The following is a 57,671-nucleotide window of genomic DNA, read 5'->3' on the forward strand; positions in this document are numbered from 1 at the left end:
CCATTCAGAAGGCCACTTCGCGGTCAAAGAGGGTCAGGACCGTCGTTGTCCGGGGGCTGGTGGGTTGCGTTCACATGTGTAGTCGGATGATGAAGAGGAAGTAGTACCAGAGGGGCATCGAAAGCAGTGACAACACGGCCATCGCGGTCCGTACTCGGGATCGCTCGCGCAGGATCGCGGAGAGCAGCCAGAATGCGAGTATTCCGATGAGGCCTCCGACGCAGTTCAGGATCACATCGTCGATGTCCGATGCACCAACCGCAAACACGCCCTGGATGATCTCTACGGCGACGCTGACCGAGGCGACCGTGAGCATGGCCAGCCATGCCGCCCGATGTCGGAGCCACGATGCGTAGACCCCGAGCGGGATGAAGATCAGGATGTTCCCGACGACGTTGGCGAACGCCACTCTCGCGGTCCCGGGTGAGTGGCTGAACGCGTATTCTGCGATGGTTGCGAACGGGATGAGATTGATCGATCTCTCCGACCCCGGTGCGCGAGAGAAGAGAAGCAGCTTCAGCAGGAAGGCCGCGTAGAGGGCGAAGACGGCGAAGATGGCCACGGTCTCCGCTTGCGCCCGTTTCGTGGTGAGTCGCCAGCTCGGCACATCATCATCCGTGACCGCGGCGGGTTTCGGTTGTACACGCATTCTCAGGACGGTACAGAGGAAACCTGTCGTGCTCCTGTGAGCAAATACTAGAAAGTATGTTCGAGTCACGAAAAGACGATTCGAATAAATATCCACATACGCAAGGTTCGGCCTAGAGGCGGCCGCGAAGTCCCCGTAACGTCGAAATCAAGAGACCACCACCAGGAGGACCATGAAGATCTGTCACCGCCAAAGCCTCATCCTTCGGGTGCTTGAAACACTGAGTCGTCGCGCGCGCACACGGAGATGCCAAGTAAAACCGCAGGTGGGCACACGGAGACGCCCCCGCGCGGGCACTGAGTTTCGTCAAAACAGCACGTAGACGCCGGTTCCTGAACCTACGGTTGCCTTTGGAAAGTTTTCGCAGACGTCAGAGAAAGTTGGATCGCGAGTGTTCGAACAAGAAGTTCGGCGAACGCTGGACTACGTTGCTCGCGGAATGATGGTTGGGATAGTCGGTGCGCCTGGCAGCGGCCGCACAAGTGTCGTGCAGAAAGTCATTGCCGATCTGGAGAAAACCGGCACCACGATTTACTTCATTTCGGGACTCCGTTCGCATCGGGGAATACCGTTCGGCGGAATTTACAGCCTGAGCCTGGATATCCGAATAGGCCAATTGGGCGTGCTGGGTGTGGCTGACACGCTGGCAGGACGGCTCGCCAGGCCAGGGGAGCGAGTGCTTGTAGTCGATGACCTCGAGTTCGTGGACGCCGAGACCGTAGCCGTCCTGGATGCCGTCCGTCGTAGGACCAGGCGGCCCATGATCGTGACCATGAGCGAGTCTTCTATCTACTCGAAAGGGCAGCTGGCCGCCCTGAGCCCTGGTCCCGAAGCGAGGGTTCACCTGAATCCGCTTCGCTACGAGCAAGTGAACGAGCTCATCACCGACTTTATGGGGGCTCCGGCAGACGCTGACACCACGGCCCGGATTCTCACCAAATCCGCGGGGAATCCCCGGCTTGCGGTTCGTATTGCGGAAACAGCGTCCCTCAGTCATCTGATCGCGCTCCGCCGCGGTCAATGGCAGATGACCGGCGACACCCTGTGGAATGAGCACCTCCACGGCAGCGTGGAATCCCTCCTTGAAGGACTTGAAGCCGACGAGCTCACAGGCCTCCAAACCATGGCCATCGCAGGTACGGTGCCCATCGATGTGCTGCAACAAGTTGTCCACGCGGACGTCCTGGACAGGCTCGAACAGCGCGGCTTCATTTCCGTCATAGAGGATATGCCCAATAGTGTCAGCGTTGCGATCACGCCGCCGCTCCTGTCTGACTATTTCCGTGGTCAAAGAGTGCTCACGAACCGGCGGGTACTGAAGAACCGAATCACACGGACCCTGAGCGCTTTGCCACAGGAACCCCAGGTTGACGTCACCTCCGCCGATTCGCTGATGAGGGTTTTGGGCGCACTTCGCCTCGAAAGGAGTTCTGACGACGCAGCCTCTGCACGCCACTTTCATGAGCAAGTCTCGGCCCGGGAGCGCCACCGTTACGATCAGTGGGAGATCGACAAATCAGTCCCGAACGCCGTCGCAGTACTGAGCGGCTACTGGGGTTCTCCCATTGACGCGTCGAGAATTGAGCGTGTGCTTTCCCAGACCCCGGCCTCGGATGGCGACTCCCGTGAACTCCTGTTCCTGGCAGTTACCAAGGCGCTTTGGGCGATTTATTCGGGCAACGGGCTGGATTGCGCAGCAGAAGTCCTCAGGAGCTTCGGCAAGGAACGCCCCGAATGGTCCGTCGAGGCCGATGCGGCTGAACTTTTTCTCGTGGCGTCCTACGACAGAATGCCGGAGAATCTCGACGACATTTTCGCCCGCCTTCACGATCGTCACCCTGAAAGCGGCGTTATAGCCTGCATCCGGGGCGTCGCTGGAACTCTACCGCTTCAACCCTTCGGCGGCGCTCAAAGCAATTGACTCGTCAGGCGGGTTCAGGAGCCTTGCACGAATGGAACCGTTCATCCGCGGACTGGCATTGTTCAGCTCGGGGCGGATTGAGGAGTCAATTGTCCTTGCTCTCGACCATCGCGCAGAGGCCCGCCGCAACCTGGATCAATTCGGATTGGTGGCCAATAGCTATGTGGCTGCCCAGGCCCTGATCTACCGCGGCTATTTCGACGAGGCCGAGTACCTGATGGGCACCGTCTTTGCCATGGGACGGCCAGGATTCCTCGTGGATTCACTCCACGACGCCATGCTTCGGCTTGCGGGACTGAGGACCGCGACGACGGCGATCTCTCCCACAGCGACCCTTGCCACCCAGGCGCGGCGCGAAGCTGAAGATATCGGCCCACTCCCGGGGACTGCAAAAGGAGTCTACGAGATCGTCGCCGGGCGCCCCCTCATCCCCGCTGTATTCGACGGGAAAGCCACTCGTCTCATTCAACGGCAGCTGGAACGTGGCTACGTCATGGAGGCGGCGTATTCCGCACTCTTCTTCACCTGCCTGCTTCCGGGCCGGAAGGTCCTTGACCTCCTTCGGCAGATCCTCAAGGAGCATGCCTCGACGTCGCACGATCAATTGGTGGCAATTGCGGCAGCCGTAGTGGAGGAAGACCACCAATTGCTCGGGGTGCTGCTCCAGCACTACGAGCCCGACTCGGACTTCTATCAGGTGCGGATGCTGATCCGCGGAGCTTTCAAACGGTATGCATTCGTAGACGACAGCATTGGGGCAGCGGCGATGGACCGGGCTTACGCCATCTTTGCGACTCGATTTCCGTCGCCAGATGAGCCGCTCGCGTTTAATTCCGGAAGCTATTCACCTCTGACGATGCGGGAAATTGAAGTAGCGGCCCTGGCCGGGCATCGCTCCAATCCCGAGATCGCCGAGCATCTGGGAATCAGTACCAGGACCGTAGAAAGTCATATTTCCAACGCGCTCCGTAAGACGGGAAGTCCATCGCGCGCCGCCCTCTTTGACCTCGTCCGGGTTTCGTCCCCCTTCCGCTAGATCACGAACTTGAGCCACTTTGAGCGCCGGGCATCAAAGATTTCGCCATCAAGCAACCGCCACTTGTCGGCAACCCGCCTCACAGTGAACCGTAACCTCGCTCTGGGACGAATCGTCTGCACGTAGCGGAACGTCACTTCATCCACCGCGGACTTTTCCAGTTTGATGACATCCCGGTCCGCATCGTACGTGGGCGGATAACCTATCCCGTTGGAATCCATTCTGCGACGATCGCCACTGCCGGGAATCAAGTGCTTCTCGAAGATCCGCTCAAGCTCGCGGTTCGCTTCTGCCATTTCGTTCATCGCGACCTTGCGGTTTTCCAGCAAGGGAGCAATCGCCGCATAGCTTTTTGTCTCCCAAACGTGCATGGCATCAACGAAGTCCACAAAAGCCCGCAGCGCCGGGCCGTTTGATTTACTTCGAACATCTACAAGCATCAATTTCCACGTACCTCTCCTAGTTCCAGTCGAGACCAAGAAGTACGGTAGGTGGGCCCTGGGGCAGTAGGTGTTCAAATGGGTTGAATTGAGTGGCAAAATCGACGAATTAGGTGGTAGCCCCACAGAACACCTACACCGCGCGTAGTGGATTGCTCATTTCAAGCCGGATCACCACTCAGTGGGCTTTGGGACCCTGGCTTTCAGTCAGGGCGTTTCCCCCCACGACGGTGTGCTTTGCTGGGCATTCCTCTCCTGGACCGAGTCCACGAACGCGACAATGGTGAGGACCTCAACGCCGAGCGCGCAGACAGTGGCGATTGCCGACGTCGTCCACTGGAACGGGACGGTCACTTCCGGGCCGAGTGCGGCTGAGTTGGAAAACCCGGCGAGAGCGAAAATGGCGATCTTGGGGAGCAGCCATTTCCGGGCCGGACTTAAGACAGTTGCCAAGAGTGCTGCTGTGCCAAACGCCAGGAGGAGGGCGACCATCGTATTCTTCAGGGCGAGCGGATCAAGAGTCCTGAGTCCTTCCGCGGGTGGAAAGGTCCAAATGAGTACAGCCGAAATACCCGAGAAGGCGGCGGTCAGGTAACCAAGGATCTTTGGAAGGAAGCGGTACAACTCAGCCGTCATGGGGGTTGTCTTTCTGGGCAGCAGATTCCGAGGGGCCAGGATCGGACTGTCGTTCAGTACGAAGCCAGGCGACCTTCGCGCCGGATCGACGCTAGTTCCGATTGTCTCGATGAAAATGGCGTCTGCGTGGTGAAAAGCGCAAACTCAGTGCGCCCGCAGCGGCTTTTGCGTGCAAAAAAGCTGGATCTACGTGTGCGAACGGACCCGTCTACGTGTTCGGCGAACGGACGGTGGCCAGTAGGGCTCGGGTCTCGGCAACCACCCGATCCTGGAACGCCGGCTCACGGACCTGCACTGATGCGAGCATTGGTTTTGCGTTTTCGTCGTAGTAGACCCCGGTGCCGCCCGTTTCGTCGGTGAGGACTTTGGTGATGACGCGGGCGGCGAGCTTCGGGGTGCTCCAGTACTTGATGAAAGGCGCGAGCGGGGAGAGGACGTACTTCGAGAGAAGCCGGAGCACGATGTTCGCATCCCGTCCGAGCCCCGAACCGGGGCTGAAGCCCGGCTCGACGGCGTTGAAGCGCAACCTCGGGGTTTCCCGCGCGAAGGCGAAGACGGTGGCGAGATTGCCTTGCTTCGAGGTGGCGTAAGCATCCCCGCCCGGGAGCGAAGAACCGCCGGTGGCCCATTCGCCGCGAGCGCTCGCCTCTGCGGAGAGGTAGCGGGCGCCGCGGAAGCCTGCGACGGTGGCGGGCTTGCGCTCGGGATCCTCCACGGCGGAACAGATAAACACGACGTTCGCGCCGTCGGGCAGGTGGGGGATGAGTGCTTCAGTGAGCGCGAACGGCCCGAGGTGGTTGGTCGCGAACGTGCCGTCCCAACCTTGTGCCGTCTGGAATGACTGCATCGACATGACGCCGGCGTTGTTCAGCAGGCCGGCGATCGGCAGGTTGAGCGCGGCGATCTCAGCGGCGGCCGTGCCGACGCTCCTGATGTCGGACAAATCGCAGACGACAGACACGGCATGTCCGCCCTGAGCCAGGATCTCCTGTTCGATCCCGTCGAGCTTGGAGCGGCTGCGGCCGACCAGCACCACCGTGCCGTGCTTGGCGAGTTCGAGCGCCGTGCGATGCCCTATGCCGGAGGTCGGGCCGGTAATGATCCAAGCCTTCGTTTCCATTTCTTCCGGGGTGGACGCTGTCATGTCGGCTCCTCTGTCATCGTTCGTGATTATTCGGTACGTCAAACGGCGTATGTCAGGCGAGCATCCGCCACATGGCATCGAATGCCAGTTTTCGGTGAACCTCGGCCTGGGCGGGATCGCTCAGCATCGAATCGATGGTGGTCTCGGCGATCGCGGTGGTCAGGGCGAGGACGAAGCTCAGCGGTGCCGCCTGCATCTGGCCGTTTGCCCGGCTTCGTTCGAGCAAGTCCGCGATGCCGCTGAATGCGGTACTCACGGTCAAATGGCTTTCCGCGGTGATGTCGCCTGATACCTGCAGGTGGGCGAGCGCTCGTCTCTTCTCGGGGAACGTGGTGGCCCAGTTCAGCCATTGGTTCCACATGTGGAAGACCTGCTCCCGTGTGTCACTCTCGCTTGGAAGGTGCTCGACAGCGGCAGCTCCCATCTCGGTCTTGAGACTGACATAGAGCTCATTCAAAAGCGACGCCTTCGTGTCGAAGTAGACGAACAGCGAGCCGTTTGAGACACCCGCCTTCTGGGCGATCGCTGCGGTGGACACGCTCAGCCCCTGAACCGCGATGACATCAGCAGCGGCTGCCAGAATCGCATCCCGCCGTTCTGCGCTTTTAGGTCTAGCCATGTCGTCACACTATAAGAGAGTGTCTAGTCAGTCAATAGACTCAAACCAGGCGGACTCGGCAGGTTGCCCGTTACCTCGGTTGGCACGCCGGGCCGAAACCGGTACGGTTGTGAGCGAACGTGACACGATTTGAGGAGGCGAGCCCGATGCACACACTGTCCACTCTGGGCGCTCCTTTGAATTCACGATCGCGCGACTGACGTAGCCGTCGCGGGGAGCGCTCTGCATATCCTCCCAGAAAGCTACGGCTATGAATCATTCACTTCAGTTCAACCCGGAGACCATCTCTCACGACGTCTCTGAACACCCCTCCCGTACAGCCTTGGTCCTCGGTGGTGGCGGGTCCACGGGCAACGCGTGGCTGATCGGCGTTATCGCTGGCCTGTTCGAGGCCGGTCTTGATGTGACGAAGGCCGATCTGATCATCGGGACGTCGGCGGGATCGACGGCCGCTGCCCAAATAACCAGCGCGACTCCGGCCCAGCTGCTTACCGCAATCCTCGACGCTGCACCCCAGGCACGGACTGCCCCGGCCGGATCCGGCCGTGGACCTGCCCCGGCTGGATCCAGCCGTGGACCTGCCCCGACGAGGCCGACGGTGAACTACCTGGAAACAACGGGCGCAATCATCGCTGCCGCCAAGGATGCGGCCGACATGCGCCGCAGAATGGGTACGTGGGCCCTCGAGATGGATCCGACGCCGCACAGCGCTGCGCAAACGCAGTGGCGCGCCACCGTCGCCACTCGGCTTCCCAGTCAGCTCTGGCCGGAACGGCGGATACTCATCACGGCGGTGGATGCCCAGACCGGCGAACCGGTCGTGTTCGACCGCCACAGCGGGGTCGACTTGGCGGACGCCGTGGCTGCCAGCTGTTCCAGTGGCTTCGCCTACAGCATCGGCAGTGGCCGATACATCGACGGCGGCTACCGATCCAACGCCGAGAATGCCGACCTGGCAGCCGGGTACTCGCAAGTGCTGGTGCTGTCACCATTCGGCGGCAGATCACGGACTCCGGCGGAGTGGGGCATGCATCTCGCAACGCAGGTAGACGAACTACGGGCAAGCGGCAGCAGAGTCGAAACGATCTTCCCGGATGCCGACTCCGAGAAAATGTTCGGCGCCAATGCGATGGATCCGTCACTGCGTCCGCCAGCTGCCCGGGCCGGCTACAACCAGGGCAGAACCCTGGCCGGGCAGCTTACCGTCGCGTTGCAGGCGCCTTGGCCGGTGAGCCCACAATGAACGGCCGTGTGTTGACCGGTTCGGCGGAGCGGTCGATCGGCTTGGCTTCGGCAATCGGCGCGGCAGGCTCAGCAGGCTCAGCGGCCCCAGCGTAGCTGCCGGTTCCGAGCCCGCGGACAGTCCAACCTTCCGCCTGCCACGCCCGGGCGTCGAGGACGTTCCGAGCGTCCAGCACCATCCGGCGTCGTACGCGTGAACCCGCGACGGCGGGGAAAGGGTGCGGTACTCGTCCCACTCTGTGAGCAGCAGCACCAACTCGGCGCCTTCGAGCGCGCGAGTGGTGGACGCTTCGAAGCGGAGTTGCGGGTACCGCATCCAGGCGTTGTTGATGGCTTTGGGATCGGTCACGGTCACGTGGGCGCCGGCCGCGGCGAGCTTGAGTGCGACGTCCAAGGCAGGGGAGTCGCGGATGTCGTCGGTGTCCGGCTTGAAGGCGGCGCCCAGCACGGTGACGGTGCGGCCGGAGAGGAAGCCCTTGCACATTTCGCGTGCCACATCCACCGTGCGGGCGCGCTGGCCTAGATTGATGGAGTCGACCACGCCCATCCATTCGTCAACGGAGGCCACGGACAGCGCTTGTGCCTGCGAACGGAAGGAGCGGATGTCCTTCGGCAAGCAGCCGCCGCCGAAGCCAAGTCCGGCGTGCAGGTAGCGGTTACCGATGCGCGGATCCAAACCCATCGCTTCGCTGAGCTCAGTGACGTCGGCCCCTGAGGCGTCACAGAGCTCGGCCATGGCGTTGATGAAGCTGAGTTTCGTGGCCAGGTATGCGTTGGACGCGGACTTGATGAGCTCGGCGGTCGCGAAGTTGCAGACGAGCCGCGGGATCCCTGCGGAAATCAGCGGTTCGTAGACGGCGTCGAGCGCAGCTGTCACGGGGGTACCGGCGGCAGAGTCCTTGCCGCCCGGCACACCGTAGACCAGCCGGTCCGGCACCAACGAATCCTTCACGGCCGTGCCCTGGCGCAGGAACTCGGGGTTCCAGCCAAGCAGGATGTCTGCCCTGCGGGCAAGGATGCCGCGGAGCATGTCCACTGTTCCCACGGGAACGGTGGACTTGCCGACGACGGCGGCGCCACTCGCCAGGTGGGGGAGGAGGCTCTTCGTGGCTGCAATCAGGTAGGAGAGATCCGCGGTATCCGAGGTCTTGGACTGCGGGGTTCCTACACACAGGAAGTGGGCCTGTGCGTCGGCGGCGTCAGCGAAATCGGTGGAGAACCTGAGGCGCTTGGTGGCGAATCCGTCCTGGAGAAGTTCATCCAGGCCGGGTTCGTAGAAGGGCGCGAAGCCCTTGTTCAGGTGGGCCACCTTCTGGGCGTCGACGTCGATGCCCACCACAGTGTGGCCCATCGACGCGAGCGTGGCGGCATGTACTGCGCCTAGGTAGCCGCAGCCTACAACGGAGATTTTCATGCTGGGAGTCCTTTGCTGGAAGTCGCAGAAATAGTGGCGGATTCAGGTGCCTGAAGATCCGGCGCGTGGAAATCGGCTGCCTGATGGCCGTGGGGAAGGTTCGACGGCGGTGTCGCGACCGGTTCAACCAAGGCATCGCCGGCGATCACTGCCGCGTAATGCTGCACGAGTTGGGCACTCAGCACGGGCCATGTCCGTCCCTGCACCGAAGCGAACGCTGCCGCTCCGAACGCGCGGCGCTTGGCGTCGTCGCCCACGAGGTCCTGGACGTAACCGCGCAACTGCGCGAGGTTGCCTGGCTGCATAGAGCCAACCGGTACGTGAGTTTTCCACCAGGTCGAGGGGACCGCCGCGGCCGGTGGCCACGACCGGAACGCCGGAGGCCATGGCTTCCTGAATGGTCTGGCAGAACGTTTCGAACTCGCCAGGATGAACAAAGAGGTCAAATCCCGCCACAACCCGAGCCAGCTCGTCGCCGCCCAGGAATCCGGTGAAGACTGCTCTTGGCAGTGCTGCTTCGAGGGCCGCGCGTTGCGGACCATCGCCGACAATGACCAACTTTGTGCCCGGCAGGTCTGCCAGCACGGCAAGGTCTTCCACCTGCTTCTCCATTGCAAGGCGGCCCACATAGCCGATGATCCGCTCGCCGTCGGGGGCTACCGAGGTGCGCCACGCCGTCGAGCGCTTGGCGGGAGAGAAGCGCGCGGTATCCACACCGCGCCGCCACATGTCCACCCGCAGGATCCCGCGTCCGCGCAACTGGTTGAGCGCGAACGTGGACGGGACCAATGTCCGGTCCGCAAGAAGATGGATGTTTTCCACCCGGTTCCATGCCCAGTTCTCAAGGATGGGTACGCCGTACCGAGCCGCGTAACTGGGGACCTCGGTCTGGTAGATCGCCACCGTGGGGATGCCGAGCTGGTGCGCAGCCTGTACAGCCCGCCAACCGAGGACGAAAGGAGACGCAAGGTGGACGACGTCCGGCGCGTAGTCGGCAAGGATTCTCTTGACCCGGCTCACGCCGCCCAACGCCACCCGCACATTTGTGTACCCGGCCAGGGGTACGGAAGGGAGCCGGTGGACAAACGCGCCGTTCACGACGTCCGTGACAGCAGTGTCCGACGTCGACGGCGCAATCACCATCACTTCGTCGCCTCGCTCTTGCAGATGCTCCAGCACCCGCAGGATGGAGTGGGTAACCCCGTTCATGAGCGGCAGAAATGATTCGGCAACGATAGCGATCCTCACCCCTCCACGGTGTGCGCGGCGGTTGGCGAAGCGGGGGAATGGGCGTGACATCAGGGGGAAGGTTTGGTTAACAAACTGCTGCGGTTACTTAGAAGTTTTTTGCTGGATCACCCGCTGGGAGTTCGAAAGACGGGTACAACACACTCTTATTCCGCATTTGCGCCCCGTTTTACCCTGACAAGGAAGTGAACCCCGTGCTGGGTGTTTTCGCCCCGCGCCGCCCGTATGACCCGCAGGTCGCTGCCTAGAATCGAGCCATACCCTATGAAACTGTTTACCCCTACTGACCAGCCCCGGACGTTCAAAGGGACGATTCCCGGCAAATGGTTCACGTGGTTCTCCACAGCTGTGGTGGTGCTTGCATTTACCGGCGTCACCGCCGGTATCACCGCACCTGCAGCCCAAGCTGCCAATCCCACGGTGGTGACCCTGACCTTTGACGACGCAAATGCGGATCAACTCAACGCCGCGCAGACTATGCAGGGCCTGGGCCTGGTGGGTACTTTCTTCACGCCGTCCGGCTTCCTCAACAACCCCAACTACATGACGACGTCGGACCTGCAGGGGCTCGTGGCGAGCGGTAACGAGATCGGCGGCCACACAGTCACCCACCCGGATCTCGTCAATCTCCCGGCCGACGAAGCGACCCGCCAGATCTGCAACGACAGGGTGAACCTCAGCAACATGGGCTTCTCGGTCACGAGCTTCGCCTATCCTTTCGCTTCCGAGAACGCATCGGTTCAAACCATCGTGAAAAATTGTGGCTTCAACACTGCGCGCGGACTAGGCGACATCCAGACGCGCTTCGGCTGCGCCGGCTGCCCCGTGGCCGAGAGCATCCCGCCCGCGAATGCTTACCTCACCGCTGCTCCTGACGAGGTCGACAACACGTGGACCTTGGCTGATCTGCAGAAAGCCGTCACCCAGGCGGAGCCGGCGGGCGGATGGGTCCAGCTCACCTTCCACCACATCTCGGCAACCAGCACAGATCCACTGAATATCACGCCTACGTTGTTTAGCCAGTTCGCCACCTGGCTCAAGGCGCGCCCGGCCACCACTACCGTCAAGACGGTGAACCAAGTGATCGGCGGAACCGTCAAACCGCTGGTCTCCGGACCGCAGGCCCCACCGCAAGGCACCGGTAACCTGATCAAGAATCCAAGCCTGGAAACCCAGCAGAATGGGATACCGCAATGCTGGGCAGCCGGAGGTTATGGCGCAAACACCTCGGCCTTCGCCGTCGTCAGTCCCGGTCATACAGGAAACGTCGCCGAAAAGCTGACCGTTACCGGGTACGTTGACGGAGATGCGAAATTGCTGCCCGCGCTCGACCTGGGCGGTTGTTCTCCGACAGCAACCGCGGGACACAGCTACAACATCGGGGCCTGGTACACGTCCAGCACAAACACCCAGTTCGAGCTGTATTACCGGATCGGCCTAGGTTCCTGGAAGTACTGGACCTCCAGCCCGTGGTTCGGCGCTGCTACAACGTACCAAAAGGCCACCTGGACCACCCCGGCGTTGCCTGCCGGCGCGAACGGCATCAGCTTCGGATTGAACCTGTTCAGCAACGGCACGATCACCACGGACGACTATGAGATGTTCGACGTCGCCACCGTGACACCACCGCCCCCGCCGGCGGCCGGAACCAATCTGGTGCAGAACCCCGGCCTTGAAACAGCAGGCGCGGGCGCGTTCCCGCAGTGCTGGCAGGCCGGCGGATACGGCACCAACACCGCCGCGTTCAGCACGGTAGCTACCGCGCACACGGGTACGAAGGCGGAGAAGCTCACCATCACGGGCTACTCGAGCGGTGACGCGAAGCTGCTTCCGACGATGGACAGCGGCAGTTGCGCGCCGCCCGCCGTCGCCGGCCACACCTACTCGGTGCGCGCTTGGTATACGTCCACGGCCGTCACACAGTTCGCTCTGTACTATCGTGACGCCTCGGGCAACTGGGTGTACTGGACCTCGGGACCGTGGCTGGCTGCCGCCAGCACATACACGCAGGCAAGCTTCACGACGCCGGTGCTCCCCGCGGGGGCGACTGCCGTTAGCTTCGGGCTGAGCTTGTTCAACAACGGATCTGTCACCACCGATGATTACGCGATGTACGACACCGTGGGGGCTCCGGCTTTGGGCTGATCCTGTCAACCGAAATACATGCTGAGGGCGGCTATTTAGCCGCCCTCAGTACGTCTGGCAGCTCGTCAACGAAGACCGTCCCGGGTGGCTCATAGAAGATCACCAGGACTTCATCTCCGACATTGAAAACACTGGTCTTGTCGAAGGGATGGGCATGAAAGGCATTGGTGCCGCCATGGAACGGCAGCATGACTTCCCCCACCGTGCCAGGACCGATTCGCCCCGTGACCCGGCCGATCTTGCCGGTCAGGCTCCGGTCAACCCCTTTGTGCATGGGTTCCACTATGCATCCGTTTCACAGGGCATTCGTTCCTCTATGCATCCGGAGCTTTGGTGGGACGCTTGGGTTGTGTCTGGCCGTTCTTGAGGGCACCCGTGATGGATGGCAGGAAGTTGCCCACCTGGGCCAGAATCCCACCCACCATGCTGTTGAGGCCCTCGCCACCGTTGAGGACCGTCAGTTGCCCCACATGCGCGAAGGGCTCAGCAGCGGCCGCGACGATCGCGGGCATGTTCTCCGCGAGCTGTTGGGAGATGACAGCCTCTTGGTTGGTTCCGAGGGCTTCAGCGCGGGCCTTGATGCCGTCCGCCTCTGCCAGGGACTTTGCCTTGATGGCGGAAGCCGCGGCATCACCGCGTGCCTTGGTAGCTGCTGCTTCGGCTTCACCGGTGACCCTGGTAGCTCCGGCAATGGCTGCTGCGGCCGTGGCGTTGGCCTGTGCTTCGACCTCTACCCGGCGGGCGTTCGCCTGGGCTTCGAGTTCCGTGCGCCGCGCCCGAGCCTCGGATGCGCTGATGTCCGCGGCCTTTTGGGCTTCTGCCTCCGTCCGCTGAGCATAAGCCTTGGCATCGGCCGGCTTGCGGATGGACGTCTGGAGCTTTTGCTCCTCGCGGTCAGCCTCCAGCTTGGCCACCTCGGTTTCCTGGACCACCACTTGCTGCCGTGCGGTTGCATCGGCCAGCGGACCTGCCTGCGCGGCGTTGGCCCGGGCCGTCTCGGCATTGGCTTGGGCTGCTGATTGCTTGATCGCGGAGAGGCTCTGGGCATCCGCAATCTGGGCGGCAGCCTCGGCTTCCTTCTCCGCGGCTTCACGATTCCTGGTGGCCTCGGCGATGCGGGCCTCCATTTTGACCTGGGCAATATGCGGTTTGGCCAGGTTCTGGATGTAACCCGTGGGGTCCTGGAGGTCCTTGATTTGAAGGGAATCAACCACCAAGCCCAGCTTTTCCATTTCAATGCCGCTGGCACTGCGGACCAATGAAGCGAGTTTGTCGCGCTCGCGGATGATTTCTTCCATGGTCATGCTGCCGATAATCGAGCGCAAGTGTCCTTCAAAGACGTTGTAGACCTGGCTTTCCATTTTGGGCTGCTGGCCGAGAAACCTCCTCGCGGCATTCGCTATGAAGGGCGCGGCGTCACCGATCTTGTAAATAACCACGCCCTCCACAATCACCTGGATACCTTGCGAGGTCACACAGGATACTTGGAGCTCTGTTTCATTCAGCGTCAGGGACAAAGTCCTTACCGTTTGCAGGCCCGGAAGGACCAAAGCACCTTTGCCGGTAACGATTTTGAAATCCATCCCATCCCGGGTGTCCTCGCTTCCGCGGGTCAGGCCGGAAATGATCAAAGCCTCGTTTGGCTCGGCTACCTTCCACATCAATTTGATCACCAGCCGAATAACGGCAACGGCGACCACTACGCCCAAAACGGTGACAAGAAGGGGGAGATAACCGGCAAGGTCGAACATGACTGTCCTTTCAACGGCAAGCACTTATGCGGCTCGTGTAGTCAGTCTGCTTCGGTCCGCTTCAGTAGTCCAGCAATTTGATTGCTTATAACTGACACAACGGATGCTCCTAGTCGCGCGTTCCGGCCAACAATTCAGTCCGCGTTTCCGCTGCAGCGTGAGCCGCCGGGACGCCGTCGCCCGTTTGGCCGTAGAGCCAATCGTTGTACTGGAAGTCGCCGTCCTTGCGGCTCTTGAACAGCAGGTTCCGCAAGATCCGGGCGACGCCCGATACATGCCAGGATTCGCCCCAGATGCGCGCGGTGCGCTGGACGCGGGCCGTGCGGGCTGCGCGGGCGGAGTTGAAATCACTGAGGGCACGGTCCCACGCGCCGGTGTCCACGCCGTCGTCGGCGAAGACGGAACCAACGGTGGCGTCCTGGAGGACGGCGGCGTCTTCAAGCGCCTGGCACGCTCCCTGGGCCAGGTATTGGAGCATAGGGTGGGCGGCGTCGCCCATCAAGACCAGGCGGCCGTGGATCCAGTTCTCGATGGGATCGCGGTCATACATGGGCCAACGGATGCCGGTCGCAAGGTTCTTCAGCGCCTCACGCACTGCGGGAATGCAGTCCTTGTAGGCGGCCTCAAGCTCGTCCACGCCGCCGTACTGCTCCTCGCCGCGCTCGAACGAAGGTGACTTGAAAACAGCCACGGTATTCAGCAGCTCCCCCTTGCGCAGCGGGTACTGCACCAGATGGCAGTCCGGCCCGAGATACACAATCACATCCTCGAGATCGGCCACTGGGGTGCCTTTGGTGATGGCCACGGTTCCGCGGTACGCGACGTACGACGACGGCACCGGCCCGTCATGGGCAACCGCCGGACGGAGGGTGGACTTGAGGCCGTCCGCGCCGATCACGACGTCGGCCTCGTAAGTGTCGCCGTTCGCAGTGTGCGCTATGGCGCGGCTGTTCACGGTCTCCACTTTCTCCACGAAAACGTCGTTCACCAAACGCACGCCGGCGTCCTGGCAGGCATCGAGCAGGATCCGGTGCAGGTCGCTGCGATGGATCACGACGTACGGTGCGCCGTATCGCTCTTCGAATTCGTGCCCGAGGCTCTGGCGGGTGAGTTCCTCGCCGGTCAGGGCGTCGCGGAACACCAAATGCTTGGGTTGGACTCCGATTTCCAGCGCCTTCTCCAAAAGGCCCCAACGCTTCAGGACGCGGGAGGCATTGGGGGCCATCTGCAGTCCGGCCCCCACCTCGCCGAATTCGGGTGCGCGCTCAACCAGAGTCACATCGGCGCCGTTCGCGCGAAGGGCCAAGGCACCGGCAAGGCCCGCCATCCCTCCGCCGACGACTACTACTTGGGTGGACGCTTTCAACTCAGACATTGCTGGCTCCTACAGAGGTGGTGTTTTGGGAATTGATGTTGGCGGCCTTCATCTTTGCCGCCTTCATCGCGACGCTGATGGCGCCGAGCAAGACGGCAGCGACGGCGGCTGCTGCGGCAAATGCCAGGAAGTTTGAGTTCACTCCCAGCCCGGCCGCCAGCAGCAGCCCGCCGATTTGAGGTGCGGCGACGGCGCCAATGCGGCCGACGCCGAGTGCCCACCCCAGCGCGGTGCCTCGCAGATGCGCGGGGTAATGGCTGGCCACCGCCGCGATGATGAGGCATTGCGTTCCGTGCGTGCCGACTCCGGCCAGAACCAACATCAGGTACACGACCGAGACGGGCGGCCCCGCTACCAGGACAGCCAGTGAGACGGCGGCGACGGCGGCTGCCGCTATCGCCGTCGGGACGGGACCGAATCGGGTTCCCGCCCATGCGGTGACCACCGAACCGATGACGGCACCGAGGTTGAGTGCCAAGGCGAACGTCAACGCGGATCCTAAGTTGTAGCCTGCCAGCTGCATCAAGTTCGGCAGCCAGGTGCCCAGGCCGTACCAAGCAAAGAGCGTGGCCAACGTGGAGATCGCGAACAAGAGGCTCATCCCGAGATACGGGGCGCGGAGCAGCGTTTTGAAGCCGGCTGGCTGCGCGTGCGTTTGCTGGGTTTGCTTCGGTTGCTGCGTTTGTTTCGCGGGCTGCAAAGTCTCCGGGAGGAAGCGTATGCCCAGCGGAACCACCACGAGCAAGGCCACAGCGGCAACAAGGAACATGACTGGCCAGCCGAAAGCGGGAATCAGCGGAATGCCTGCCAACGCGGCAATCGAGCCGCCGATCGGGACCCCGGACATCATCAGCGTGGCGATGGCAGACCGCCATTTGGCGGGGACCAGCTCCGCGACCAAGGCATTGGCCGAGGGAACAAGTCCGCCCAGGCCGATGCCGGCCAGCAAGCGTAGGCCACCGAAGACGAAGGCGTTCGGGGAAAACGCGCACAGAATGGTGAAGAGTGAAAACAGTGCGGCGCAGGAGATGATGGTCCGTCGGCGCCCCCAACTGTCCGACATCCTGCCGGCGAAGATGGCTCCGATCATCATGCCCAGGAAAGCCATCGAACCGACCGTGCCGGCCGTGGCTTTGGTAAGCCCCCAGCCTGTGTCGGTGATGAGGGACGACTGCACGGTGCCATAGACGATGAGGTCATAGCCATCGAAGACCACAAGCAACCAGCAGACCAGCACAGCGGCGGCGGAACGCTTGGAGAACTGGGTTTTCGCATTGTGCGGGGCCCCGTGTGAGAGGCGATTGGCGTGGTGGATCCGCTCCGGCGCTGCAACGGAAGGTGTGTGATTCATGCCACCACTGTGCTGGCCATCGCTTGCTGTCACCAATAGAATTCTGATGTGCAGAATCTCCCCGCCCGCAAGAAACCGGCCTATTCCATCGAGGCGGTGGACAATGCTTTGCAATTGCTTCAGCTCTTGCGCGACGGCGGCAGTCTCCGGCTCAAGGATGCGGCAGCGGAATTGGAGGTTGCCCCCTCCACTGCCCACCGGCTGCTCGCCATGCTCGTCTACCGGGGATTCGCCGTCCAGGACGAGACCCGCCGTTATGTGCCGGGGCCATCCATGGGAGTTGGTCCGGCCGGACTCAGCTGGACCCGCCTCCTGCGAACCGTGGCACAGCCGCAAATGGAAGACCTCAGCGGGCGCATCAACGAAACCGTCAATCTCATGATCCGGGTGGGCACCAAGGTGCGGTTCCTTGCAACCGTGGAGGGGACGAATGCCTTGCGGGTCGGAGACAGGCAGGGAACCGTGCTTCCCGCCAACAAGGCTTCAGGCGGGAAGGCGATACTGGCCGAACTGGAGCCCGCCATGATTGAGCAGTTGTTCCGCAGCCACAATGCGGAGATCGGCGGGGACAACATTCCCGACGCCGAATATCCGGCATTTCTCCGCGAGCTGGAGACGATCCGGAGTAACGGATTCGCCGCGAATTTCGAAGGCACCGAGGAAGGGATCAGCGCCTTGGGTGTGGCCCTCCACAATGGGCAGGGCATTGCCGTGGGCGCGCTGAGCGTCGCGACTCCCGTGGCAAGGTTCCGCAGGCTTTTCGACAGCGGACTCGTGGGCATCCTGCTGGAAACCCGGCGTCAATTGGAGATCGATATCGCAGCTAATCCGGCCGAACCAGACTAAGGTTTTGCACCAATATTCTGCTGTACAGAATATGGTGGAGTTCATCGTCCGGTCTCCCTAGGGTCTGGAGTACCCGAAAACTGTCCCGTACTCACCGAGGAGGCCCCTGTGTCCATCAGCGCCGATAGCACAACCCATGAATCAGTTGCCGCCGCGCAGCCGGTTCCGGAGCCCACGCCTGAGGAAGCGGCCCAACTTGAGCAGCTGTATAAGGATTTCGACGCTGAGAACTTGATTCCGTTGTGGACCGAGATCGCGGACCTGATGCCGATGGTGCCCTCTCCCAAGGCTGTGCCGCACGTGTGGCGGTGGAATGACCTGTACCCCTTGGCGGCCCGTGCCGGGGATCTGGTCCCCGTGGGCCGCGGCGGAGAACGGCGGGCCATCGCTCTGGCCAACCCGGGCCTGGGCAACACGCCGTATGCGACACCCACGCTGTGGGCTGCCATCCAGTATCTGGGCGCGCACGAGACGGCCCCGGAGCACCGCCACTCACAGAACGCCTTCCGCTTCGTCGTCGAGGGCGAGGGGGTCTGGACCGTGGTGAACGGGGATCCGGTGGCGATGCGCCGCGGCGATTTCCTGTTGACGCCGGGCTGGAACTTCCACGGCCACCACAACGACACCGATCAGCCGATGGCCTGGATCGACGGCCTGGACATCCCGTTCGTGCACTACGCCGACGCCGGGTTCTTCGAGTTCGGGACCGAGCGCGTCACCGACGAGGCCACGCCGGACATCTCCCGTTCCGAACGCCTCTGGGCACACCCGGGGCTCCGTCCGCTGTCCGGGTTGCAGGACACGGTGAATTCCCCGATCTCCGCCTACCGCTGGGAACACACCGACGCCGCCCTGCGCGAGCAACTGCTCCTCGAGGACGAAGGCCACCCTGCCACCGTGTCGCAGGGTCACGCCGCGGTGCGGTACTCGAACCCGACAACCGGCGGGGACGTCATGCCCACTATCCGGGCGGAGTTCCACCGCCTCCGCGCCGGGGCTTCCACCGAGAGCCTGCGCGAGGTCGGTTCCAGCGTGTGGCAGGTCTTCGAAGGCACCGGCACCGCCGTGTTGAACGGTGAAAGCAAAGTCCTGGAGAAGGGCGATCTCTTCGTCGTCCCGTCCTGGGCCGAATGGTTCCTGCAAGCCGAAACCGAGTTTGATCTCTTCCGTTTCAGCGATGCCCCGATTTTCGAACGACTGAACTTCAACCGCACGTACATCGAAGGACGCAACAAATGAAACTCCTCACCCTCCGCACCGACTCCGGCACCGGCAAAGGAACAGTGGCTGTCCGCCAGGACGGCGACATCCTGACCGAGATCGACGGGTTCGCCGACGTGGGAGCCCTCCTGCAGGATCCCGCCTGGGCGAGCATTGCGGAGGCCGCCAACGGCGCAACGCACGCGTACGACGGCGCGGACCTTGCCGCCGTCGTACCCTCACCGGGGAAGATCATCTGCGTCGGGCACAACTACCGCAACCACATCAAGGAAATGGGCCGGGAAATCCCGGAGTACCCCACCCTGTTCGCTAAGTACCAGGAATCCCTGATCGGGCCCTACGACGATCTTGCGCTGCCACAGGAATCGGACACTGTTGACTGGGAGGCCGAGCTCGCCGTCGTGATCGGCAAAAAGGGACGCCGGATCAGCGAAGCCGACGCCGCGGAGCACATCGCCGGGTATGCCGTGCTGAACGACATCAGCATGCGCGACTACCAGTTCCGCACCATCCAGTGGTTGCAGGGCAAGACGTGGGAAAACAGCACTCCGTTCGGGCCGGCACTCGTGACCAAGGACGAATTCACGGTGGGGCCGCTGATGACCTCGGCAGTGGACGGCGAGATCCAGCAGCAGACTCCCACCGGTGACCTCGTGTTCAGCCCCGAATTCCTGTCTCTTACATCTCCACCATCATTACGCTGAACCCGGGCGACGTGATCGCCACCGGCACCCCCGGCGGCGTGGGCCACGCCCAGAACCCCAAGCGTTACCTCCAGGAAGGCCAGCTTCTGGTCACCACCATCGAAGGCCTGGGCCAGCTGAACAACCGCGTGGTCAAGGAAGCCTGATGGTCGCCCGCCACGATCTCACCACCGATCCGGGCCTGCAGGAGCAACTGCTGCAGGCCCGGCGGGGGACCGCGTTTTTCGCCCGCAAGCTCAACGAACTTTCCGACGCGGAGCTCGACGGCGGGTCGCTGCTACCGGGCTGGACCCGCCGCCACGTTGCCGCCCATATCGGCTACAACGCCCGCGCGATCGCACGCCTCATCGAATGGGCAGCCACCGGAGTGGAGACCCCGATGTACCCGTCGGTTTCGGTCCGCGATCACGAGATCGATTTCGGCGCCACGCTTTCACCCATCGCCCTGCGGAACCTTTTTGACCACTCGGCGGTACACCTGAGCGTGGAGTGGCGTGACCTGCCCGACGACGCGTGGAGTCACGAAGTCCGCACCGTCCAAGGCCGCATCGTTCCGGCATCCGAGACCGTGTGGATGCGGACCCGCGAAGTTTGGGTGCATGCCGTGGACCTCGACAATGGGGCATCGTTTGCTGACATCCCGGCTACTGTCTTGGAACGGTTGCTTCGCGATATCACCGGTGCGTGGGCCGCCCGCGGCACGGATGCCGGGCTGCTGGTCAGAGTCACGGGCACCGACCTTGTCTTCGGGGACGCGGAGGCCGCCGTCGTGGTCACTGGGCCTCTTGCCGGCGTCACGCAATGGGCTACCGGACGGGGGACCGGCGGCGTGAGTGCCGGGGACGGCGGGACTTTGGGCGACGCGCCGGTGCCGTCGGCACCCAAGTGGATCTGACGGCATTAGGTCTCACAAAGGCCAGCACAAAGAAGGTTGGCACAGCACCCGGCATCTTCACCGGAAGAACTGCACCAACCGCTTATATGACTATTTAGATTTGGCTGTAGATCCTGCCCATTGGCGGCTCCTGTAATCCCGGGCTAACTCAATCCGGGCTCGAATAGGGCTACTTTGCGTCGTCAGCCAAATGCCGTGAAAACATCCAGCCGGCGGCGATCATCAGGATGCCCAGAACCATGAAAGTCCAACCATCCAAGGCGTTCAGCGACAGGAAGTTGGCCGCCGAATCGACCCCGACGCTCAGTCCATACACGCTGAGCACGATGTACAAGGCGCCGAAGCTCATCAGGAAATTGCGCGCGCCATGGCCGCCTGTGCGGGACATCGCCCAGCCGGTTCCGCCGATGAGCAGCTGCACAATGTTGAGCAGCAGGGACACCTGGAACGCGCCTAGGAGCATTGCGTGCGAATTCGGTCCGAAGAACTGCAAGTTCCCGTACTGCATGGTGATGCCCGGAATGAATCCGAGAAGGCCCACCAGCGCCATAAGAATACCTACGCCAATGCCGATGTTCTGGATGTCCGTCCGTCCAAAGTGAACACCGTGCGCATGTGGGGTTGCGGTAGTCATTTATGCCTCCATCCACCTATTGCGAACACTCCAATTTTACGTCTGATTTATCCAAAAAGAGCGCCCGGGCGTCTGGTGCCGCCCCTGATTCTCGCTCACGTTTGGCGGGTGATGAGGGCGCCTTCCGGGGGAGTGAGGCACACCGTGGCACGATAGGACACGATGAAACTGCGCGCTGATCAGACTGGTAACCGTGGCCTGCCCATGCCTTTGTGGCTGCAGGGCGCACTTGAATCGGCCCAAGCCGCCATCATCTCGGCCCTTGTGGTTGTTCTGCCGCTCGTCGCTGTCTGGGCAACCGATGGCTTCCAAAATCACACTGTCGACTTCCTTGCACGCTTGGCCGGCCAGACTTGGCTTCTCGTCCAAGGCGTTCCGCTGCAGCTTGCCACCATCAACATAGGTACTGCAGGCCTCCCGGGTTCCGGCATGCTCTCCCTTATCCCGCTTGGGTTGACTCTTGTTCCCTTCCTTCTGGCTTGGCGCGCGGGGCGTCGACTGGCCAGAGCGTCCTACACCGATCAGTTGTGGCAGGCCTTCTTCGGGGCGTTGCTTGTCTATGGGGCATTCGGCGCGGCGACGGGTTTCATCTGTCGAACCCAGGACGTCGTCATCAACATCTGGTTCGCGGCGTTCTTGCCGCTTATTCCGTTCGGCCTCGGCATGGTGGTGGGCGCCCGGCGGGAGTCCGGCTCCTGGAGCAGGCTTATTGGAGTCGACGCGGTGGATTGGCTCGCGCGCGCCAGTCAACATTCCCGGTGGGCCGGGTCCTACTTCGGCTCTGCCATTAAGGCCGGGTTTGTGGCGACCATGGCCGCGCTGGCACTTGCGGCCCTGCTTCTCGCCGTCGACCTCGTCCTTCATTGGACCGACATCATCGCCGTCTACGAAGGCCTGAAAGCCGGCGCGCTGGGCGGCGGAGTGCTGACGATCGCCCAACTCGGCTACCTGCCCAATCTGGCCGTCTTCGCCTTGGCTTGGTCCTCCGGCGCTGGGTTCGCCCTCGGCGTCGGGTCGCACGCAGGGCCGCTGGGCACCGCCGTCGGACCCTTGCCTGCCATCCCGATCTTTGGTGCGCTGCCCACAGGGCAGCTCGATTTCGGCGCGATGGCCCTTGCTCTTCCGGTGGTCGCCGGTTTGTTGGCAGGCTGGTGGTTCCTGCGCGCGGGCGAGAACCACTTCGACGAATGGCTCTCCATCAAGATCAAGGCGCGCTGGTTCACCGCCCCCGTTTCCACGCTATTCCTCGGCGCGCTCATTGGAGCTGTTGCCGGGGCGCTGTCGGGAGGGCTCACGTGGCTGGCACGCGGCTCCGCCGGAATCGGGCGCCTCACCGAGATCGGCCCGGACCCGCTGTGGACCTCGGCCTGGATCGCCGCTGAGGTGGGGATCGGCGTCGTGATTGGCTATTCCGTGGGGCCGTGGCTCGAGCACCGACAGAAACTCCGCGAAGCGAACCTTGAAGATTCCGTGTACGACGGCGACCGCAGCTAGGCGGACACCGCGCCTTGGGGCGCGTCCCGGTGATTCGGGCTAGCGCAGCCCGGAAGGAACGGAGTTCTGGAAGTCGACTTGGCAGGCGTTTTGGGCTTGGATCGTCAACGCGCCCCGTGCGCAGTCCTGCAAGGTGCTGATTTGGTGGTAGAAGACGATCGCAGTGAGCACCAGCAGGCACATGATGGCCGTGACCACCAGCCCGGAGATGGTGCCGAGCAGTACGACGCGCGGCTGCTTGAACCTGATTGCCCGCACGAGGACCACAACTCCAAGCACCCCCGCAATGACGGTGAGGGTGGCGCTGAGCCAGACGTAACTGACGTTCAAGATGTAAACGAAGACGGCGCCAAGAACGGTAAGTAGAAATGTCCTGAACAGCGTCCTGGTGAGTGCGAGCGCTGATTTGGCAGCTTCGCTCTGCGGATGCTGCTGGGTGCTGGGTTCAACGCCGGAATTCATGTTTTCCAGCCTACGCGAGCCACCCATAAGCTAGTGCAATGCGCATTGTTGTCCTCGTCTCCGGCACCGGTTCCAACCTCCAAGCAGTTATCGACGCCGCGAAGGCGGGCGAACTGGAGGTCGAAATCGCCGCAGTGGGAGCCGACAGACCGGGTACCTACGGCGTGGAACGGTCCGCGGAGGCCGGGCTGGACACGTTCGTGGTGGACTTCAAGGACTACGCGGACAGGGCCGATTGGAACGCTGCACTCACCAAGGCCGTTGCCGCTTATCACCCGGACGTGGTGGTTTCCTCCGGGTTCATGCGGATTGTGAGCCCGGAATTCATCGATGCGTTCGGCGGCAAGTACCTCAACACTCACCCCGCGCTTCTGCCGGCTTTCCCGGGGGCCTACGGGGTCCGCGACGCCATGGCTTACGGAGTGAAAGTCACGGGCTGCACCGTTCACTGGGCCGACGCTGGCGTGGACACTGGGCCGATCATCGCCCAGGAAGCCGTAGTGATCCACCCCGAGGACACCGAGGACACCCTGCACGAACGCATCAAGGTAGTGGAGCGCCGGCTCCTAGTCCGGACCCTCGCTGAACTCGCCGCAGGGTTTCCCAACTGACAGTCAGTTGAGGCCGTGCTTCTCGATCGCCCGCCGGAGGAAGCCCCCGGCCTCCGCCAAGGCATTCTTCGCCTGGCCGGGATCGATTCCTGTCAGCACCACCAAGATGGCCGCCTTGACCGAACCGCCCACGGACTCGAGCGCGCGAATCGCCGTCTCCGCGTCCACTCCGGTGGCATGTTGGATGGTCCGCTGGGACCTCGCGAGGAGTTTGTTGTTCGTGGCCCGCAGATCCACCATCAGGTTTCCGTAGGTCTTTCCGAGCTTGACCATGGCGAGTGTGCTGATCATGTTGAGGACGAGTTTTTGCGCGGTGCCCGCCTTGAGCCGCGTTGAACCTGCAACGAATTCCGGACCGACCACGACGTCGATCGCCACGTCCGCCAGTTTGCTGATGGGTGAATCGTGATTACAGGCGAGCGAGGCGGTAAATGCACCGCGGCTGCGCGCCTCCTCGAGCGCGCCGATCACGTAGGGCGTGCGTCCCGAAGCGGAAACCCCGACGACGGCGTCCGCTTCGGTCACGCTGATGTCGTGCAGGTCGCGGGCTCCGGCCGTGGCGTTGTCTTCGGCATACTCCACCGGTTTCTGGATTGCCTGGGTGCCACCGGCGATGATCCCGACGACGAGTCCCGGGGGAGTGCCGAAGGTGGGCGGGCATTCGCTGGCGTCCAGAACCCCGAGCCGCCCGGCCGTTCCGGCTCCGACATAGATCAGGCGGCCGCCGCGGGAGAGGCGCTCCGCCACGGCGTCGACGACGGCGGCGATCTGCCCGCTGGCCTGTTCGACGGCCGCGGGAACACCGCGGTTCTGCTCGTTCATGGCAGCAACGAGTTCGGCCGTTCCCATCATGTCCAACTCGCTCAGCGCGGGCGAGGCCGCCTCGGTTTGCAGGCCCGCGAGCTCGGTGCGCAGGTCTTTGAGTCCGTCCGCGCTAGGTGAAGCAGGGCTAGCTGCGTCAGATTCTTCCGTCACGGTGAATGTACCTTTCCTGAAGGAGCCCGCTGCGGTTCACTGCGAGGGCGGCGCCGTCCATCCCGTCGCCGAGCGGCGCAACCACCTCAATCCCAGCCGAAGCGAGGGCGTTGTGCAAGAGCCCGCGAAAGAACTCCGATTTCACGACGCCGCCGACAAGGGCCACCCGCCTTGGAGCGTCCGAGGCCGACGCTTCCGGAACCGCGCCTCCGGAGGCAAGGGCCACTGTGTGCACGAGAAGCTCGCACGCTTCGTCCAGAATGCCGCGCGCGACGGCGTCTCCCGCCTCCGCTTCCCGCAGCACCACCGGCGCGAAACGCGCCATGGTCCGGGCCGGGTTATCGGAGCCCGCCAACCAAGCGGGCAACTGCCCCGGGGACCCGAGTAAAGCGGTAGCTGCGGCGAGCAGCGAAGTGGCCGTGCCGCCGTCGTGCGCTTGAAGTACAGACTGAAGGCCCCGCTGCCCGATCCATCGGCCGCTTCCACGATCGCCCAGCAGCGGTCCCCAACCGTCGGCGCGGTGCAGGTTCCCGGCGTCGTCGAAACGGAACGCGACAGCCCCTGTTCCCACAATAAGCACGGTCCCGGGAGCGCCGCCCAGGGCGCCAAGCTGGGCTGCCGTGGCGTCCGACAGGACTGCCGCGGGCACGCCGAACCGTTCGGAAAGCAGGACGGCGAGCTCGCGGGAATTCAACGCGGAGGCCTCAACACCGGCCACAGCAGCGCCGATTCCGTGCAAAGAACTGGCTGGAATTCCGCCGGGCAGCATCGCGGCCGTGTCCACGAGCAGCTCGAAAGCGATGCGGGCTCCGTTGTCCATGCCCAAGCCGGGGAAACCGTGCTCGTCCGCCGAGGCCACGACTTCGTCGCCATGCCTGAGTTCCACCCGGCACCGGCTCTTGCCGACGTCGGCCACCAGTACCACCGATGCGGTTTCCATGGCCCCACCTTATGTTGCGGGCGGCGTCACGTCTTGAAAAACGAAGAGGAGCACAACACGATAAACTTGCCCGTATCCCCAGCAACCGCGGATTCCCGCGATATAAGACGGAGACTTTTGTGAGCTTCACGCAGCTTGACCGTGTTCCCATCCGCCGTGCACTGATCTCGGTTTATGACAAGACGGGGCTGGAGGAGCTCGCGAGGGGCCTGCATGCAGCAGGAGTCGCGATCGTCTCCACCGGTTCCACCGCGAAGAAGATCGCCGCAGCCGGTATCCCGGTCAAGGAAGTCGAAGAAGTCACCGGTTCCCCGGAGATGCTCGATGGCCGCGTCAAGACCTTGCACCCGCGTGTGCATGGCGGCATTCTGGCCGATCGCCGTGTTCCTGCCCACATGGAAACGCTCGCCCAGATGGAGATCGAGCCCTTCGACCTCGTGGTGGTCAACCTCTACCCCTTCGTGGAGACTGTCCGCTCCGGCGCGGAGCAGGACGACGTCGTCGAGCAGATCGACATCGGAGGCCCCGCCATGGTGCGTTCGGCGGCGAAGAACCATGCCGCCGTCGCGATCGTGGTTGACCCCGCGTATTACGGTTCCGTCGTGGAAGCCGCCGCAGCGGGTGGCTTCGACCTGAAGACCCGTCGCCGCCTGGCCGCCAAGGCCTTTGCTCACACCGCAACGTATGACACCGCGGTGGCCACGTGGACCGCCGGCCAGTTCCTCGACGAAGACGGCGACGGCGTCATCGACTGGCCCGCCTACGCCGGCCTGGCCCTGGAACGCTCCGAGGTGCTTCGCTACGGCGAGAACCCGCACCAGCAGGCCGCCCTTTACGTGGACAAGGCCGCGCCCGCCGGCATCGCCCAGGCAGACCAGCTCCACGGCAAGGCCATGAGCTACAACAACTTCGTCGACGCCGACGCCGCCCTGCGCGCCGCGTTCGACTTCACCGAGCCCGCCGTCGCCATCATCAAGCACGCCAACCCTTGCGGTGTGGCCGTTGGTTCAGCCGATGCCGATGACCCCATTGCCGACGCCCACGCCAAGGCCCACGCTTGCGATCCCGTCTCCGCTTTCGGCGGCGTCATTGCGGCCAACAGCATTGTCACCGCTGGAATGGCGCAAACCGTGGCCGGGTTCTTCACCGAGGTTGTCATTGCCCCTGGCTTCGAGCCGGAAGCCGTGGAGATCCTGTCCAAAAAGAAGAACATCCGCCTGCTTGCCCTCCCGGACGGCTATGGCCGGTATCCGACGGAGATCCGCCAGGTTTCGGGCGGCGTCCTCGTTCAGGAAGCGGACAAGGTGAACGCCGACGGCGACAACCCCGCCAACTGGACCCTCGCCGCAGGCGTTGCTGCTGACGACGCCACGCTGGCCGACCTCGCATTCGCGTGGACCGCGTGCCGCGCCGCCAAATCAAACGCGATCCTCCTGGCCAGCAACGGTGCGGCAGTGGGCATTGGTATGGGCCAAGTCAACCGTTTGGACTCTTGCAAGCTGGCCGTAGAGCGCGCCAACACTTTGGGCGTCAAGGTGGAGTCCGACGTCGATGGCGCCGGTGGTGCCTCAAACGCCAGCACGAGCGGTGCGCCTGAGCGCGCCCGTGGTGCCGTGGCGGCGTCGGACGCTTTCTTCCCGTTCGCCGATGGTCTGCAGATCCTGATCGACGCCGGTGTCCGCGCCGTCGTCCAGCCTGGTGGTTCGGTCCGCGATGAGGAAGTCATCGCCGCGGCCAACGCTGCCGGCATCACGATGTACTTCACGGGTGCGCGCCACTTCTTCCACTAGGGTTTCTGTTCCACCTGCTCCACATGCGTCGCCTGCTCCACCTGCTCCACCTGCGCAACAAAGAATGGACATGTCCCCTCTTCCCGAGCGGACATGTCCATTCTTCGTTGTCAGGACTGGGCATAATCGCGATATGCCCGGTCCTGGGAGTGAGCAGGGGGCATGTCCACGCGGGTGGGCGCGGGGGTTACCGGGCGCGGGTGGGCGCGGGGGTTACCGGGACGCGGACGCCAGCTTGTAGGCATCCTTGATGACTGAGCCCCAATAAGGTCCGTAGATCAAAGCGGGCCCACCAGGGTAGCCGTAGCTCGTGATGGAGTTTTGGAAGCAGTCTTGGTTGTCGGTGACCATCCAGGGACCGCCCGATGATCCTCCGGTCATGTCGCAAGGAATACCCTGCGCCTTGAACTGCGGATTGATGGGATCTTTGGTGGCGTCACCCGAGCAGCTCTTGAGCGATTGGCCGTCGAACGGCGGGGCAGCGGGATATCCGTATGCTTTGTAGCCCAGGCCCCGGTCTGCATTGAACTCCACCCCGGACGCGCCAACGACGTCGGCCAAGTGCTTGCCGTTTACCGCGGCAGTGACCGCGAAGCCGGTGTCGTAGCGGATATCGCCCGCGGTGCTCCATTGGGTGGTGGTGTAGAGCGCTTTAGCGGGCCAAACGCCGTACGGGGCTGTGCCGTTGAGGTACGCCGGAACGAAAACAAAGTTCCGGACAAACGCTCCGGGACCCTCGTTGACGCAGTGGCCGGCTGTGGCCACGGTGCTGTCATTGTCCGACACGATGGCGTTGCCGGAACAGACGTAGTTGAAGAGTCCCATGGTGAAGAAGACCTTGCCGACGTGGTCAATGGGGTCTTCATTTTGGTGCAGGCTCGGGCTGCCGCCTTTCGCGGTGCCAGTGATCTTGACGGGCGGTCCGGTTTCGACGGCGCCGTTGGCGGCGCCGGTGGTGGCACCACCCGCGAGGGCCTTCCCTGCGAGGACATCGCCCGGGATCGCCGTTTGCATGCGTTCCGCAGTCCAATACCCTGTGGGGTCTGTGTTTGCCGTTGCGAGACTGACGAGTTGCGGCGTCCCAGACGCTGCGAAACTCGAAACCGCACCTAAAGGCGCTGCGGCTGCCGCCCCTCCAGCGGCGCAGAGGGTCAGAACGGCGAAGGTTAGGAGGCTCAGGAGACCAGTGATGGGGAGTGATTTCTTTGTCATGATTGTCCTGCCAATCGATTGGCGGCCGAATGTTGTCGGCCACAGTTTGACCCCATGAACCTACTCCGATTTGCCCTGTTGGTATATAAGTTCTGGCTGGCTATGACCTTGTATATGCGGAGCGGTGCCACTTCGGTAGGCGCCAACACGGCCCCCTCAGGTAAGTTAGAGATGTTGAAATCTGCAGACTTTCAGGGAGATGCCCCGCCAATGGCAAAGATTATCTATACCCACACTGATGAAGCGCCGATGCTGGCGACTTATTCGTTCCTGCCGATTGTGGAAGCTTTCGCATCAACGGCTGGCGTGGAGGTCGAGACCCGCGACATTTCGCTGGCTGGCCGAATCATCGCCGTCTTCGGCGACTACCTGACAGAAGAGCAGCGGATCAGCGATGCGCTGACCGAACTGGGCGAACTTGCAAAGAAGCCCGAAGCAAACATCATCAAGCTTCCCAACATCAGCGCTTCCGTCCCTCAGCTGAAGGCAGCCATTGCCGAACTCCAGGGCCAGGGCTACGCGCTTCCGGACTACCCGGACAACCCCTCGTCCGACGAAGAGACCGACATCCGGTCGCGATACGACAAGATTAAGGGTTCCGCCGTCAACCCGGTCCTGCGTGAAGGCAACTCAGACCGCCGCGCGCCCCTGTCGGTGAAGAACTATGCCCGCCAGAACCCGCACTCCATGGGTGCCTGGAGCGCCGACTCCAAAACCAACGTGGCCCACATGACAGAGAATGACTTCCGCTCCAACGAGAAGTCCGTGGTCATCCCTGCCGATGACACCGTCAAGATCCAGATCGTCCGTGAAGATGGCACCGTAAAGGTCCTCAAGCCGGCCTTCCCCGTCCTCGCCGGCGAAGTTGTGGACGGTACCGTCCTGCGCGCCGCAGCCCTCGACGAGTTCCTGGCTGCCCAGGTGATCCGCGCCAAGGAAGAAGGTGTGCTGTTCTCCGCACACCTGAAGGCCACCATGATGAAGGTCTCCGACCCCATCATCTTCGGCCACGTCGTCAAGGCATACTTCTCCGAGCTCTTTGACACCTACGGCAAGCAGATCGCTGCCGCGGGCCTGAGCGCGAACAACGGCCTTGCCTCCATCCTCAACGGCCTCGACGAACTCCCGGAAGACGTGCGCGAAGGCATCCAGGCGGCCATCAAGAAGGGCCTGGAAGAGGGCCCTGCCCTGGCCATGGTGGATTCCGACAAGGGCATCACCAACCTGCACGTTCCCAGCGACATCATCGTTGACGCTTCGATGCCGGCAATGATCCGCAGCTCCGGCCACATGTGGGGACCGGACGGCAAGGAACACGACACCCTCGCCGTCATCCCGGACAGCTGCTACGCGGACGTCTACCAGGTGGTCATCGACGACTGCCGCGCCCACGGCGCCTTCGATCCCACCACCATGGGCACTGTTCCGAACGTGGGCCTCATGGCGCAGGCGGCTGAGGAATACGGCAGCCACAACAAGACCTTCGAGGTGGAATACGCCGGCACCATGCAGGTTGTGGATTCCTCCGGAACCGTGCTGATCGAACACCAGGTCTCCCCGGGCGACATCTGGCGCGCCTGCCAGACCAAGGACGTGCCGATCCGTGACTGGGTCAAGTTGGCCGTCACCCGTGCCCGCGCGTCCAAGATGCCGGCTGTCTTCTGGCTCGACGAAACCCGCGCCCACGACGCCCAGCTGATCTCCAAGGTCAGGGAATACCTGAAGGACCACGACACCGAGGGCCTGCAGATCGAGATCATGTCCCCGGAGAAGGCCACAGCGTTCACGCTCGAACGGATCCGCAAGGGTGAAGACACCATCTCGGTGACCGGCAACGTGTTGCGTGACTACCTCACCGACCTGTTCCCGATTCTCGAACTCGGCACCAGCGCCAAGATGCTCTCCGTGGTTCCGCTGATCAACGGCGGCGGCCTCTTTGAGACCGGTGCCGGCGGATCGGCTCCGAAGCACGTCCAGCAGCTCTTGCAGGAAAACCACCTGCGCTGGGACAGCTTGGGCGAATTCCTCGCCCTGGCCGTGAGCTTCGAGCACCTTGCCACCACCACCGGCAATGCCCGGGCACAGGTCCTCGCCGACACACTCGACCGCGCCACGGGAACGTTCCTGCTGGACAACAAGTCCCCGAAGCGCAGGGTTGGCGAACTCGACAACCGGGGCAGCCACTTCTACCTCGCCAAGTACTGGGCCAAGGAACTGGCCCAGCAGTCCGGCGACGCCGAGCTCGCCGCGGCCTTCTCCGCCGTCGCCGAGGCTCTCTCCTTCAATGAGGAAACCATCGTCGCCGAGCTGCTCGAGGTCCAGGGTTCGCCTGCCGACATCGGTGGCTACTACCGGCCCGACGCCGCGAAGGCCGAAGCTGTGATGCGCCCCTCTGCAAAGCTCAACGAGGTTGTCGCCACGCTGAACTAACCGGAATCAACCCGGAGTTAGCGCGGCCGGGTTAACTCCCGCCCGCGTCACCAACTAGCTCGCACTAGATGTCGCTTTGAGCCCTCATAAAGACACCTAGTGCGAGCTCGTTGGGTTAAGCCGCCAGCTTCCGGTTTTTCAAGGGGAGTCCTTTTTGCGAACGGAAAGGGAGGAGAAAAGTCAGTAAAGCCGGGAGATATTGCGGTGGGCGAGCCCAAAGGACAAGGTCATTCCGACGCCGGACGTCACCGAAACGACCGTGACGCCGGGTTGGGTCTCGCGAACCAGGAGGGGCGCGACACGGCTGGAGGCGTAGATGCCCTGCCAGCGCTCAATAATTTCCAGGGCACACCAATTGCCGAGGCGATGTCCGTGTTCAAAATCGTGGTGGTGGTTTCATCCAGGAACGGCGCGGCGGTGCGATGGTAATGATGGGAGTCGCCGAGGATCAGCGTCCCGTCAGGGCGTTGGGTGAACATCACGTTCGCCCCGATATCCACGAGCTCGGGGCGGTCTTGTTCCACTTCTGCCCGCAGCGCCGCTGCGGCCGGCATGTCCGTGAAGGCCGGATACCGGAGCATGGAGGTCGCGGTGAGCACGGCGGGGTCGATCCTCAGCCCGGATGGTTGGGCTGCCCGGGACATTTGCAGGGAACAACGTTCGATCTGGTGCTCTTCGGCCAAGGCAGGGAAAAGGTAGTCGACGTCGTGGCCAACGCAGACGAATACCTGGTTGCCGTGGAAATCACCGCGGGCGGTGCGGACCGTCGGCTGTCCCCTACGGTCCTCGAAGGCGAGGGCCGCGGTGTTCCAGTGGAGCTTGACGCCGGGCTGGCGGGCGAGCCAGTCGGCGAGCTTGGCCACTGTGGTCCGGGGATCCACGCGCAAGTCGTCCCGGAGGAAGGCGCCGCCCGCCAGGCCGGGCCAAGAGGCGACTGGCGCTCCACCGTCGTCAGACGCGGCACTTAGGTTGCGGGCACCGAGCCGGGAACGCACGCCAGCGGGGGAGAGGACTTCCACCTGGCCCTCTTCGCGGGAAGCGGACAGCTCCCGGAGTACGGCCATTTCGGCTTCCGTGCGGGCGAGAACCACAGCGCCGGACTCGATCGCCCAGAACCCGGCCAGCGCCGCGAACTCAAGCCAGTACTTGCGGGAGGTCTGGGCCAATTCGTAGAGCTCGCCGGATTGAGCGGTGATGCAGCAGTGTCCGAAGTTCCTAATGGAGGCGCCCACTGCGTGGTGATCCCGCTCAAGGATGGTCACGGTCAAGCCATTGGCGACAGCGTGGGCCGCGTGCGCCAGCCCGATGATGCCTGCGCCGACGATCACAAGATCGGATCGCGACGCTTTCGCCGGCGAGTCGCCGGAGGGGGAAGATCGGAGGTTCACGAGATTGACATTGGACTGCCTGGAATGTGGAATCAAGCCAGAATGGCACTTGTATATATAAGTTTACCGACTCTTTACCTTTTGCCTCAACGGTTCACCTGCCGTTCCCCATAAATGCCTGAATTGCTGGGAGAAGTGACCGATGATACTTGTATTATCAACTCGTGAGTATCCAGCAGAACGCACCCCTACATGTCCGACTCAGTGAGGAGTTCATGCGCCGCATCACGGACGGCACGTGGCCGCCGGGGTTGCAACTGCCGAGCGAGGCAGTGCTCTGCAAGGAGTTCGGGACGTCCCGGGGCCCCATTCGGCAGGCACTTGCGTTCCTGCGGGCCGAAGGCGCCGTCACCGGCGGCCGGGGCCGTCCGCCGGTGGTACGTTCCACCGTGCCGTCGCAGTCGTTCTCGACCTTCAACTCGTTCACCGAATGGGCCATCGGCATCGGCAAGACTCCCGGTCAGCGAACGTTGGAGGTGGCGCGGCGCGAGGCAAGCTCCGAGGCGGCCGATGCGCTCGGACTGGAAGCGGGAGAGAAAGTGGTGGAGCTTTTGCGCGTCCGCTACTTGGATGACGTGCCTGCCATGATCGAGCGGACCTGTTTCATCCTGGAAGTGGGCCGGCTCCTCTTCGATTTCGACACTGATTCCGGCTCGATCTTCGCCTTCCTGAAGGGTCAGGGCGTAGACCTGTATAGCGCCCGCCACACGATCGACGCCGTGGCGGCGGGCGAGGAAGACGCGGAACTGCTGGAACAGGCGGAAGGCATTCCCCTCTTGCGGGAGCGCCGGGTGACCAGCTCGGCAAACGGCAAGGCCATCGAATACTCGGAGGACCGGTACCTGCCGGCACTCACCAACTTCACCGTCGACAACACGGCGGAACGCCGCGCCGCATTGGTGCGCGTCCACGCCGAATAACCAGAGGGACACATGATCAAGCTCGTGGCCTGCGACATGGCCGGAACCACCATCGACGAACACGGAGACGTCTACGTAGCGTTGGCTCGCTGTGTGGAGGAAACAGGGGCCAGCACCACGCCCGAAGCGGTCCAGGAGTGGATGGGGGCGGACAAAGTGGAAGCCATTGCGGCGCTGATTACCAAAGGTGGCGGCAATGCCGCGCCAGAGATCGTCCAGGCAGCTTTTCTCCGTTTCAAGGAACTTCTCACGCACTTCTACGAGCAGAACCCGCCGGTAGCGCTCGACGGCGTCGAGGACGCCTTTCGCTCGTTGCGCGGCCAGGGTGTCAAGATCGCGCCGACCACGGGATTCTCCCGCGATGTTGCGGAACCCCTTCTGGCGCGGCTCGGCTGGTCGCTTGCAGGGACCGGCACAGCGTCCGACGGCGACGGCCTGCTTGACGCCGTCGTCTGCTCCGACGACGTGGCGGCAGGACGCCCGGCGCCCCACATGATCCACCGCGCCATGGAATTGACCGGCGTGACGGATGTCCGCGAGGTGCTTGCTGCTGGCGACACAACGAACGACCTCAAGGCAGCCAATAACGCAGGTGTGGTGGCTGTTGGGGTCCTGACCGGGAAGCTTGGACGTGCTGAACTCTCCAAACAGCCGCACCATCACATCCTGGCGGGTGTCAAGGATATTCCGGCTCTGCTGGCCTGACGAGTTTGGCCTCACCTGATCTCGCGCGGGCCGTTTTGAGCTGTGCGGCCGGCATGGAAGATTGGACTAGGTGAAATTTCTCCTTCCTTCGCAGACCTCGTCTTCGCGGGGCATTGCATTCCTACGGGTCGTATTTGGTGGCCTCTTGCTGCTGCACGGAGTCCAGAAACTTCTCGCCGGGCAACCGGCGTTGGAGGCAACGATTGCAGCGATGGGTGTTCAAAAGGCCGAGCTGGTGTCTTGGCTGATCATGTGGGGTGAAACCGGGTTGGGAGCACTTTTTGTGCTCGGCGCCTTGACCAGGGTGGCAGGATTTCTTGCGGCTCTCATGTATGCCGGAATCTGGTTTGTCACCGAAGCAGGCAAGCCCTTGTTGAGCGACCGTCCCGGAATCAATGCCGAGCTGCTGATTCTCTACATAGCCGTGGCATCGGCCTTCGCCTTCATCGGGGCCGGAGCGGCCTCGCTGGACGGGAAACTCTTCGCCGGGAAGCCGGCCGGGAAAGCGATGCGCAAGCGGAGCCGCTAGCCTCAGAACTCCGGCGAAAATCCCTGGATGATGCCGCGCATCAGCTCCTCCGCGGGGCTGTGTGCCCTGCGGAGGAGCCGGGTAACGGGCTGTGATCAAGTGGGGTGGACGAGCCCGGGATGGTGACTATGCGCGAATGGTCTTTGCCCGGATCTTCCGGCTGCCCAGCATCAAGCTAAGTCCGGCGAGCAACAGGGCCGCTGCGAGCAGCAACCACTGGCCATTGAGGCCAGTGGTGGCCAAAACAGCCGTTCCAGTTCCAACAGCCGCCACCGTAATAGCTGCGGCGGCGCCCCCTTGCATTGCAGCCCCTGTTGACGGAGCCGCAGCGGCGGCATCCCCTTGGATTGCAGCAGCCCCTGTTGACGGAGCCGCTGCGGCCCGGTCCACGAACGCCTGAGAACCGACCGGCGAGTCAACCACGGGTAGGGTGACGGCTGGCAGGTTCACAACGGGCAGGGCGACGACCGGTGAGGTCACAAGGGAAGGCAGGCCCAGGCCAATCGAGGTGGCACCAACTGTGATCGGGGCGGTGACCCCGTTGCCCGTGGTCGTGCCAGTGCCGGTAGCGCTTCCGGTGGTGCCTGTGCCGGCCGCCGGGGCGGTGCCGAGGACGTTGACCGAGGTGTCGCCGACGGTCACGGGTGCGGTGACCCCGGTGCCCGTGGTCGTGCCCGTCGTCGTGCTTCCGGTGGTGCCTGTGCCGGCCGCCGGAGCGGTGCCGAGGACGTTGACCGAGGTGTCGCCGACGGTTACGGGTGCGGTGACCCCCGTGCCGGAGGTGCTGCCGGTCCCGGTCGTTCCTGTGCCGGCCGCCGGAGCGGTGCCGAGGAGGTTGACCGAGGTGTCGCCGACGGTTACCGGTGCGGTGACCCCGGTGCCGGAGGTGCTGCCGGTCCCGGTCGTTCCTGTACCGGCCGCCGGGGCGGTGCCGAGGACGTTGAGCGAGGTATCGCCAACAGTCACCGGTGCGGTGACGCCGGTGCCCGTCGTCGTGCCGGTCCCGGTGGTGCCTGTGCTGGCCGCCGGAGCGGTGCCGAGGACGTTCACCGAGGTATCACCAACAGTCACCGGCGCGGTGACCCCGTTGCCCGTCGTCGTGCTTCCGGTAGTGCCCGTGCCGGCCGCCGGAGCGGTGCCGAGGACGTTCACCGAGGTATCACCGACAGTCACCGGCGCGGTGACCCCGGAGCCGGAGGTGCTGCCGGTCCCGGTCGTTCCTGTGCCGGGCGCCGGAGCGGTGCCGAGGACGTTCACCGATGTATCACCAACAGTCACCGGTGCGGTGACCCCGGTTCCCGCCGTCGTGCCGGTCCCGGTCGTTCCTGTACCGGCCACCGGGGCGGTCCCGAGGACGTTGACCGAGGTGTCGCCGACGGTTACAGGTGCGGTGACGCTGGTGCCCGTCGTCGTGCCGTTCACGGGTACAGCCACCGGTGCGGTGGCCTGGGTGCCTGAGGCTGCGCCAGGGGCGGTATTGCTCAGAACTGCCAGCGAGGTGGCTCCGATATTAACAGGGACCGATATCGGAGCCACCACCTGGGTTCCGGACGGGACTGCCGATCCGCCGGAATTAGTCGCCGCGGCCGGAACCGAGGCGGGTGCGGGGGTAGCGGATGTGACGCCTGAATTTCCAAGAACTGAGAGCGACGTCTGCCCCACGTTGACCGGAATGGACACCGGTGCAACCACTTGAGTGCCTGAGGTAGTGCTTAGTGCACCCGTAGTAGTGGTGTCTGCCGCGTTCGCGGCAGTTGCGCCGAGGGCTATTAACCCACCGGCAAAGAGGGTGCCAAGCAGCCCCTTGCGAACAATGCTGTGCATTTTGTTTTTCTCCTGAATGAGTAGTTCCTAGGGGCGCATCCGTCCGCAGGAAACTGCGGGAGCGCCCGGATTGGCCATCTGCCACCGGCCAGAATCGATTTCTGGGGAGGGGGCGGGGCTCGGAACTAATCAGGTGAAGAACCCGGGTCAAACGACACCGGAGCCGGAATCTTGCCGGCAGCAGCCGTGGACACAAGGGCCCCGGCCAAGGGAGAGAGCATATTCATTCCCGGGAGCCAGGCCGCGGCCGCTCCGAGAGTGTTGCCAGTAAGCGTTGCGGAGCCGGTTCCGGGGTCGCCGCTGCCGGGAGCGCCGTCCGGGAAGGTCTCATCGGAGGGCGATAGAGGTGCTGAAGGACTAACGTAACCGCCGGACCGGACCGTCCCGCTCCAGCGATGGCTTCCCCAGTTCTGACGGCCCGGAGAACCCAGCCAGGTTGACCAACGGTGCTGCGGCGACCTGCGTAACGGGCGGGACATCACCCGCTCCGATGTCCGGCAATTGGAGTGAAGGAACCGTTTGAGGCATCACGGGAAGGGTGGCAGGAAGCGCATCCAAGGTGGCGCCGACCACGTCAAGCGTTGGGGCAACAATGCCGCCCGTCAGGGTACCGACGCTTTTTCCAACACCCGTTACCGCGCCGACCACCGGCGAGACGACGGGAGCAGTCACCGCGCCAACGGTGCCCTCAGGAACGATCGAGTTCACCACGGGTGTGCTGGCTACAAGTCGGTCAACGGTCTCGGTCAGCCGCGGTAGCTCGCTCACTACGAGAGTGGGCACTCGGACTGCAGGCTGCTGCTGGACAACCTGCTGGACGACCTGTTGGACAACCGGAGCCGGATTCGAAACCGGTGCCGGTGCGGCAACAACGGCCGGGACGAGTTTGCCAAGCGTTCCGGAAAGGCCCGCAGTACTGTTACTCACCACGTTGGTGACTGCCGAGCCCGCGCCGTCTGGAATCTTGTGATCGTGGGTGCTACCGGAATCCGCGCTGGCTGCCGTGGAGGAGAGCGCCAACCAAACAACCGCACCGGCGCCAGCGAGCATGACGGAGCGGAGAACGTGAAGAACGCGCGGCTTGATCCGCACAACTTCCATCTCGACACCCCCAGCGTCATTGACATCGCTCCCATCGTAGGACTGAAGTAGTTAACTAGTCCATAGCTGGGGCAGGGAAATTACCCGCTCAACGGGCGTCGTTGGGATACCGGACTCCGAGCTGGGAGCGGACCCCGTCGAAGAGACGCATCGTGTTCAGCGATTCGTCCAATGTCATCACCGGACTCTCGGTCAGTCCTTGCTGGATGCAGCGGGTCACCTCGCGCAGCTCGTAGGTGTAGCCGTTCCCGATCGAGTCAAAGCGTTCCGTTCGCGGCTCGTCCCAGCCAGTTCGAATCAGAAGTTCCCGGGGATTATTCACGGATCCATGCGTCTGGAGGAAGCCCGAGGAACCCGCAACGGTGGCCGATCTCGGCCCGTGGGCCAGCAGCGAAGAGGTCAGCTGGGCGACAGCGCCGCCGTCGTACGTCAGGGTCAGCGCATTCTGGGCGTCGACGCCTTCGTCAGTCAAAGTGCCCACCGCGCTGACTGACTGGGGGAATCCAAGGGTGCCCAACGGCCAGAGCAAGGTGTACACAGTGATATCCAGGAGAGCGCCGCCACCCGCTGCCGGGGCCCAGAGACGGGCCGCAGGGTCATAAGGTGCCGGGAAACCCAAGTCGGCACTGACCCACTTGATCTCGCCGAGTTCGCCGGACGCTGCAATGGCGAATGCCCTCTGCATGCTAGGAAGGAACCGGCTCCACACCGCCTCCATGAGGAACAACTTCCTTTCCCGGGCGAGGCTGACCAGTTCCGCGGCCTCACGGCCGTTGATCGTCAATGCCTTCTCGCACAGGACATGCTTGCCGGCGTTGAGGGCAGCCTTGACGATTTCGAAATGTTGGGCGTGCGGGGTGGCCACATAGACCACGTCGACGGCGTCGTCGGCTAGCAGCCGCTGATAGCCGGGCACACCGCCGTCGTCCCCGTATGCCTTGGTGACCCCCTGCGCTGCAGCAAATGCATCCGCGGATTCCTGCCGCCGCGAACTCACGGCGTACAGTTTCGCGTCCTCGAGCTGGGCAAGGTCGCCGGTCACGGTCTTGGCGATTCCCCCGGTGGCGACAATTCCCCAGTTCAAAGCCTTCCCTGTGGCCGCGCGGGGATCCTGATTCGGCTGGCTGAACAACCACGGCTTGGCGATATGAAGACCCATGCGGCCTATCCTCTCATTTCACCGCGCGCGTCGGGCAGACCGGGTCCAAGACGCGACAGGGGCCGGAAACCATGCGGTTCCCGGCCCCTGTCAGTTACCGTGCTGATAGAGGTGAGTAGAGCGTCGTCACGCCCCGGCCGCCACCCGTGGACGGACGGTTTCTTCGCTCAGTTTGCCCTGCTGGAGCCTGAAGCGGCGGTCGGTCTTCTGCGCCAGGCTCCGGTCGTGCGTCACCACCAGAATGGTGGTGTTGTGGTCCCGGCTCAACGAGCTCAACAACTCGATAATGTGTTCGCCGGTCTGCTCGTCGAGATTACCGGTGGGTTCGTCGGCCAGGATGAGCTTTGGCTCGTTGGCCAGCGCCCGGGCGATCGCAACACGCTGCTGCTCGCCGCCCGAGAGTTTGTTGACTCGGCGGCTCTGTTTCTCCGGATCCAACTGCACCTGTTCGAGCAGTGCCTTCGCGCGCTCCAAGCGGGCTTTCTTCCGCATCCCGGCGAACTCCATGGGCAACATCACGTTGTCCACGGCAGAGAGGTTGGGGATCAGGTTGAACTGCTGGAAAACGAAACCGATGTCCCGACGGCGGTACTCAGTGAGTTTGCCGGCGGGCATCCCGGCCAGGCTGACTCCATCCACCACGACGTCCCCGCTGGTGGGCTTGTCCAGTGCGCCCAGCAAGGAGAGCAAGGTGCTCTTGCCGCTGCCGCTTTTGCCCACGATCGAAGCGAGGGAGCCCTTCTCGAGTTCGAAGCTCACGCCGTTGACGGGCTTGATGGTGCGGTCGCCGGACTTGAATTGGCGGACCAGTTCTTTGACTTCAATCATGGCTATTCTCCTCGGAGGACTTCGATGGGACGGATGCGGGCAGTGAGGAGCGCGGGCACCAAGGCACCCACGACGGCGACGCCGAAGACCGCGGCGACGCCGGCTGCGAGGACGCCGGGGGAGGCGCTCGCCGTCACGGAGGTCAGCAGCTGGGAGGCTCCGCCGAATGGACCGCCACCTGGACCGCCGAAGCCGCCGGGGCCGCGCTGGCCCGTGGTCGCCGTCGAACTGTTGGAACTGATCAGCGCCGACGCGATGCCGCCGCTCGCAAAGGAGGCAATCGCAGCGCCCACTACCGTTCCGAGCGCCACGAGGACGAGGGCTTCGAGCACGAATTGCAGGCCGATGGTCCGGTTGCGGGCGCCGATGGCTTTCAGGACGCCGATTTCACGACGGCGCTCGCGGACCAGCATGACCATGATGAGCAGGATGATCAGGCCGGCGGTGCCGAGTGCCGCGATGAAGGCCACGAGCGAAATATTCTTGACGCTATCCAAGGAGCTGACGGCGGTTTCGAGGTTCCGCTGGCCCTGGGTCACGTCGGCCTTGTTGGTGCCCAAGGCAGCCTGCAACGCCGTCTTCGTAGTGTCCACGTTCTCCATGCTGTTCACCGTTACCACCATGCTGGAGAGCTCGCCCGGTGTTGCCGCGAGGGCCTGGGCCTCGGCCAGGGTGGTGTAGACGGCGTTGTTGCCGAAAGCCGTACCTGCATCGAAGATGCCTGCCACCGTGAACGTCTTGCCGGCGATGGTAAAGGTCGAGCCCACCTTGAGGCTGTTCTTTGTTGCAAGGGTGGTGCCAACAAGGGCCTTGGTACTCGCCACCGTGTAGTCGCCCAGGCCAGTGCCGCTGGTGATGCTCAGTGCCTTGCCTGCCGTGTCCACCTCGGCGCCGATTCCGGTGGCCGTGATGGGCAGCGAGAACGCCGGCGCGGTTCCAGCGTTGCCCGTTCCGGTGTTACCCGCGCCAGCGTTGCCAGTGCCTCCAGTGGTGCTGCCGCCGGTGTTGTTGCGGTTGCCGAGCGTGCCGGGGTCAATCGCTGCCTGGAGGTTGGTGGTCACGCTGGTTCCGCCGCCGGGACCGCCTCCCGGTCCGGCCTGCTGCGTGGTGGTGCCGGTGGCTGTGCTTGAGGTGGCGGTTGCGGTCTCCAGCCGAAGTTCCTTGGTCCCCACCACGGAAACGACGTTCGGTACCGCTGCCGCCGTCGCGGTCTGGGCCGCAGTGAGCGGCTCGCCACCGCCTTGGAAGCCTTGGCCGCCGGCCGGGTTCACGGTCAGGACCGTGCCCACCGAGGCGTTGAGCTCCTGGACTTTGCTGCCCACGGCCTGGTTGGCCACGAGCATGGCTAGCGCCAGCCCGATCGCGACGGCCAGTACTGCAACCACGGCCGCAGTTCTTATCTTGTTGCGGAAGGCATTGCCTACGCTTCGGGCGAGGACGCTCACGTTTCTCCTTCGGACCTGGCCCGCCCGAGCGGCGCGCCTGCTGACTCAACAGTGCTTAGTGCGGCTGTGCGACTGTCCAGCGGAAGCTATGCGGGGCCTGTGAAGCGTTCATTTTGAGTTTGTGTACAGATAAGGCCCCTTAAACGCGCGCTTAAGGGGCCTTATCTGTACACAAACTACGACGGCGGCCACCCCCTTGAGTGGGGATGACCGCCGTCGTTGGAGCTAGGTGAGAAGTGCTACTTGGTGATCGGGCCGAGGACCGGATCGCCCACGTAGGCCGTCTTCACGTTGGCCAGGGTCACAATGACCGGGGGCAGCAGGTATGCCGGCACGGTCTTGACGCCGTTGTTGTAGGACTTGGTGTCGTTGATTTCCGGGGTCTTGCCGGACTGGATGTCGTTGACCATGGTGATGGCGTGCGCGACCAACTTGCTGGTGTCCTTATTGATGGTCGAGTACTGCTCACCAGCCATGATGGACTTGACGGACTCAACTTCCGAGTCCTGGCCGGTCACGACCGGGATCGGCTTGCCGGCCGCCTTGACCGAGGTCAGGATGGCGCGGGCCAGGGTGTCGTTCGGGGACAGCACGCCGTCCAGCGAAGCGCTGGTGTAAGTACCTGCAAGCAGGGTATCCATGCGCTTCTGGGCGTTCTCTGCCTTCCAGCCCTGGGTAACAGCCTGCTCGAACGACTTCTGGCCGGAAACCACCTTGAGGGTTCCGTCGTCGATCTTCGGCTGCAGGATGCTCATGGCGCCGTCGAAGAAGACCTTCGCGTTGGCGTCATCGGGGGAGCCTGCAAACAGCTCGACGTTGTACGGGCCGGTCGGCTTCTTGGCCTTAAGTCCGTCCAGCAGGGCCTGTCCCTGCAGCACACCGACCTTGAAGTTGTCGTAGGCCACGTAGTAGTCCACGTTGGAGGTGTTCAGGAGCAGGCGGTCGTAGGCAATGACCGTGGCGCCGGCGTCCTTGGCCTGCTTGAGCTGCGTGCCCAGCTGAGCGCCGTCGATGGCACCGACGATGATGAGCTTGTCACCCTTGGTGATCATGGCGCTGATCTGGTTCTGCTGCTCCGAAACGCCGCCGTTGGCGAACTGTACATCGGGCTTGAATCCGGCACTCGTGAGTCCGTCGTTGAACAGCTTCTCTGCCAGGACCCAGTTTTCACTGGTCTTCTGGGGGAGCGCGACGCCGATCGAGGAACCCTTGGGGAATGCCTCGCCGCCGCTCGATGAGCCGCTGGAGCTGCCGCTGTCCGTACGGCCGCAGGCCGTCAGCGCCAGTGCCGCGATCGCAGCGATAGCTGCTGCCTTTCCTGCTTTTCCAAACATTCGCATATCTTGGTTCGCTTTCTTTGTTGTGGATGGAACAAGTGTCACGAAGCCGATCAGGCTTCCTTCGAGATGACGTCCTTGGTTGTTGTGGTCTCGTCCGGAGCGTTTTCGCTGCTCCGCCCGAAGTTCTTCATCATCATTCCGATGATCGATTTCTTTCCCTGGGTCTTGTTGTAGACATCGAAGGCGACTGCGGCGAGCAACACGAGGCCCTTGATGATCTGGGTGAGGTCAGCGCCGACGCCGAGGAGCTGGAGGCCGTTATTGAGGACAGCCATGACCAGGCCACCAACGATGGAGCCGATCACAGTGCCCACGCCACCGGTGACCGCGGCGCCACCGATGAAAACGGCTGCGATCGCGTCAAGTTCCCAGCCGACGCCGTCGAACGGACCGGAAGCGGTGGAGCGGCCCACGAAGATCATGCCGGCGAGTCCGGCCAGGATGGACATGTTCATCATGACCATGAAGTTGACCTTCTTGGACTGGACCCCGGAGAGCTCGGCCGCGTGGCGGTTCCCGCCGACTGCGTAGATGTGGCGACCAATGACTGTCTTGGCGGAAATGAATCCATAGATCAGGACCAGGACGGCCAGGATGAGGCCCGGGATGGGGAATGAAGTGCCGGGGCGGCCCGTGGCGAACAAGTACGTTGCGTAGAGGATGGCGGCGTTGATCAGGACGAGCTTGGTGATCATCACCCATGTTTCCGGCACTTCGGCGCCCAACGCCAGGGCGTTGCGGCGGCTGCGCACCTCGCTGAAGATCACGAACGCGACGGCGATGAGGCCAAGCAGGAGCGTCAGGTTGTTATACCCCGTCTTCGGCCCTATCTCGGGCAGGTACCCGGAGGCCCAGGTACTGGAAGTCTTCGGGGACGGGAACGGTGTTGGACTTGCCGACGAACTGGTTGAAACCGCGGAACAGCAGCATGCCCGCGAGGGTCACGATGAAGGCTGGAATGCCGACGTATGCCGTCCAAAATCCTTGCCAGGCTCCAATCAGGGCTCCGAGTACGAGCCCGAACAGGACGGCTACGTACCATGGCAGGTGCCAGTCCCTGATGGCCAGGGCCACAGAAATGCCGACGAAGGCCGCTACCGAACCTACGGAAAGGTCAATGTGGCCGGCGATGATGACCAGGACCATGCCGATGGCCAGGATCAGGATGTAGGAGTTGCCGTTGAAGAGGTTGATGACGTTACCCGGGGTAAGGGTGCGGCCAGAGGTGAAAATCTGGAAGAAGATGACGAGTGCAGACCAGGGCGAAGATCATCCCGAATTGGCGGGTGTTGCCACCGAATAGCTTCTTGAGCGCGTTCATTGTTTTGGGTCCTTGTGTCCGTGTGGTTCTGGAGGTGACCGGGGTCAGGCAGCTTTGCGGCTGGATGTCATGAGCTTCATGAGGCTCTCCTGGCTGGCTTCGTCCTTGTTAAGCACGCCAGTGATGGAGCCCTCGAAGATGGTGTAGATGCGGTCGGAGAGGCCCAGCAGTTCAGGGAGTTCGGAGGAAATCACAATGACGCCCTTCCCTGGTTGGCCAGCTGCTGGATGATTCCGTAGATCTCGTACTTGGCCCCGACATCGATTCCGCGCGTGGGCTCATCCAGGATGAGGAGATCCGGATCGGTGAACATCCACTTGGCAAGGACCACCTTCTGCTGGTTCCCGCCGGAAAGCTTCGACACGCCTTCCTCCACAGACGGGGTCTTGGTGCGCAGCGACTTCCGGTACTGCTCAGCCACTGCGAATTCCTTGTTGGTGTCGACAACGATTCCCCGGCTGACCTTCTTAAGGTTGGCAGACACCGTGGTGGTCTTGATGTCGTCCAGGAGATTCAGCCCTAGGCTCTTGCGGTCCTCGGTGACGTAACCCAGGCCGGCGTCGATCGCTTGGCGGACGCTGCGCATGGTGATCGGCTTTCCATCCTTGTACACCTGCCCCGAGATGAACCTGCCGTAGGAGTGGCCGAAGACGGAGCGGGCAAGCTCGGTGCGGCCGGCGCCCATCAGTCCGGCGAATCCCACGATTTCGCCGCGGCGGACGTGGAAGTTGGAGCTCTTGCAGACCAGGCGGTCCTGGATCTGCGGATGGCCCACAGTCCAGTCCTTCACCTCGAAGAACACCTCGCCGATCTTCGGCGTGTGGTCGGGGAAACGGGACTCGAGGGTCCGTCCGACCATGCCCTTGATGATCCGGTCCTCGTCCACACCGTCTTCCACAACGTTGAGTGTCTCGATGGACTTGCCATCGCGGATGATGGTGATCTCGTCGGCGATTTGCTCGATCTCGTTGAGCTTGTGGGAAATCATGATGGACGTGATGCCCCGGCCCTTGAGGCCAAGGATGAGGTCAAGCAGGTGCTGGGAGTCCGATTCGTTAAGCGCTGCGGTGGGCTCGTCCAGGATGAGCAGCTTGACGGATTTGTTCAGGGCTTTGGCGATTTCCACCAGCTGCTGCTTGCCGACGCCGATTTCCTTGACGGGGGTATCCGGGTCCTCGCGCAGGCCTACCCTGGCGAGCAGCTCGATTGACCGCTTGCGTGCCTCGGCCCAGTCGATGATGCCGCGCCGGACGGGTTCGTTGCCGAGGAAGATGTTTTCCATGATGGACAGTTCCGGGATCAGTGCGAGTTCCTGGTGGATGATCACGATCCCGGCCTGCTCACTGGCACGGATGTCCTTGAACTGCTGGACTTCAGACTGGTACACGATGTCGCCGGCGTAGCTGCCGTAGGGGTAGACCCCTGAGAGCACCTTCATCAGCGTGGACTTTCCTGCACCGTTTTCGCCGCAGATCGCGTGGATTTCGCCTACCTTGACCCGGAGGCTAACGTCCGAGAGCGCCTTCACGCCGGGAAATTCCTTGGTGATGGACCGCATCTCGAGGAGAACCGGATCCTGGTGCGTTATGGGGGTCGACATACCCTCGCGCCTCCAATGTTTGACGTCGTTGTCGGCTCGGGGATGGCGAGCCTATCTGATGAGAAAGTAAACTGGATCACACCGCTTGTCGTCAAGACTTTAACGCAAGACGGCGATAACAGCGTGGTAACGAATTATTTAGCCCTGCTTGATTCCGGCGTGCTGGAACACCAATGCGGCCGCCCCGAGGGCCTCCGCCCGGGCGCCGAGAGAAGACATTGCCAAGTGCGTTGTCTCGCCGATCACGGGCACTGCATGGCGGACGAGGCCGCGCCTGATCGGGTCCAGGAGGATGTCGCCGAGGCCAGCCAAGGGGCCGCCCACCACGATGACTTCCGGGTTGATGAGATTCGCCACATTGCCCAACGCGCGCCCCACCGCGAGCCCCGCGTCGTCCACCACGCGAAGGGTCGCGGGGTCCCTGGCGAGGGCGTTGCGAACAATGTCCTCGGGCTCGAGGTTCAGCCCCGTGCCTTTGCCGAGCAGCTCGATCATGGTGGTGGTGGAGGCCATGGTTTCCAGGCAGCCCCGGTTGCCGCAGCGGCAGATGGCGCCGTATTCGTGGATGGTCGCATGGCCGATTTCTCCTGTGATTCCTACCGCCCCGTAGTAGGGCGCCCCGTGGATGATGAGGCCCGCGCCGATGCCGGAACCGATCTTCAGGAACATGAGGTTGTTGATTCCGCTGTGGGGTCCCCACGTGACCTCGGATAGTGCGCCCAGGTTGGCATCGTTGTCAACGTAGACAGGCAGATCGAGGGCTTCTTCCAGCCGTTCGAGAATCTGGATCCCCACCCATTCGGGCAGGATGGCACCTTGCGCCACGGTGCCGGAACGGCGGTCGATGGGCCCGGCGATGCCGGCGCCCGCGCCCACTACGGAGCTCCGGTCCACACCGCTTTCGAGCAGCAGCTTGTCGAGAAGCGCGACGGCGGCGATGATGCCTTGTTCGGCGTGGTGGCCAAGGGGCAGAGTGACCGTTTCCTCGACAATGACGTGATAACCCAGCGAGGCCAGGACCACCCGCAGGTGACGCCGGCCAAAATCGATTCCAACAGCCACGGCGCCGTTGCTGTTGAGCCGGACATTTAGGGCCCGCCGGCCGGAGCTGGTGATCGGCTCGGTGGAGACGAGCCCTGCGTCCTGCATGATCTTGACAATGTTGGACACCGTCGCCGTGGAAAGGCCCGTCTGCCTGGCGAGTTCGGCTTGGGTGGAAGGCCCGCTCAACAGGCATTCGATAAGCCGTTGCTGGTTCAAGTGACGCAACGCCGATTGCGAGCCGGGGTTCTTGCGGTGGCTCTTCGTCGAGCTGGATGTTGCAGGCATGACATGAAGCGTGCCTCAAATCACGGTTGCAGTCAAGAAGTTAACACAATATCTGAATCGTGTTCGAAGTGTCCGGGTGCGTTCTGTCCCTCACCGGCTCTGAGCAGGGCCATTTGCCCTGCGGGTCGGAACTATGGCTGGCTAGGCTGGATTCACGAAGAATTTCCGGCACGTCCCCTCGAAGATGCCAGCCGGCGATGCAAAGTGCGATTGAGGTGGTAAAGATGCTGCTGTCTGTCCTGCAGGCCAACGCTGTTGTGCTGGACATCGAAGCCAATCTGAAGACGGTGGACCTGGCAGCGCAACGCGCTGCTGCGGCCGGTGCCGCTCTTCTGCTGACGCCGGAGCTCTTCCCACTGGGGTACGCGCCGCTGAGGATCCATGACGAATTCGATCCCGCCACGCTTCCAAGCATCCGTCAGCGCTTTGCGGACATCGCCAGCACGCACGGAATCGGACTGATCTACAGCGTTCCCGCCCCCGCTGTCGACGGCGGCTGGCACATCTCCGCCACGCTGCTGGATGCTCGCGGTGCCGTGCTGCTTGACTATGCCAAAGTGCATCTCTTTGGCGAGGAAGAACGCAAGGCTTTTTCCGCAGCAGACGCTGCTCCCGCCGTCGTGGACTTCAACGGGGTCAAGACATCGCTGCTCATTTGTTACGACGTCGAATTTCCCGAGTCCGTCCGGGCCGCAGCCACCCGCGGAGCCGAGCTCGTGCTGGTTCCGACTGCCCTTTCCGCGGGCTTCGACTCCGTGCCGCAGGTTCTGATCCGGGCCCGGGCATTGGAAAGCCAGCTCAATGTGGCCTATGCGAACCACAGCGGGAACGAGGACGGGTGTGATTTCCTGGGCGGAAGCGTTGTTGCGGGTCCGGACGGTTCCTTGTTGGCCGCGGCTGGAGACGGGCCGGCGTTGCTGTTCGCCGAGATCTCCACGGAAGCCGTGCGCGAGGCCCGCGAAGAGGTGCCGTACCTGCGCGAACGGCGGCCGGAGCTCTACCGCGGATGGGAGGACTCGGCGCGGAAAGGTTGAGTCTCCGGTTCCCGTCTTCATGATTCCCTCAGGGCTATGGCAGCCGACTTGTTAACCGAAGCTAATGAAATTTATATGTTCGTCTATGTCCGATAAGACAACATGCAAGTATTGTTAGATGCGAGAGGAGCAGCCTTGGTCGACGAGACAGCAGAGCAGCTTGGGGAACATTTTAAGCAGTGGCGGATTGTGCTTGGCCTCAGCCAGGAACTAGCTGCGGACAGGGCGAACCTCTCCATGCCCACATTGCGCCGTATTGAACGCGGGGACACTGGCGTCCGGCTGGGGAGCGTGCTCGCTCTCATGGAAGTGCTCAACCTCACCGAACAATTCATCCAGTCGAGCGACCCTCTGAGTACGGACCTGGGCCGTGCCCGCGCGCACCTGCTTGGTCGCCAGCGCGCCCGGAGGAGCCAATGAGCCACGAAGTATGGATTGACGACGTTCAGGCCGGGAACTTCTCAGTCGATGTGCGCCCAGGATTCCAGAAACCCTCGATGACGTTCACCTACCTTGATGAATGGCTTTCGGATTCTCGCGCATTCCCGATCTCCCCGGACCTTCCACTGAAGCGTGGCCCCCACACTCCTGCGAGTCACAGAACCACCTTCCTCGCCTTCGACGACGCCGCCCCGGACAGCTGGGGCCGGAACCTCCTAGACGCTGGGTTGCGTAAGAGAGCCCGTACCGAGGGCGCACGGTTTGTTTCGCCGTCTGAGATTGAGTTGCTGCTCGCCGTCGACGATGAGACCCGTCAAGGAGCACTGCGGTTCCGTAAGAGCGGAACCTTCCTGGCCGACGAGCATTTGAGTGCTGCCATCCACGAGATCCCGAAGCTGGTGGACGCCGCCCAACGGTTTACCGAGAGCGGTGAGATCGACGAGGCGGTCACTGAACTCATTGGAGTTGGCTCCTCACCCGGCGGCGCCCAGCCCAAGGCGTGGGTGCGCGATGACAGCGGCGAGATGCATCTGGCCAAGTTCCCGCGCAACTCGGACACGACAGACGTTTCGGCTTGGGAACTCGCTACGATCCGGATGCAACGCCGGGCCGGGATCCACGTGCAGGAATCATCGACCGTCTCCCTAGGCGCGAGCAGGTCGGTGCTTCTTACCCGAAGGTTCGACAGGGATGCCGGACACCGGATCCCCTACATGAGCTTCCGCAGTGCATTCGCTCTGGGCCAGCACGAACATCCTGACTACGCCACTCTCGCCCGAAGGGTGGCCACGGTTTCCGCGAACCCGTCTGCCGATGCCGCCGAGCTCTTCTCGAGGGCGGCGTTTATCGCGATGGCCAACAACATTGACGACCACATGCGCAACCACGGCCTCCTGCATCGCGGCAACGGATGGCGGCTCGCTCCATCGTTCGACGTGAACCCTTCAAGAACCGGACGCTCCGACACTCCGCTCACTCCTGAGGATGACCCAGGGGACCGGGACGTGAGGCTGCTCGTCAAGCACTCCGAGGACTTCAGGCTGACCAGGCCAGAGGCAATCCAGCGCATCCGGACCATTGATGCGGCCTTGTCGCACTGGCGTGAGGAAGCCATGGCTGCCGGTGTCGAGCCGGACGCCCTGGAATTCATGGCGAAGGCGTTCGAGGGTGAGCACCGGGACCGCGCCGCCGATGTTCGCGACAGCAGCCCGACAATGATCGATCTGGCGTCAGGTCGGCCGTCCTCGGTACCCGGCGAAGTCTGGGTTCGTCCGCACAGCAGGAATGGACGGCTCATCGACGGACATTTTCGGCGCCGCTCACAATGAATCTTCGTATGATGTTCCGCTCGAATCGAACACGGTGTGGACGCCAAAGTGACGGCCGGGAATCGCCGCAGGCTAGACACCCGGACCGTCGGGTCGGGGCAACCCGCCCACCAGCCCGTCCGTGTACTGCAGCGCGATCCAGAGTTCGGCCCGCACTTGGGCCTGGCTCAGGTCGGTGTCCAGCAGTTCGGCCAGGACGCCGATTTGCCGGCGCACGCTGTTCCGATGCAGCCCCAGCAGTTTGGCGGAGGCGTCCCAGCTGCCATTCTCGCTCAACCATCCACGAAGGACAGCTAGCAGCGGATCGCGACGTTCGGCGTCGAGCGCTAGCACTGGTTCAAGAAGCCGCGCGGCCAACATGGACCCGGCCTCGCGTCCGAGGAGTCCGGTGACGGACCACGTCACCTCGTCGACGCGGGCGCTCTTACCGCTCGACTGCACGCGGCTGCGGAGCGATGTGGCGCGCTGGTAGGCCGCGGCCAGCCCGGTCAGTTCCGTGGGATCCCCGATGACCAGCCGCCAACCGAGCTTTTCGATGTCCGCCAGCAGTGAGTCTTCAACCTTGAGCCGGGTAATCGCGGCGAAACCGTAATCGGTGATTTCCACCAGTTTCGAGTCGAAGAGGCGGCGCCATTGCAATAACTCGCGCACCGGGCTGTCTCCGGCAGGCCATTCAGGCGAGTCCACTTTGATGCCTTGCACCACACGCAGGGGAGCGGAGCGGGTGGAAGAAAGGCTTTGGGCCAGCAGATCCTTGAGCCCGTTGACGTGCCGCGTGCTGCCGGTGGAGAGGCTTTCCGGGTGGAGGAGCAAAGCCGTAGCCAGTTGGCTCGGCGCGAGCGAGCCGCTGGTCCGTTGCCGGACGAGCAACTCGAGCAGCCCCACCACGGACTGCACCACGCTGTTCTGAGCGGGAGCGAGCGCAACGTCCGATCCCAGGATCAGGGCGCCGAGGTTCGCATCCTTGGTGCTCCGCAGTGGGTGGCCGAAAACCATCGCGGAACCCGGCTGCTCAAACCCGTCCACTTCAACCCGCGGCCCGCTCCCTGAAAGTAGCCGTTCCAGCATGGGCTCCAGCAGTGAATGCTCGACGCCGGTGCTGCCGCCGGCAGCGTGGGCGCGTGCACGGACCCGCCCGTCTGCTCCGACGAGGAGTGCCCAGACAGGCGCCTTTTGGACCAAAGCCGCGAGCAGTTCGTGTTCCGGCCGAGGGGAGAGGACTGCACGCATGAGTTGCCTGTTGGTGTCCGCGAGTTGGCGGAAGACCTTCGCGTTGTCCGACTCCAGGAGCTGGGAGAACTGCAGTCCGATCGCGGCGAACGGGATGGACTCGGGGATCTCGATCAAAGTGAGCTTGTGCCTGCGGCACGCTGTGAGCAGCTCGGACGGGACGGTGTCGAAATACGGCTTGATCCCGAATCCCAGGGCTGCCACCTTGGCCCCCACCAGCCGCTTGACGTATGCGTCGACGTGCCTCGCTGAACCGCCGTCCCCCAGGAAGGGGAGCCCCGAAGTAAGCAAGAACTCCCCTTCCGGCAGGTAGGGGGTGGGATCGTCCAGTTCGCTAGGTTCAACCCAGCGCAACAGCTCCGCGCCGCTGCCGCCGTCGTGGAGTATTTCCAACTCGGGCGGCAGCTGGTTCAGGAACTGCTCAAGCGTGACGAAACTCAGGCGGCTGGGGGTCGGCTCAGGCGACATCGCTCGGTGCCTCCGTGACTTCCTCGTAGTCCGGGCACTCGTAGGCGCTGCTTCGGTACACCCGGGGGAGCCGTGGTGCGATCCGGTTGATGATCTCGTCGCCATGGCTACCGATCGCCGCGCCCCAATCGTCCGCGCTCGCCGCCCCTCCTGCCGGATCGCCGAAGAGGAGGGCCGTGTGGCCAACCTCGACCCCGGAGGCGTCCGGGCCCAGGTCCACCATGAATTGGTCCATGCAGACCTTGCCGATCACAGGGACCTTCCGCCCGGCGATTTGGACCACACTCCGGCCGCTGATGCCCTTGGGGATGCCGTCGGCGTAGCCCAAGGGGATGAGCCCGAGGTAGCGCGGTTCGTGCGTGATGGCCTGGTGTTCGTAACTGACACCTGTCCCCGCCGGAACCTTCTTGACCATGACGAGCGGTGCGGTAACGCTCAGGGCGGGGCGCAGTCCGAAGTCGGCAGGGTTCAGGTGATCGGCCGGAGCCAGCCCATAGATGGCGAGGCCGGCGCGGACCATGTCGAAGTGGAATTCTGGCCGGTCCAGGATGTTGGCCGAGCTGGATACGTGCCGCAGTTGCGGGTTCAGGCCGGCGTCGCGGGCTTCCCGCACAGCGTCCTCAAACTCAGCCACGGCTGCGGCGTTGCCGGGGTGGGCAGGGACATCGGCCCACGCCAAGTGCGTCCAGATGCCGCGGACTAGAACCGTGCCGTCTTGTTCGGCCATGCGCGCCTGGGCCACAAGTTCGGGCCAGTCCTCCTTGCGGGCCCCACCACGGCTGAGGCCGCTGTCCAGTTCCAAGTGCACGACGGCGGGACGGCCCAACTGCCTCGCGATCCCGGCCAGGACCTCAAGTTGGCCGACGCTCCCAAGCGAAACGTCGACGTCGTTCTCAAGTGCTTCACGAATGGTTGCGCTGGTCTGGGATGCCAGATACAGCCATGACAATACGGGTACGGTGATCCCGGCCCTGCGAAGCGCGATGGCTTCGCTCAGCTGTGCGGTTCCCAACCAGTCAGCCCCGGCTTCTATGGCCGTGCGGGCAACCTCCACGAGGCCGTGCCCGTAGGCGTTCCCTTTCACGACGGCCATGAAATGGGGTGCGTCGGTGCGCCTTCTCAGTGCTTTGATGTTGTCCGAAATCGCAGACAGGTCAACGTTGACCTGCCCCGAAAGCGTCGCTTCCGGTGGGGTTTCTGATTGTGCAATACGTCTCATGGTTGATCACTATAGGTCATTTTGCACCTCATTGAGAGCTGGCTCACAGGCTTACGGTGGACACGGGAAACCGCAACTACTCTGAAGGGACGTCAACGGTGACTGTGCCTACAACCACCCAAGTCAAGCCAACCCACGCCGCACAGGCTAATCGCCGCCCGGGACTCGGTTCGCAGCTGCTGCGCCGCAAGCCGATCGGGCAAATGGTCAGCGAAGCCGGAACCAGCCAGGGCGGAACGCCCCTGGTCCGCAGCTTCGGCGTCCTCCAGCTGACCATGATCAGCGTCGGCGCCACGCTGGGCACCGGGATCCTGGTGATCCTCGGCGAATCCGTGCCGCTAGCTGGCCCTGCGGTCTGGATTTCCTTCGTCGTGGCCGGCCTGGCTGCCCTGTTCTCGGCCGTGTCCTACGCCGAAATGGCAGGACTCGTACCGGTAGCCGGATCCAGCTACTCCTACTCCTACGCCACGATGGGCGAGGGCATGGCCTGGATCTGTGGCTGGTGCCTCGTCCTCGAATACGCGGTCTCCGTGGCCGCCGTCGCTGTCGGTGCAGGGCAGTACGTGAACGAAACCCTCGCCGCGTTCGGGCAGTTCCTGCCGGACTCGATGTCTCAGCCACCGGGCAGCGGCGGCGTGGTCAACATCCCGGCCATGCTGATTGTGGTGCTCGCTATGATCCTGCTGGTACGCGGTGCCAAGGAAAGCGCGTGGATCAACACGGCGATTGTCACCATCAAGATTGTCATCCTGCTGTTCTTCTGCGCGGTTGCCTTCACCGCGTTCAACGCCGGGAACTTCGAACCGCTCATGCCCATGGGTGCCGCCGGTGTCTCGGCCGCTGCATCCCGGGTCTTCTTCTCCTACATCGGTTTCGACGCCGCCTCCACCGCCGGCGAAGAAGCCCGCAACCCCAAGCGCGACCTGCCGCGGGCCATCCTGCTCTCCATGGTGATCGTGACCAGCATTTACGTCCTGGTTGCCGTGGCAGCCATCGGCGCACGCCCGTGGGAATGGTTCGGAGGGACTCAGGCCGCACTGGTCCAGATCCTTGAGGAAACCACCCACCAGCCCTGGATCGCGCTCGTCTTCTCCATCGGTGCCGTGCTCGCCATCGCCAGCATTGTGCTGACGGTCCTCTATGGACAGACCCGCATCCTGCTCTCCATGTCCCGCGACGGACTGGTCCCGGAGGTCTTCGGCCGCATCTCTCCGCGAACCGGCACCCCGGTGGCCGGAACGCTCATCGTGGGCACCGCCGTCGCACTCACCGCGGGGCTCGTTCCGCTCGGCGCGCTGGCAGACGCCACCAGCATCGGCACGCTCTTTGCGTTTGCGCTGGTCAACGTCGCCGTGATCTACCTGCAGCGCAACCGCCCGGAGCTCAAGCGCAGCTTCCGCGTGCCGCTCTACCCCATCACTCCTGTCCTCGGCACACTCATGTGCGCCTACCTGATGGCCAACCTGGGGCTGACACCTGGGTGGTGTTCGGCGGGTGGATGCTCGTGGGGATCGCACTCTACTTCGGCTACGGACGCCGGAACTCCAAGGTAGCGGCCCTGACCGAACAGGAATACCGTGAACTATCCGCAAGGGTCGCTGACCCGGAAATTGTGAAGGCAGAACTTTCATGACCATCGCCACCGAATTGCCCATGGAACCCACCCCCCGCACGGGTGCTTCTGGGGCAACGCCGGCCGACGCGCCTATCACCATGCTGAACCCGGACTTCCCGTTCAGCTACGATCACTTCCTCGCCCACCCGGACGGCCTGGGGGTTGTTCCGCAGGAGCTGTACGGGACCGAGGTGGCCGTGATCGGCGCCGGCCTGTCGGGACTCGTCACGGCCTACGAGCTCATGAAGCTCGGGCTGCGGCCCGTGGTCTACGAAGCCGACCAGATCGGCGGGCGGTTGCGCACCGCGAGCTTCCCCTCAGCCCCGGGAGTCATCGCGGACCTCGGCGGCATGCGGTTCCCGGTGTCCGGCAAGGCGTTCTACCACTACGTGGATCTCCTCGGCCTGGATACCCAGGAATTCCCCAACCCGCTCGCCCCGGCAACATCCAGTACGGTGATCGAGCTGGCCGGGCAGAGGCACTACGCGGAAACCTCGGCGGATTTGCCGGAGTTCTTCCACGAGGTTGCCGCGGCTTGGAAGGCCGCAGTGAATGACGGAGCTGCTTTCCGGGAAATGCAGGAGGCCATCCGCGCCCGCGACACCACCCGGATCAAGGAATTGTGGAACGAACTGCTCCCGCTCCTGGACGAGCAGACCTTCTATGGCTTCATCGCGGCAAGCACATCCTTCAAGGAAGCCGGATTCGCGCACCGCGAGGCCTTCGGGCAAGTCGGTTTCGGCACCGGCGGCTGGGACACCGACTTCCCCAACTCGATCCTGGAGATCCTGCGCGTCGTCTATACCGATGCGGATGACCAGCACAGGCTCATCACCGGGGGAGCGCAACGGCTCCCCGAGGCACTCTGGCACCACGCGCCGTCGGGCATGGCTCACTGGCCCGAAGGCACCTCGCTGGCGTCGTTGCACTCCGGTTCCCCGCGCGGAGCCGTGGACCGCATCGAGCGCGGCAGCAACGGCGACCTCATGGTGCGCGAGCGCTGGGGCCGCGAAACCGGCTATCCCGCCGTCGTGACTACATGCCAGTCCTGGTTGCTGTCCACCCGCATCCACACCCAGGAATCGTTGTTCCCGGCCGAACTGTGGACCGCGATCGAGCGCTCGCACTACATGCAGTCGTCAAAGACCTTCGTCATGGTGGACCGGCCGTTCTGGAAGGACATTGACCCCGAAACGGGCCGCGAAATGCTGTCCATGACCCTGACGGACCGGCTGAACCGGGCGACTTACCTGCTCGACGACGGCCCGGACAAGCCCGCAGTCATCCTGCTGTCCTACACGTGGAACGACGACGCCCTCAAGTGGCTCGCCCTCAGCGCCGAGGAACGCGTCAAGCTCATGCTGCACTCGCTGGAGCAGATCTACCCGGGTGTGGACATCGCCAGCCACATTGTCGGCCAGCCCATCACGGTCTCATGGGAGGCCGATCCCAACTTCATGGGCGCCTTCAAGGCCAATCTGCCAGGGCACTACCGCTACCAGCAGCGCCTGTTCACGCACTTCAAGCAGGGCAAGCTGCCCGAGAGCCAGCGCGGGATCTTCCTTGCCGGCGACGATGTCTCGTTCACTGCTGGCTGGGCCGAAGGCGCAGTTACCACCGGGCTCAACGCCGTGTGGGGTGTGGTGAACCACCTCGGCGGTTCTTCCGTTCCGGGTAACCCGGGCCCTGGCGAGCTGCTGGACGAGTTGGGGCCGATCAGCCTGGACTAGCTGTCTGGACCGGTTATCCGGCGTGCATTTCCCGGTGCGCCGCGGCGAGCTCGCGGTAATGCACGGCGTTGCGCTTCACGCCGTCGAGCTCTTCTTCGCTCAGTTCGCGGCGCACTTTGGCGGGCACTCCGGCGACCAGTGAGCGCGGCGGGATGACTGTGCCTTCGAGCACCACTGCGCCAGCTGCCACGAGCGAACCGGTACCGATCACGGCGCCGTTCAGGATGGTGGCGCTCATGCCGATAAGGCAGTCGTCCTCCACAGTGCACCCGTGTACGACGGCGCTGTGCCCGACGCTGACGCGCTCGCCGACAGTGCAGGGGAATCCGGGGTCCGCGTGCAGGACCACGTTGTCCTGGAGGTTGGTGCCGGCGCCGACGCTGATGGCGGCGGTGTCTGCCCGGACGGACACGCCGTAGAAAGCGCTGGAGTCTTCGCCCAGGGTGGCCTTGCCGATGATGGACGCAGAGGGTGCCACGAAGGCAGTGTCATGGATGACCGGGGTGTCCCCGGCAAAGGTGTAAACGGGAGCCATGTGGCAAGCCTAGAACACGCCGGCCCTGCCGGGCGTTCGGAGGACCAGGAACTGATAGTGCTGGACCCAATTACCCGCCCCCGGTCCGGACTCGGCTCCGTTACCTTCCGGCCAGGCCTCGAAGTGTTCCACAGCGCCATGTGCCTCGAAGATCCGCCTCACGGACAAATCGCTCCGGCGGCTGAAGAACCGCCGGGGTTCGTCCAGGCCCTCCGGGTTGAAGACCTCTTCATCGTCACCGGACCAGAGTCCGACGGCGATTGGCGCACCAGCCGTGCTGACCCGCACGAGTTCGCTGACGACGTCGTGGATTCCGCTATTGGGTACATGAAGGAGCGTGCTCATGGTCCAAACCGCCGAAAAGGCACCGTCAGGAAAGGGCAGGTTCCGGCCGCTGGCCACGCTGGCGTCGAGCCTATTCCCGCGGGCGACGTGGATGCTCTCCTCGGACAGGTCCACTCCTGTGTAGTGCAGGCCTGCGCGGACGAACTCCAATCCTTCGACGCCGGTCCCGCAGCCTAGTTCGAACAACGAATGCCTGTGCTCCTCCTTGAGGAGGCGGATGAACCATTCGCGGCACTCCACCCGACGCGGCGTCATGGCCCGGGTGTTCTCGGTCGAGGCCTGCCGGTCGTAGAAAGCGGCGAGGTCCGCTTCATGGCTCGCGGGTTCGTCTCCGAATGCCCTGGTGAAGCCGTCCATGCACCCAGCGTAGAACACCCAACTGGCTGGCAGTAGATGTCGTCATGGGCGCCCAAAACGACATTAAATGCGTGTCAGTTGGGCCAGCGGGAGCGCTAGTTGAAGACCACCGTGCGGGTGCCGTCGAGCAGGACGCGGTGCTCGGCATGCCACTGCACGGCCTGGGCAAGCGTGCGTCCCTCGACGTCGCGGCCCATCTGCACGAATTGCTCAGCGGTGCGGGCGTGGTTCACGCGGATGACTTCCTGTTCGATGATGGGACCCTCGTCCATGGTCCGCCGTGACGTAGTGCGCGGTGGCGCCGATGATCTTCACGCCCCGCGCATGTGCCTGGTGGTACGGCTTGGCGCCCTTGAAGGAGGGCAGGAAGGAGTGATGGATATTGATGGCCTTGCCGTTGAGCTCGGTGCATAGCTCGTTGGAGAGGACCTGCATGTAGCGTGCCAGGACGGTCAGCTCGATGCCGTGCTTGTGGATGAGCTCAAGGAGCTTCGCCTCGGCTTGGGGTTTGGTTTCCCGCGTGACGGGGATGTGGTGGAAGGGAATGCCGTAGAACTCGGCCAGCCCTTCGAGCTCCCGGTGGTTGGACACGATGGCCGGCACCTCGATGGGGAGGATCCCGGAACGTTGCTGGAAGAGCAAATCGTTGAGGCAGTGCGCGTCCTTGGATCCCAGGATCAAGGTACGGACTTTCT

The 57,671-nt window shown here is 63.4% G+C and carries 44 protein-coding genes and 7 pseudogenes (1 of these 51 running past the window's edge); 20 read left to right on the plus strand and 31 right to left on the minus strand.

The features are described 5' to 3' along the window. Positions 1-70: 70 nt before the first annotated feature. Positions 71-649 carry a VanZ family protein gene (locus ACF0H6_RS18090; RefSeq protein ID WP_395250872.1) on the minus strand — a complete coding sequence of 193 codons (579 nt, stop codon included), beginning with the start codon at positions 647-649 and terminating at the stop codon, positions 71-73. Positions 650-1,040: 391 nt separating this feature from the next. Between ACF0H6_RS18090 and ACF0H6_RS18095 the strand changes: the two genes are divergently transcribed. Together ACF0H6_RS18095 and ACF0H6_RS18100 are read left to right on the plus strand one after the other, a co-directional pair. After that, complete coding sequence (locus ACF0H6_RS18095) at positions 1,041-2,570, plus strand: hypothetical protein (protein ID WP_395250873.1); 1,530 nt, start codon at positions 1,041-1,043, stop codon at positions 2,568-2,570. Between the two features lie 31 nt (positions 2,571-2,601). Further along, positions 2,602-3,606, plus strand: a complete 1,005-nt coding sequence (locus tag ACF0H6_RS18100) for a LuxR C-terminal-related transcriptional regulator (RefSeq protein WP_395250874.1) — start codon at positions 2,602-2,604, stop codon at positions 3,604-3,606. On the opposite strand, the gene ACF0H6_RS18105 is transcribed toward ACF0H6_RS18100, so the two are convergent. The 4 genes from ACF0H6_RS18105 to ACF0H6_RS18120 form a co-directional block, all read right to left on the minus strand. After that, a complete protein-coding gene (locus ACF0H6_RS18105) occupies positions 3,603-4,046 on the minus strand; it encodes an NTF2 fold immunity protein (RefSeq protein ID WP_395250875.1) in 444 nt (147 codons plus the stop codon). The two genes, ACF0H6_RS18100 and ACF0H6_RS18105, sit on opposite strands and share 4 nt — an antisense overlap. A 207-nt stretch (positions 4,047-4,253) precedes the next feature. Beyond that, positions 4,254-4,682: a hypothetical protein gene (locus ACF0H6_RS18110; protein WP_395250876.1), complete on the minus strand. Its 429-nt coding sequence runs from the start codon at positions 4,680-4,682 to the stop codon at positions 4,254-4,256. Positions 4,683-4,890: 208 nt separating this feature from the next. Continuing rightward, positions 4,891-5,826 (minus strand): SDR family NAD(P)-dependent oxidoreductase, encoded by a 936-nt coding sequence (locus ACF0H6_RS18115; RefSeq protein WP_395250877.1) that lies wholly within the window; start codon positions 5,824-5,826, stop codon positions 4,891-4,893. Positions 5,827-5,878: 52 nt separating this feature from the next. Next, entirely contained in the window at positions 5,879-6,445 is a 567-nt protein-coding gene (locus tag ACF0H6_RS18120) for a TetR/AcrR family transcriptional regulator (RefSeq protein WP_395250878.1), read from the minus strand. Positions 6,446-6,695: 250 nt separating this feature from the next. Here ACF0H6_RS18120 and ACF0H6_RS18125 point away from each other — a divergent pair, with 250 nt between their 5' ends. After that, positions 6,696-7,688 (plus strand): patatin-like phospholipase family protein, encoded by a 993-nt coding sequence (locus ACF0H6_RS18125; protein ID WP_395250879.1) that lies wholly within the window; start codon positions 6,696-6,698, stop codon positions 7,686-7,688. A gap of 70 nt (positions 7,689-7,758) precedes the next feature. Here ACF0H6_RS18125 and ACF0H6_RS18130 read toward each other — a convergent pair. Both ACF0H6_RS18130 and ACF0H6_RS18135 read right to left on the minus strand, forming a co-directional pair. Beyond that, positions 7,759-9,101, minus strand: a pseudogene (locus tag ACF0H6_RS18130) (UDP-glucose dehydrogenase family protein); the annotation flags it as partial. A gap of 140 nt (positions 9,102-9,241) precedes the next feature. Further along, positions 9,242-10,349: pseudogene (locus tag ACF0H6_RS18135) on the minus strand (glycosyltransferase family 4 protein); the annotation flags it as partial. Between the two features lie 264 nt (positions 10,350-10,613). On the opposite strand from ACF0H6_RS18135, the gene ACF0H6_RS18140 reads away from it, so the two are divergent. Next, positions 10,614-12,494 carry a polysaccharide deacetylase family protein gene (locus ACF0H6_RS18140; RefSeq protein ID WP_395250880.1) on the plus strand — a complete coding sequence of 627 codons (1,881 nt, stop codon included), beginning with the start codon at positions 10,614-10,616 and terminating at the stop codon, positions 12,492-12,494. Between the two features lie 31 nt (positions 12,495-12,525). Here ACF0H6_RS18140 and ACF0H6_RS18145 read toward each other — a convergent pair whose 3' ends face one another. The 4 genes from ACF0H6_RS18145 to ACF0H6_RS18160 all read right to left on the minus strand — a co-directional run bounded on the left by ACF0H6_RS18145 (position 12,526) and on the right by ACF0H6_RS18160 (position 16,971). Continuing rightward, positions 12,526-12,768 carry a hypothetical protein gene (locus ACF0H6_RS18145; RefSeq protein WP_395250881.1) on the minus strand — a complete coding sequence of 81 codons (243 nt, stop codon included), beginning with the start codon at positions 12,766-12,768 and terminating at the stop codon, positions 12,526-12,528. A 40-nt stretch (positions 12,769-12,808) separates the two neighbouring features. Then, complete coding sequence (locus ACF0H6_RS18150) at positions 12,809-14,245, minus strand: flotillin family protein (protein WP_395250882.1); 1,437 nt, start codon at positions 14,243-14,245, stop codon at positions 12,809-12,811. A 109-nt stretch (positions 14,246-14,354) separates the two neighbouring features. After that, the gene (locus ACF0H6_RS18155) at positions 14,355-15,620 is read right to left on the minus strand and encodes an FAD-dependent oxidoreductase (RefSeq protein WP_395250883.1); all 1,266 of its coding nucleotides are present in this window, start codon (positions 15,618-15,620) and stop codon (positions 14,355-14,357) included. Further along, entirely contained in the window at positions 15,613-16,971 is a 1,359-nt protein-coding gene (locus ACF0H6_RS18160; protein WP_395250884.1) for an MFS transporter, read from the minus strand. The genes ACF0H6_RS18155 and ACF0H6_RS18160 overlap by 8 nt, the downstream gene beginning before the upstream one ends. A 48-nt stretch (positions 16,972-17,019) precedes the next feature. On the opposite strand from ACF0H6_RS18160, the gene ACF0H6_RS18165 reads away from it, so the two are divergent. The 4 genes and pseudogenes from ACF0H6_RS18165 to ACF0H6_RS18180 all read left to right on the plus strand — a co-directional run bounded on the left by ACF0H6_RS18165 (position 17,020) and on the right by ACF0H6_RS18180 (position 20,637). Beyond that, entirely contained in the window at positions 17,020-17,817 is a 798-nt protein-coding gene (locus ACF0H6_RS18165; protein WP_395250885.1) for an IclR family transcriptional regulator, read from the plus strand. Between the two features lie 108 nt (positions 17,818-17,925). Then, positions 17,926-19,056, plus strand: a complete 1,131-nt coding sequence (locus ACF0H6_RS18170) for a cupin domain-containing protein (RefSeq protein ID WP_395250886.1) — start codon at positions 17,926-17,928, stop codon at positions 19,054-19,056. After that, a pseudogene (locus tag ACF0H6_RS18175) lies at positions 19,053-19,888 on the plus strand (fumarylacetoacetate hydrolase family protein). The gene ACF0H6_RS18170 and the pseudogene ACF0H6_RS18175 overlap by 4 nt, the downstream one beginning before the upstream one ends. Further along, a complete protein-coding gene (locus ACF0H6_RS18180; protein ID WP_395250887.1) occupies positions 19,888-20,637 on the plus strand; it encodes a maleylpyruvate isomerase family mycothiol-dependent enzyme in 750 nt (249 codons plus the stop codon). The pseudogene ACF0H6_RS18175 and the gene ACF0H6_RS18180 overlap by 1 nt, the downstream one beginning before the upstream one ends. A gap of 169 nt (positions 20,638-20,806) precedes the next feature. Here the strand turns inward: ACF0H6_RS18180 and ACF0H6_RS18185 are convergent, their stop codons facing one another. After that, the gene (locus ACF0H6_RS18185) at positions 20,807-21,271 is read right to left on the minus strand and encodes a DUF4383 domain-containing protein (protein ID WP_395250888.1); all 465 of its coding nucleotides are present in this window, start codon (positions 21,269-21,271) and stop codon (positions 20,807-20,809) included. Positions 21,272-21,433: 162 nt separating this feature from the next. Here ACF0H6_RS18185 and ACF0H6_RS18190 point away from each other — a divergent pair, with 162 nt between their 5' ends. Next, positions 21,434-22,765 carry a DUF6350 family protein gene (locus ACF0H6_RS18190; RefSeq protein WP_395250889.1) on the plus strand — a complete coding sequence of 444 codons (1,332 nt, stop codon included), beginning with the start codon at positions 21,434-21,436 and terminating at the stop codon, positions 22,763-22,765. Between the two features lie 39 nt (positions 22,766-22,804). On the opposite strand, the gene ACF0H6_RS18195 is transcribed toward ACF0H6_RS18190, so the two are convergent. Continuing rightward, complete coding sequence (locus tag ACF0H6_RS18195) at positions 22,805-23,227, minus strand: hypothetical protein (RefSeq protein ID WP_395250890.1); 423 nt, start codon at positions 23,225-23,227, stop codon at positions 22,805-22,807. A gap of 38 nt (positions 23,228-23,265) precedes the next feature. Here ACF0H6_RS18195 and purN point away from each other — a divergent pair, with 38 nt between their 5' ends. Further along, complete coding sequence (gene purN, locus ACF0H6_RS18200) at positions 23,266-23,838, plus strand: phosphoribosylglycinamide formyltransferase (RefSeq protein ID WP_395250891.1); 573 nt, start codon at positions 23,266-23,268, stop codon at positions 23,836-23,838. Positions 23,839-23,841: 3 nt separating this feature from the next. Here the strand turns inward: purN and murQ are convergent, their stop codons facing one another. Continuing rightward, complete coding sequence (murQ, locus tag ACF0H6_RS18205) at positions 23,842-24,813, minus strand: N-acetylmuramic acid 6-phosphate etherase (RefSeq protein WP_395250892.1); 972 nt, start codon at positions 24,811-24,813, stop codon at positions 23,842-23,844. Further along, positions 24,797-25,753: an N-acetylglucosamine kinase gene (locus ACF0H6_RS18210; RefSeq protein WP_395250893.1), complete on the minus strand. Its 957-nt coding sequence runs from the start codon at positions 25,751-25,753 to the stop codon at positions 24,797-24,799. Before ACF0H6_RS18210 ends, murQ begins: the two co-directional genes overlap by 17 nt. Before the next feature lie 119 nt (positions 25,754-25,872). On the opposite strand from ACF0H6_RS18210, the gene purH reads away from it, so the two are divergent. Further along, positions 25,873-27,543, plus strand: coding sequence for a bifunctional phosphoribosylaminoimidazolecarboxamide formyltransferase/IMP cyclohydrolase (gene purH, locus ACF0H6_RS18215; RefSeq protein WP_395250894.1), 1,671 nt, complete (start codon positions 25,873-25,875; stop codon positions 27,541-27,543). A 213-nt stretch (positions 27,544-27,756) separates the two neighbouring features. On the opposite strand, the gene ACF0H6_RS18220 is transcribed toward purH, so the two are convergent. Next, complete coding sequence (locus ACF0H6_RS18220; protein WP_395250895.1) at positions 27,757-28,755, minus strand: trypsin-like serine peptidase; 999 nt, start codon at positions 28,753-28,755, stop codon at positions 27,757-27,759. Positions 28,756-28,965: 210 nt separating this feature from the next. Between ACF0H6_RS18220 and ACF0H6_RS18225 the strand changes: the two genes are divergently transcribed. Continuing rightward, positions 28,966-31,185 (plus strand): NADP-dependent isocitrate dehydrogenase, encoded by a 2,220-nt coding sequence (locus tag ACF0H6_RS18225; protein WP_395250896.1) that lies wholly within the window; start codon positions 28,966-28,968, stop codon positions 31,183-31,185. A 245-nt stretch (positions 31,186-31,430) separates the two neighbouring features. On the opposite strand, the gene ACF0H6_RS18230 is transcribed toward ACF0H6_RS18225, so the two are convergent. Beyond that, positions 31,431-32,573 (minus strand): TIGR03364 family FAD-dependent oxidoreductase, encoded by a 1,143-nt coding sequence (locus ACF0H6_RS18230; protein ID WP_395250897.1) that lies wholly within the window; start codon positions 32,571-32,573, stop codon positions 31,431-31,433. Between the two features lie 164 nt (positions 32,574-32,737). On the opposite strand from ACF0H6_RS18230, the gene ACF0H6_RS18235 reads away from it, so the two are divergent. The 3 genes from ACF0H6_RS18235 (at position 32,738) to ACF0H6_RS18245 (ending at position 34,727) form a co-directional block, all read left to right on the plus strand. Next, positions 32,738-33,493, plus strand: coding sequence for a GntR family transcriptional regulator (locus ACF0H6_RS18235; RefSeq protein WP_395250898.1), 756 nt, complete (start codon positions 32,738-32,740; stop codon positions 33,491-33,493). 12 nt (positions 33,494-33,505) lie between these two features. Continuing rightward, positions 33,506-34,198 (plus strand): phosphonatase-like hydrolase, encoded by a 693-nt coding sequence (locus ACF0H6_RS18240; RefSeq protein WP_395250899.1) that lies wholly within the window; start codon positions 33,506-33,508, stop codon positions 34,196-34,198. Positions 34,199-34,268: 70 nt separating this feature from the next. Further along, positions 34,269-34,727 carry a DoxX family protein gene (locus ACF0H6_RS18245; protein ID WP_395250900.1) on the plus strand — a complete coding sequence of 153 codons (459 nt, stop codon included), beginning with the start codon at positions 34,269-34,271 and terminating at the stop codon, positions 34,725-34,727. Between the two features lie 126 nt (positions 34,728-34,853). Here ACF0H6_RS18245 and ACF0H6_RS18250 read toward each other — a convergent pair whose 3' ends face one another. The 9 genes and pseudogenes from ACF0H6_RS18250 to ACF0H6_RS18290 form a co-directional block, all read right to left on the minus strand. Beyond that, positions 34,854-36,551 carry a hypothetical protein gene (locus ACF0H6_RS18250; protein ID WP_395250901.1) on the minus strand — a complete coding sequence of 566 codons (1,698 nt, stop codon included), beginning with the start codon at positions 36,549-36,551 and terminating at the stop codon, positions 34,854-34,856. A 357-nt stretch (positions 36,552-36,908) separates the two neighbouring features. Further along, the gene (locus ACF0H6_RS18255) at positions 36,909-37,652 is read right to left on the minus strand and encodes a hypothetical protein (RefSeq protein ID WP_395250902.1); all 744 of its coding nucleotides are present in this window, start codon (positions 37,650-37,652) and stop codon (positions 36,909-36,911) included. Between the two features lie 88 nt (positions 37,653-37,740). Continuing rightward, positions 37,741-38,811: a Gfo/Idh/MocA family protein gene (locus ACF0H6_RS18260; protein WP_395250903.1), complete on the minus strand. Its 1,071-nt coding sequence runs from the start codon at positions 38,809-38,811 to the stop codon at positions 37,741-37,743. A gap of 126 nt (positions 38,812-38,937) precedes the next feature. Beyond that, positions 38,938-39,639 (minus strand): ABC transporter ATP-binding protein, encoded by a 702-nt coding sequence (locus ACF0H6_RS18265; RefSeq protein ID WP_395250904.1) that lies wholly within the window; start codon positions 39,637-39,639, stop codon positions 38,938-38,940. Positions 39,640-39,641: 2 nt separating this feature from the next. After that, on the minus strand, positions 39,642-41,084 hold the full coding sequence (locus ACF0H6_RS18270) for an ABC transporter permease (protein WP_395250905.1): 1,443 nt from the start codon (positions 41,082-41,084) through the stop codon (positions 39,642-39,644). 239 nt (positions 41,085-41,323) lie between these two features. Then, positions 41,324-42,424, minus strand: a complete 1,101-nt coding sequence (locus ACF0H6_RS18275; RefSeq protein ID WP_395250906.1) for a substrate-binding domain-containing protein — start codon at positions 42,422-42,424, stop codon at positions 41,324-41,326. Positions 42,425-42,474: 50 nt separating this feature from the next. After that, positions 42,475-43,745, minus strand: a pseudogene (gene mmsB / locus ACF0H6_RS18280) (multiple monosaccharide ABC transporter permease). Positions 43,746-43,789: 44 nt separating this feature from the next. Beyond that, positions 43,790-45,345 (minus strand): annotated as a pseudogene (gene mmsA / locus ACF0H6_RS18285) (multiple monosaccharide ABC transporter ATP-binding protein). Positions 45,346-45,483: 138 nt separating this feature from the next. After that, positions 45,484-46,674: an ROK family transcriptional regulator gene (locus tag ACF0H6_RS18290; RefSeq protein WP_395250907.1), complete on the minus strand. Its 1,191-nt coding sequence runs from the start codon at positions 46,672-46,674 to the stop codon at positions 45,484-45,486. 224 nt (positions 46,675-46,898) lie between these two features. Here ACF0H6_RS18290 and ACF0H6_RS18295 point away from each other — a divergent pair, with 224 nt between their 5' ends. From ACF0H6_RS18295 to ACF0H6_RS18305, 3 genes are all read left to right on the plus strand, one after another. After that, positions 46,899-47,708 (plus strand): nitrilase-related carbon-nitrogen hydrolase, encoded by an 810-nt coding sequence (locus tag ACF0H6_RS18295; RefSeq protein WP_395250908.1) that lies wholly within the window; start codon positions 46,899-46,901, stop codon positions 47,706-47,708. 135 nt (positions 47,709-47,843) lie between these two features. Next, positions 47,844-48,128 (plus strand): helix-turn-helix domain-containing protein, encoded by a 285-nt coding sequence (locus ACF0H6_RS18300; protein ID WP_395250909.1) that lies wholly within the window; start codon positions 47,844-47,846, stop codon positions 48,126-48,128. After that, positions 48,125-49,477 carry a type II toxin-antitoxin system HipA family toxin gene (locus ACF0H6_RS18305; RefSeq protein WP_395250910.1) on the plus strand — a complete coding sequence of 451 codons (1,353 nt, stop codon included), beginning with the start codon at positions 48,125-48,127 and terminating at the stop codon, positions 49,475-49,477. The genes ACF0H6_RS18300 and ACF0H6_RS18305 overlap by 4 nt, the downstream gene beginning before the upstream one ends. A gap of 72 nt (positions 49,478-49,549) precedes the next feature. Here ACF0H6_RS18305 and ACF0H6_RS18310 read toward each other — a convergent pair whose 3' ends face one another. Both ACF0H6_RS18310 and alr read right to left on the minus strand, forming a co-directional pair. Further along, entirely contained in the window at positions 49,550-51,175 is a 1,626-nt protein-coding gene (locus tag ACF0H6_RS18310) for a PucR family transcriptional regulator (protein WP_395250911.1), read from the minus strand. After that, positions 51,165-52,394, minus strand: coding sequence for an alanine racemase (alr, locus tag ACF0H6_RS18315; RefSeq protein WP_395250912.1), 1,230 nt, complete (start codon positions 52,392-52,394; stop codon positions 51,165-51,167). The genes ACF0H6_RS18310 and alr overlap by 11 nt, the downstream gene beginning before the upstream one ends. A 203-nt stretch (positions 52,395-52,597) precedes the next feature. Between alr and ACF0H6_RS18320 the strand changes: the two are divergent. Both ACF0H6_RS18320 and ACF0H6_RS18325 read left to right on the plus strand, forming a co-directional pair. After that, positions 52,598-54,027, plus strand: a pseudogene (locus ACF0H6_RS18320) (amino acid permease). Then, entirely contained in the window at positions 54,024-55,739 is a 1,716-nt protein-coding gene (locus ACF0H6_RS18325; RefSeq protein ID WP_395250913.1) for an FAD-dependent oxidoreductase, read from the plus strand. Before ACF0H6_RS18320 ends, ACF0H6_RS18325 begins: the two are co-directional and overlap by 4 nt. Positions 55,740-55,752: 13 nt before the next feature. Here ACF0H6_RS18325 and ACF0H6_RS18330 read toward each other — a convergent pair whose 3' ends face one another. From ACF0H6_RS18330 to purU, 3 genes and pseudogenes are all read right to left on the minus strand, one after another. Further along, positions 55,753-56,274, minus strand: coding sequence for a gamma carbonic anhydrase family protein (locus tag ACF0H6_RS18330; protein ID WP_395250914.1), 522 nt, complete (start codon positions 56,272-56,274; stop codon positions 55,753-55,755). A gap of 9 nt (positions 56,275-56,283) precedes the next feature. Then, positions 56,284-56,976, minus strand: coding sequence for a class I SAM-dependent methyltransferase (locus tag ACF0H6_RS18335; protein WP_395250915.1), 693 nt, complete (start codon positions 56,974-56,976; stop codon positions 56,284-56,286). A gap of 95 nt (positions 56,977-57,071) precedes the next feature. Next, a pseudogene (purU, locus tag ACF0H6_RS18340) lies at positions 57,072-57,671 on the minus strand (formyltetrahydrofolate deformylase); it runs 262 nt beyond the window's last position.

It is taken from the genome of Arthrobacter sp. NA-172, from assembly GCF_043952055.1.
Classification (GTDB): domain Bacteria; phylum Actinomycetota; class Actinomycetes; order Actinomycetales; family Micrococcaceae; genus Arthrobacter.

Bases quoted from the DNA above. Each gene is read 5' to 3' on its own strand.
- ACF0H6_RS18145 (WP_395250881.1), bottom strand. From the start codon at position 12,768: ATGCACAAAGGGGTTGACCGGAGCCTGACCGGCAAGATCGGCCGGGTC.
- ACF0H6_RS18090 (WP_395250872.1), bottom strand. From the start codon at position 649: ATGCGTGTACAACCGAAACCCGCCGCGGTCACGGATGATGATGTGCCG.
- ACF0H6_RS18120 (WP_395250878.1), bottom strand. From the start codon at position 6,445: ATGGCTAGACCTAAAAGCGCAGAACGGCGGGATGCGATTCTGGCAGCC.
- ACF0H6_RS18325 (WP_395250913.1), top strand. From the start codon at position 54,024: ATGACCATCGCCACCGAATTGCCCATGGAACCCACCCCCCGCACGGGT.
- ACF0H6_RS18100 (WP_395250874.1), top strand. From the start codon at position 2,602: ATGGAACCGTTCATCCGCGGACTGGCATTGTTCAGCTCGGGGCGGATT.
- ACF0H6_RS18310 (WP_395250911.1), bottom strand. From the start codon at position 51,175: ATGTCGCCTGAGCCGACCCCCAGCCGCCTGAGTTTCGTCACGCTTGAG.
- ACF0H6_RS18225 (WP_395250896.1), top strand. From the start codon at position 28,966: ATGGCAAAGATTATCTATACCCACACTGATGAAGCGCCGATGCTGGCG.
- ACF0H6_RS18105 (WP_395250875.1), bottom strand. From the start codon at position 4,046: ATGCTTGTAGATGTTCGAAGTAAATCAAACGGCCCGGCGCTGCGGGCT.
- ACF0H6_RS18290 (WP_395250907.1), bottom strand. From the start codon at position 46,674: ATGCCTGCAACATCCAGCTCGACGAAGAGCCACCGCAAGAACCCCGGC.
- ACF0H6_RS18260 (WP_395250903.1), bottom strand. From the start codon at position 38,811: ATGGGTCTTCATATCGCCAAGCCGTGGTTGTTCAGCCAGCCGAATCAG.
- ACF0H6_RS18265 (WP_395250904.1), bottom strand. From the start codon at position 39,639: ATGATTGAAGTCAAAGAACTGGTCCGCCAATTCAAGTCCGGCGACCGC.
- alr (WP_395250912.1), bottom strand. From the start codon at position 52,394: ATGAGACGTATTGCACAATCAGAAACCCCACCGGAAGCGACGCTTTCG.
- ACF0H6_RS18125 (WP_395250879.1), top strand. From the start codon at position 6,696: ATGAATCATTCACTTCAGTTCAACCCGGAGACCATCTCTCACGACGTC.
- ACF0H6_RS18110 (WP_395250876.1), bottom strand. From the start codon at position 4,682: ATGACGGCTGAGTTGTACCGCTTCCTTCCAAAGATCCTTGGTTACCTG.
- ACF0H6_RS18240 (WP_395250899.1), top strand. From the start codon at position 33,506: ATGATCAAGCTCGTGGCCTGCGACATGGCCGGAACCACCATCGACGAA.
- ACF0H6_RS18210 (WP_395250893.1), bottom strand. From the start codon at position 25,753: ATGGAAACCGCATCGGTGGTACTGGTGGCCGACGTCGGCAAGAGCCGG.
- ACF0H6_RS18250 (WP_395250901.1), bottom strand. From the start codon at position 36,551: ATGCACAGCATTGTTCGCAAGGGGCTGCTTGGCACCCTCTTTGCCGGT.
- ACF0H6_RS18295 (WP_395250908.1), top strand. From the start codon at position 46,899: ATGCTGCTGTCTGTCCTGCAGGCCAACGCTGTTGTGCTGGACATCGAA.
- ACF0H6_RS18150 (WP_395250882.1), bottom strand. From the start codon at position 14,245: ATGTTCGACCTTGCCGGTTATCTCCCCCTTCTTGTCACCGTTTTGGGC.
- ACF0H6_RS18335 (WP_395250915.1), bottom strand. From the start codon at position 56,976: ATGGACGGCTTCACCAGGGCATTCGGAGACGAACCCGCGAGCCATGAA.
- ACF0H6_RS18180 (WP_395250887.1), top strand. From the start codon at position 19,888: ATGGTCGCCCGCCACGATCTCACCACCGATCCGGGCCTGCAGGAGCAA.
- ACF0H6_RS18195 (WP_395250890.1), bottom strand. From the start codon at position 23,227: ATGAATTCCGGCGTTGAACCCAGCACCCAGCAGCATCCGCAGAGCGAA.
- ACF0H6_RS18190 (WP_395250889.1), top strand. From the start codon at position 21,434: ATGAAACTGCGCGCTGATCAGACTGGTAACCGTGGCCTGCCCATGCCT.
- ACF0H6_RS18115 (WP_395250877.1), bottom strand. From the start codon at position 5,826: ATGACAGCGTCCACCCCGGAAGAAATGGAAACGAAGGCTTGGATCATT.
- ACF0H6_RS18140 (WP_395250880.1), top strand. From the start codon at position 10,614: ATGAAACTGTTTACCCCTACTGACCAGCCCCGGACGTTCAAAGGGACG.
- ACF0H6_RS18275 (WP_395250906.1), bottom strand. From the start codon at position 42,424: ATGCGAATGTTTGGAAAAGCAGGAAAGGCAGCAGCTATCGCTGCGATC.
- ACF0H6_RS18220 (WP_395250895.1), bottom strand. From the start codon at position 28,755: ATGACAAAGAAATCACTCCCCATCACTGGTCTCCTGAGCCTCCTAACC.
- ACF0H6_RS18160 (WP_395250884.1), bottom strand. From the start codon at position 16,971: ATGAATCACACACCTTCCGTTGCAGCGCCGGAGCGGATCCACCACGCC.
- ACF0H6_RS18155 (WP_395250883.1), bottom strand. From the start codon at position 15,620: ATGTCTGAGTTGAAAGCGTCCACCCAAGTAGTAGTCGTCGGCGGAGGG.
- purN (WP_395250891.1), top strand. From the start codon at position 23,266: ATGCGCATTGTTGTCCTCGTCTCCGGCACCGGTTCCAACCTCCAAGCA.
- ACF0H6_RS18330 (WP_395250914.1), bottom strand. From the start codon at position 56,274: ATGGCTCCCGTTTACACCTTTGCCGGGGACACCCCGGTCATCCATGAC.
- ACF0H6_RS18255 (WP_395250902.1), bottom strand. From the start codon at position 37,652: ATGGAAGTTGTGCGGATCAAGCCGCGCGTTCTTCACGTTCTCCGCTCC.
- ACF0H6_RS18185 (WP_395250888.1), bottom strand. From the start codon at position 21,271: ATGACTACCGCAACCCCACATGCGCACGGTGTTCACTTTGGACGGACG.
- ACF0H6_RS18305 (WP_395250910.1), top strand. From the start codon at position 48,125: ATGAGCCACGAAGTATGGATTGACGACGTTCAGGCCGGGAACTTCTCA.